General features: G+C 62.4%; 42 protein-coding genes and 1 pseudogene (1 of these 43 only partly in view). 20 read left to right on the top strand and 23 right to left on the bottom strand.

All coding sequences use genetic code 11. From position 1 onward, the window contains the following. The first annotated feature begins 68 nt into the window (after positions 1 to 68). Positions 69 to 569 carry a GNAT family N-acetyltransferase gene (locus AC6CHO_RS15720; RefSeq protein ID WP_498216364.1) on the top strand — a complete coding sequence of 167 codons (501 nt, stop codon included), beginning with the start codon at positions 69 to 71 and terminating at the stop codon, positions 567 to 569. A gap of 553 nt (positions 570 to 1,122) precedes the next feature. Then, on the top strand, positions 1,123 to 1,599 hold the full coding sequence (locus AC6CHO_RS15715) for a hypothetical protein (protein ID WP_498216363.1): 477 nt from the start codon (positions 1,123 to 1,125) through the stop codon (positions 1,597 to 1,599). 442 nt (positions 1,600 to 2,041) lie between these two features. Here AC6CHO_RS15715 and AC6CHO_RS15710 read toward each other — a convergent pair whose 3' ends face one another. Then, positions 2,042 to 2,872 carry an aldo/keto reductase gene (locus tag AC6CHO_RS15710; protein WP_498216361.1) on the bottom strand — a complete coding sequence of 277 codons (831 nt, stop codon included), beginning with the start codon at positions 2,870 to 2,872 and terminating at the stop codon, positions 2,042 to 2,044. A gap of 45 nt (positions 2,873 to 2,917) precedes the next feature. Next, entirely contained in the window at positions 2,918 to 4,099 is a 1,182-nt protein-coding gene (locus tag AC6CHO_RS15705) for an MFS transporter (RefSeq protein ID WP_498216359.1), read from the bottom strand. A gap of 114 nt (positions 4,100 to 4,213) precedes the next feature. Here AC6CHO_RS15705 and AC6CHO_RS15700 point away from each other — a divergent pair, with 114 nt between their 5' ends. Then, positions 4,214 to 4,660: a MarR family winged helix-turn-helix transcriptional regulator gene (locus AC6CHO_RS15700; RefSeq protein WP_146277908.1), complete on the top strand. Its 447-nt coding sequence runs from the start codon at positions 4,214 to 4,216 to the stop codon at positions 4,658 to 4,660. Between the two features lie 31 nt (positions 4,661 to 4,691). After that, entirely contained in the window at positions 4,692 to 5,369 is a 678-nt protein-coding gene (locus tag AC6CHO_RS15695) for an HAD family hydrolase (protein ID WP_444660557.1), read from the top strand. A 39-nt stretch (positions 5,370 to 5,408) separates the two neighbouring features. On the opposite strand, the gene AC6CHO_RS15690 is transcribed toward AC6CHO_RS15695, so the two are convergent. Further along, positions 5,409 to 6,035: a maleylpyruvate isomerase N-terminal domain-containing protein gene (locus AC6CHO_RS15690; protein WP_498216357.1), complete on the bottom strand. Its 627-nt coding sequence runs from the start codon at positions 6,033 to 6,035 to the stop codon at positions 5,409 to 5,411. Positions 6,036 to 6,125: 90 nt separating this feature from the next. Further along, positions 6,126 to 7,037 carry an aminoglycoside phosphotransferase family protein gene (locus AC6CHO_RS15685; protein WP_498216355.1) on the bottom strand — a complete coding sequence of 304 codons (912 nt, stop codon included), beginning with the start codon at positions 7,035 to 7,037 and terminating at the stop codon, positions 6,126 to 6,128. Between the two features lie 159 nt (positions 7,038 to 7,196). Here AC6CHO_RS15685 and AC6CHO_RS15680 point away from each other — a divergent pair, with 159 nt between their 5' ends. Both AC6CHO_RS15680 and AC6CHO_RS15675 read left to right on the top strand, forming a co-directional pair. Next, positions 7,197 to 7,754, top strand: coding sequence for a HutD/Ves family protein (locus AC6CHO_RS15680; RefSeq protein WP_498216353.1), 558 nt, complete (start codon positions 7,197 to 7,199; stop codon positions 7,752 to 7,754). Positions 7,755 to 7,919: 165 nt separating this feature from the next. Beyond that, positions 7,920 to 8,393 carry a mycothiol transferase gene (locus AC6CHO_RS15675; RefSeq protein WP_498216351.1) on the top strand — a complete coding sequence of 158 codons (474 nt, stop codon included), beginning with the start codon at positions 7,920 to 7,922 and terminating at the stop codon, positions 8,391 to 8,393. A 17-nt stretch (positions 8,394 to 8,410) separates the two neighbouring features. Here the strand turns inward: AC6CHO_RS15675 and AC6CHO_RS15670 are convergent, their stop codons facing one another. Together AC6CHO_RS15670 and AC6CHO_RS15665 are read right to left on the bottom strand one after the other, a co-directional pair. Beyond that, positions 8,411 to 8,950, bottom strand: coding sequence for a GNAT family N-acetyltransferase (locus tag AC6CHO_RS15670; protein ID WP_498216349.1), 540 nt, complete (start codon positions 8,948 to 8,950; stop codon positions 8,411 to 8,413). 89 nt (positions 8,951 to 9,039) lie between these two features. Then, the gene (locus tag AC6CHO_RS15665; RefSeq protein ID WP_498216347.1) at positions 9,040 to 9,615 is read right to left on the bottom strand and encodes a cysteine hydrolase family protein; all 576 of its coding nucleotides are present in this window, start codon (positions 9,613 to 9,615) and stop codon (positions 9,040 to 9,042) included. Positions 9,616 to 9,685: 70 nt separating this feature from the next. Between AC6CHO_RS15665 and AC6CHO_RS15660 the strand changes: the two genes are divergently transcribed. Then, positions 9,686 to 10,633 (top strand): GlxA family transcriptional regulator, encoded by a 948-nt coding sequence (locus tag AC6CHO_RS15660; RefSeq protein ID WP_498216346.1) that lies wholly within the window; start codon positions 9,686 to 9,688, stop codon positions 10,631 to 10,633. A 345-nt stretch (positions 10,634 to 10,978) separates the two neighbouring features. Then, entirely contained in the window at positions 10,979 to 11,524 is a 546-nt protein-coding gene (locus tag AC6CHO_RS15655) for a HutD/Ves family protein (protein WP_498216344.1), read from the top strand. A 99-nt stretch (positions 11,525 to 11,623) separates the two neighbouring features. Here AC6CHO_RS15655 and gatB read toward each other — a convergent pair whose 3' ends face one another. The 6 genes from gatB to AC6CHO_RS15625 form a co-directional block, all read right to left on the bottom strand. Then, positions 11,624 to 13,132: an Asp-tRNA(Asn)/Glu-tRNA(Gln) amidotransferase subunit GatB gene (gatB, locus tag AC6CHO_RS15650; RefSeq protein WP_498216343.1), complete on the bottom strand. Its 1,509-nt coding sequence runs from the start codon at positions 13,130 to 13,132 to the stop codon at positions 11,624 to 11,626. 5 nt (positions 13,133 to 13,137) lie between these two features. Further along, positions 13,138 to 14,676, bottom strand: coding sequence for an Asp-tRNA(Asn)/Glu-tRNA(Gln) amidotransferase subunit GatA (gatA, locus tag AC6CHO_RS15645; protein WP_498216341.1), 1,539 nt, complete (start codon positions 14,674 to 14,676; stop codon positions 13,138 to 13,140). Between the two features lie 4 nt (positions 14,677 to 14,680). Beyond that, on the bottom strand, positions 14,681 to 14,977 hold the full coding sequence (gene gatC / locus AC6CHO_RS15640) for an Asp-tRNA(Asn)/Glu-tRNA(Gln) amidotransferase subunit GatC (RefSeq protein WP_022875011.1): 297 nt from the start codon (positions 14,975 to 14,977) through the stop codon (positions 14,681 to 14,683). 85 nt (positions 14,978 to 15,062) lie between these two features. Further along, complete coding sequence (locus AC6CHO_RS15635; protein ID WP_498216339.1) at positions 15,063 to 15,614, bottom strand: maltokinase N-terminal cap-like domain-containing protein; 552 nt, start codon at positions 15,612 to 15,614, stop codon at positions 15,063 to 15,065. Between the two features lie 201 nt (positions 15,615 to 15,815). After that, positions 15,816 to 17,729, bottom strand: coding sequence for a penicillin-binding transpeptidase domain-containing protein (locus AC6CHO_RS15630; protein WP_498216337.1), 1,914 nt, complete (start codon positions 17,727 to 17,729; stop codon positions 15,816 to 15,818). A 90-nt stretch (positions 17,730 to 17,819) separates the two neighbouring features. Beyond that, positions 17,820 to 18,350 carry a GNAT family N-acetyltransferase gene (locus AC6CHO_RS15625; protein ID WP_498216335.1) on the bottom strand — a complete coding sequence of 177 codons (531 nt, stop codon included), beginning with the start codon at positions 18,348 to 18,350 and terminating at the stop codon, positions 17,820 to 17,822. 187 nt (positions 18,351 to 18,537) lie between these two features. On the opposite strand from AC6CHO_RS15625, the gene AC6CHO_RS15620 reads away from it, so the two are divergent. The 5 genes from AC6CHO_RS15620 to AC6CHO_RS15600 all read left to right on the top strand — a co-directional run bounded on the left by AC6CHO_RS15620 (position 18,538) and on the right by AC6CHO_RS15600 (position 22,191). Then, the gene (locus AC6CHO_RS15620) at positions 18,538 to 19,890 is read left to right on the top strand and encodes an amidohydrolase family protein (RefSeq protein ID WP_498216333.1); all 1,353 of its coding nucleotides are present in this window, start codon (positions 18,538 to 18,540) and stop codon (positions 19,888 to 19,890) included. Between the two features lie 185 nt (positions 19,891 to 20,075). Next, complete coding sequence (locus AC6CHO_RS15615; RefSeq protein ID WP_498216331.1) at positions 20,076 to 20,663, top strand: NADPH-dependent FMN reductase; 588 nt, start codon at positions 20,076 to 20,078, stop codon at positions 20,661 to 20,663. A gap of 38 nt (positions 20,664 to 20,701) precedes the next feature. Next, positions 20,702 to 21,154: an SRPBCC family protein gene (locus AC6CHO_RS15610; protein WP_498216329.1), complete on the top strand. Its 453-nt coding sequence runs from the start codon at positions 20,702 to 20,704 to the stop codon at positions 21,152 to 21,154. Positions 21,155 to 21,367: 213 nt separating this feature from the next. Continuing rightward, entirely contained in the window at positions 21,368 to 21,526 is a 159-nt protein-coding gene (locus tag AC6CHO_RS15605; RefSeq protein ID WP_498216328.1) for a hypothetical protein, read from the top strand. A 143-nt stretch (positions 21,527 to 21,669) separates the two neighbouring features. Then, positions 21,670 to 22,191, top strand: a complete 522-nt coding sequence (locus AC6CHO_RS15600; RefSeq protein WP_498216326.1) for an aspartate/glutamate racemase family protein — start codon at positions 21,670 to 21,672, stop codon at positions 22,189 to 22,191. Positions 22,192 to 22,288: 97 nt separating this feature from the next. Here AC6CHO_RS15600 and AC6CHO_RS15595 read toward each other — a convergent pair whose 3' ends face one another. Beyond that, a complete protein-coding gene (locus tag AC6CHO_RS15595; protein WP_498216325.1) occupies positions 22,289 to 23,755 on the bottom strand; it encodes a chlorohydrolase family protein in 1,467 nt (488 codons plus the stop codon). Between the two features lie 111 nt (positions 23,756 to 23,866). Beyond that, positions 23,867 to 24,832, bottom strand: a complete 966-nt coding sequence (locus AC6CHO_RS15590; protein WP_498216323.1) for a helix-turn-helix domain-containing protein — start codon at positions 24,830 to 24,832, stop codon at positions 23,867 to 23,869. Between the two features lie 146 nt (positions 24,833 to 24,978). Between AC6CHO_RS15590 and AC6CHO_RS15585 the strand changes: the two genes are divergently transcribed. The 5 genes and pseudogenes from AC6CHO_RS15585 to AC6CHO_RS15565 all read left to right on the top strand — a co-directional run. Continuing rightward, a complete protein-coding gene (locus AC6CHO_RS15585; RefSeq protein WP_498216322.1) occupies positions 24,979 to 28,359 on the top strand; it encodes a S8 family peptidase in 3,381 nt (1,126 codons plus the stop codon). 153 nt (positions 28,360 to 28,512) lie between these two features. Beyond that, complete coding sequence (locus AC6CHO_RS15580) at positions 28,513 to 28,818, top strand: hypothetical protein (protein ID WP_498216320.1); 306 nt, start codon at positions 28,513 to 28,515, stop codon at positions 28,816 to 28,818. Then, positions 28,794 to 29,567, top strand: a complete 774-nt coding sequence (locus AC6CHO_RS15575) for an amidohydrolase family protein (protein ID WP_498216318.1) — start codon at positions 28,794 to 28,796, stop codon at positions 29,565 to 29,567. The genes AC6CHO_RS15580 and AC6CHO_RS15575 overlap by 25 nt, the downstream gene beginning before the upstream one ends. Positions 29,568 to 29,571: 4 nt before the next feature. Further along, the gene (locus tag AC6CHO_RS15570) at positions 29,572 to 29,937 is read left to right on the top strand and encodes a hypothetical protein (RefSeq protein ID WP_498216316.1); all 366 of its coding nucleotides are present in this window, start codon (positions 29,572 to 29,574) and stop codon (positions 29,935 to 29,937) included. A gap of 574 nt (positions 29,938 to 30,511) precedes the next feature. Then, positions 30,512 to 30,934, top strand: a pseudogene (locus AC6CHO_RS15565) (tetratricopeptide repeat protein); the annotation flags it as partial. Between the two features lie 109 nt (positions 30,935 to 31,043). Here the strand turns inward: AC6CHO_RS15565 and AC6CHO_RS15560 are convergent. Then, positions 31,044 to 32,366: a YjiH family protein gene (locus AC6CHO_RS15560; RefSeq protein ID WP_498216315.1), complete on the bottom strand. Its 1,323-nt coding sequence runs from the start codon at positions 32,364 to 32,366 to the stop codon at positions 31,044 to 31,046. A gap of 342 nt (positions 32,367 to 32,708) precedes the next feature. Then, positions 32,709 to 32,948: a MerR family transcriptional regulator gene (locus tag AC6CHO_RS15555; RefSeq protein ID WP_498216313.1), complete on the bottom strand. Its 240-nt coding sequence runs from the start codon at positions 32,946 to 32,948 to the stop codon at positions 32,709 to 32,711. 181 nt (positions 32,949 to 33,129) lie between these two features. On the opposite strand from AC6CHO_RS15555, the gene AC6CHO_RS15550 reads away from it, so the two are divergent. Next, positions 33,130 to 33,564 (top strand): Hsp20/alpha crystallin family protein, encoded by a 435-nt coding sequence (locus AC6CHO_RS15550; protein WP_498216311.1) that lies wholly within the window; start codon positions 33,130 to 33,132, stop codon positions 33,562 to 33,564. A 325-nt stretch (positions 33,565 to 33,889) separates the two neighbouring features. Here the strand turns inward: AC6CHO_RS15550 and AC6CHO_RS15545 are convergent, their stop codons facing one another. The 5 genes from AC6CHO_RS15545 to AC6CHO_RS15525 form a co-directional block, all read right to left on the bottom strand. Further along, positions 33,890 to 34,306 carry a hypothetical protein gene (locus AC6CHO_RS15545; RefSeq protein ID WP_498216309.1) on the bottom strand — a complete coding sequence of 139 codons (417 nt, stop codon included), beginning with the start codon at positions 34,304 to 34,306 and terminating at the stop codon, positions 33,890 to 33,892. A gap of 482 nt (positions 34,307 to 34,788) precedes the next feature. Further along, entirely contained in the window at positions 34,789 to 36,012 is a 1,224-nt protein-coding gene (locus tag AC6CHO_RS15540) for an amidohydrolase family protein (RefSeq protein ID WP_498216307.1), read from the bottom strand. A gap of 49 nt (positions 36,013 to 36,061) precedes the next feature. Continuing rightward, the gene (locus tag AC6CHO_RS15535) at positions 36,062 to 37,048 is read right to left on the bottom strand and encodes an ornithine cyclodeaminase family protein (protein ID WP_498216305.1); all 987 of its coding nucleotides are present in this window, start codon (positions 37,046 to 37,048) and stop codon (positions 36,062 to 36,064) included. 244 nt (positions 37,049 to 37,292) lie between these two features. Further along, a complete protein-coding gene (locus tag AC6CHO_RS15530; RefSeq protein WP_498216369.1) occupies positions 37,293 to 38,774 on the bottom strand; it encodes an amino acid permease in 1,482 nt (493 codons plus the stop codon). 109 nt (positions 38,775 to 38,883) lie between these two features. Beyond that, positions 38,884 to 39,561 carry a GntR family transcriptional regulator gene (locus tag AC6CHO_RS15525; protein ID WP_498216303.1) on the bottom strand — a complete coding sequence of 226 codons (678 nt, stop codon included), beginning with the start codon at positions 39,559 to 39,561 and terminating at the stop codon, positions 38,884 to 38,886. 231 nt (positions 39,562 to 39,792) lie between these two features. Between AC6CHO_RS15525 and AC6CHO_RS15520 the strand changes: the two genes are divergently transcribed. Next, positions 39,793 to 40,404, top strand: coding sequence for a hypothetical protein (locus AC6CHO_RS15520; protein ID WP_498216301.1), 612 nt, complete (start codon positions 39,793 to 39,795; stop codon positions 40,402 to 40,404). On the opposite strand, the gene AC6CHO_RS15515 is transcribed toward AC6CHO_RS15520, so the two are convergent. Further along, the gene (locus tag AC6CHO_RS15515; protein ID WP_498216300.1) at positions 40,401 to 41,201 is read right to left on the bottom strand and encodes an inositol monophosphatase family protein; all 801 of its coding nucleotides are present in this window, start codon (positions 41,199 to 41,201) and stop codon (positions 40,401 to 40,403) included. The genes AC6CHO_RS15520 and AC6CHO_RS15515 overlap by 4 nt on opposite strands. A 3-nt stretch (positions 41,202 to 41,204) precedes the next feature. After that, a protein-coding gene (ligA, locus tag AC6CHO_RS15510; protein ID WP_498216298.1) for an NAD-dependent DNA ligase LigA crosses the window boundary here: on the bottom strand, positions 41,205 to 43,328 show its 3' portion. 153 nt of this gene lie beyond the right edge of the window; 2,124 of the gene's 2,277 nt are visible here — the last part of the coding sequence; the start codon falls outside the window, past its right edge; it ends in the stop codon at positions 41,205 to 41,207.

Raw genomic sequence — 43,328 nt, 5'->3', positions numbered from 1 at the left:
GACCTTATACGGGACACCAAAAACGGTGGATAGTGAGTGGATGATGAACGACGCAATAAACTATACAAATGCTTCCTGATACCACGGCGCGACTGCGCTTTCGACAGATGGATCAAACAGACTTAGATGACATGGCTGCCATGCTCGGAGACCCAGCTGTAATGACCTTTTACCCTGCTCCTAAGACTCGCAATGAGTCGAGCAATTGGATCGCGTGGAATGAGGAAAACTACGCCGAATATGGCTTCGGCTTGTGGATTGTTGAAACACTGGCGGGCGAGTTCCTCGGTGATTGCGGACTTACCTGGCAGGAAGTCAATGACCACTTAGAACTCGAAGTCGGATATCACATGAAAAATGAAGTCCAAGGCCACGGCTTCGCGACCGAAGCCGCTAATGCTTGTAAAGAGTTCGCAAGAGACGTGCTGCAAGCGAAGAAGCTAGTTGCAATTATTCACCCCGAGAATATCGCTTCTCAGCGCGTTGCCGAGAAGCTAGGCATGAAACATGTGGAAGATGACTTTGGTGGATCTATTGCTGTTCGAACAGTGATGGGAATGGAGCTTTAACGCCAGACACCGTCTTAGAAACGATGCCTATAGTTAAATTCAATAACGGTCGTTTTTGTCTTTTTCGTTTACCGCTTAGTGGGCGGATACGATGAAATTCGTAATGGTTTCTTTTCCGAGGCCCTTTCCACGCGCAGTCATTACATTATTGTGAGGTTCAAATGCCATCTGAAATCCGTGCGAGATGCGCGTCTTGTAGGGTTGCTTTACGCCAGGGAGACGATAAGGCTTGGTTCGGACCAGCTGGATACTCGCTCTGCTCAAAGTGCCGTTTCCAGGACGCCAGATATGAAGCAAAAGACACGCGATAAAGTTGTTCGCACTCGCGGAAAACTAGTCCATTGGTCTAGGCCGAGTTCTTTTGGCCGGCTGAAACTGCGAGTGCGCCTTGATCATGGGTTGACTTATTGCTCCAGATGATCATGCGATCTTTTACCCTTACAAGTAAATTCACTAAAGAGTCATTATCGATCAATTATGCATTATCCAGCGGACTGTCTTGCTATTGCATCTAAAGGGACGGACTTCAGTCACCTTGATAGTATTGCTTCAAATGGTTAAACATCTTTCGCCGGTCATCATTCCTGCTGTCCTTATCATCGGGTTGGCCTCTTGCGCGTCGACGCCTGAAGTCGATTGGAATCAGTCACAAAACGAGGCAAGTATGTTCATAGAGGCAGCCACTTCTGCAGAGGGATCCCTCGGCGGTGGCACCCTGCGCGTTGGCCAAGGTACTCCGGTTGACACTGAATCGGGCATCGTTCTCAACTATTATTCCGGCGCCCGGATCACGGGGATCCGCGTCAGTTGCTTCGGAGAGGGAACACTTCGACTCGGATTCGCTTCCCAGACTGGATCCAATTGGAGCGGCAAGGATTCTGTTGAAGTAATCTGTAATGGCGAGGAGAACGACATGTCAGTTTCAGAGATCCTGCCTATGGCGCAGGTCAATGCGGTGCAATTCAACGGTATCCTCGGTGAGGGAACGGGTGGAGTCCTCGCCGTGGCTATCTCCGGGGTGGCGAACTAACTCCCGCTGCAGTTGTAAATTCGGCATTCGAAATCTCCAAAGACGAACTTTCGGCGCTGATAGGCCTGATTCTCAAGCAAGTACGCGCCGTCGCGTTCTCCAACCGTCACTGCGGCAGATAAAATTTGCCGTACCAGCAGGATTCCGAACCGGAGACAGCGCTCGTCGCCGATCTGTCTCCATTTGGCTGTAAAGCTGGCCGACGAGCAAAACCAGAATGATTTTTACCTACAGTTTCCGCAGAGCATTGGTCAATGGAAACTGCACGATCCGCCTTGTTGCTGCATCAGACGCATAGTCGTCCGTCACTTCATAATGCTTGTGGCCAGCCAGCCCAAATGCAGAAAGTCCACATCCGAACAAATCCTCGGACCATCCAAGCCAGCGATGCTGCCCGCAGCTGGTTGAGCATGCGGACAGCATTGTGGTTGGCGTTATGAAATCAGCCGTTGAAGGTGTCCGGATTTGGACCCGTACGGCCATCGCGGTCCAGCGCATCGATGTTTGCCAGTTCTTCACTGGTCAGTTCGAAACCAAACAGGTCCAAGTTGGCGATGATCCGGGATTCGGTAACCGACTTAGGGATGATCACACGCCCCTGCTGCAAATGCCAGCGCAGGATGACTTGGGCTGCAGTGACCTCGTGCGCGTTGGCAATTGCCTCGATGGTTTCATCGGTGAGCATGGCACCCTGGGCGAGCGGGCTCCACGCTTCGGTGATGATGCCATGTCCGTTGTTCGCGGCAATGACTTCGCGGTTCTGCAGAGCGGGGTGGAATTCAACCTGGTTCACGGCCGGGACGATGCTTCCCCCGGCGATCAGCTTGTCCAGGTGCTCTGGCTGGAAGTTCGAAACGCCGATGGCGCGGATCTTCTTGTCGGCGTACAACTTCTCCAGTGCCTTCCAGGTCTGAACGTAGAGATCCTTTTCCGGAGCTGGCCAGTGAATCAGGAACAGATCCAGATAGTCCAGGCCCAAACGCTGCAAGCTCGCCTCAAACGCTTCCAAGGTCTGCTCGTAGCCCATGTCCTCGATCCAGATCTTGGAAGTGATGAACAGCTCTTCGCGGGCAATGCCGGACTGGGCAAGCGCCTTGCCCACGCCTTCTTCATTGCCGTAGATCGCGGCCGTATCGATGCTGCGGTAGCCGGCCTTCAGTGCTGCGGCCACAGCAGCGGTGGTTTCCTCATTGGGGACTTGGAATACTCCAAAACCGACTTGGGGCATTTCAACACCATTGTTCAGGGTGATGGTTGGGATGGCGGTAGTCATATCTAACTCCTAGAATTTGGTTAAGGGACTGAGGAGAACTGTGGATCAGCTAGCTGAAGCCAGCTCGAGTGATGTTGCAAAAGACTTCTTGGCCAAGCCCATGGCGGCAAGAATGACGATCAGTGCGACGAGGGTGTTCAGTGCGCCAATCCAGATTGGCGAGGTGTATCCGAGGCCTGCTGCGATGCCCAGGCCGCCAGCCCATGCGCCCAGTGCATTGCCAACGTTGAACGCACCGATATTGGCTCCCGATGCTAAGGTGGGCGCGTTGCCGGCGTACTGCATGATGCGGCTTTGCAGACCCGGAACGGTACCGAAGCCGAAACCGCCCATGAGCAGCAAGGCGACAACGGTGGCGATCTGATTGCTTGCGAAGAATCCGAAGAGGACAAGCACGACCAGCAGGGCTGAGATGAAGAAGAGCAGGGTGCGGTCGATGCTCTTGTCAGCCATGCGGCCGCCGATCCAGTTACCAACGAAGAGGCCAACACCGAAGAGCATCAGCAACCAAGGCACGGTGGTCTCATTGAAACCGGTGATTTCGGTCAGGGTGTAAGCAATGTAGGTGAACGCACCGAACATGCCGCCGTAGCCCAGGATCGTGACTCCCAGCGAGAGCCAAACCTGCAGTGAGGTGAAAGCACCAAGTTCCTTGCGCAGCGAGATTCCTTCGGCCGCGTGCTTGATGACTGGTACCAGCACGAGGATGCCGATCAGGGCAAGGACTCCAATGCCGGAGATGGCCCAGAAGGTCGAACGCCAGCCGGAGTGCTGCCCAAGCAAGGTTCCGAAAGGAACGCCCAGAACGTTGGCTGCGGTCAGGCCGGTGAACATGATGGCGATGGCTCCGGCTTTCTTATTGGCTGGAACCATGTCGGTTGCCACTACCGAGCCGATGCCGAAGAAGGCACCGTGGCAGAGAGCTGCGATAACACGGCCAATCATGGCCACTTCGTAGGTCGAGGCCATGGCGGTGAGCGAGTTGCCGAGAATGAACAGCACCAGCAAGCCGACGAGCACCGGCTTACGCGGCAGGCGGACTGTCGCAGCAGTCAGGCCCAGGGCACCTACGACAACACTGAGCGCGTATCCGGAAATGAGCCAGCCAGCTGCGGCCTCGCTGACGGCGAAGTCGGTGGCCACGTCCGGCAAAAGGCCCATGATGACAAATTCAGTAAGCCCGACGCCAAAGGCACCGATAGCCAACGCAATAAGACCGAGCGGCATAGCGTTACTCCTGATAGACTAGATAAATTAGTTGCACACGCTTGTTATTGCGCGATGGATACTATCGTTGCACACGCAACTAACCAGCGCAAGCAAGTATTTTTGGAGGAACCCATGGGAATCGCAGATGATGCTGTCGAAATCCGTGCTCGTGGATGGCGCACTTTGGCGTCATTGCACGGATTAATCGATGCCGCACTAGAAAAGGACCTGACCGCCCAGGTCGGGCTTTCTGTGGTCGAGTACACATTATTGGACGCCTTGAACCGGCAGGACGGCTGGCACATGCGCATGGCGCAGCTGGCCCGCGCCACCGCACTGAGCCCCAGCGCAACGACGCGCCTGGTCACGAGGCTCGAAGATCGCAATCTGCTCTCGCGCGTGCTGTGCGCGGATGACCGCAGGGGCATCTACACCGAACTCACCGCCGCTGGGCACGAGCTGTATCAAAAGGCCAAGCCCATCCACGATGCCACGCTGGAACGCGTGTTGAAGCAGGCCGAGGAGCAGCCCGAACTGGCGCCGCTGGCCCGCATTCTCCACGAGTTCTCTGCCGCTTAGCCAATCGATGATTCCGCAGGAAGGATCAATCTTGCCGCGTCCAAAATTCTCCGCCGTGCTCTTTGATTGCGATGGCGTACTGGTGGATTCCGAGTCCATCACGAACGCAGTGCTCCGGGATATGCTCATTGAATTGGGATGGGACATCAGCCAGGAAGAATGCATCAGCATCTTCATCGGCAAGGCCCTCAAGGACCAGTGGGAGCCCATCCTTGCACATACCGGTGTGCGGATTGACGAGCAGTGGATTGCCGGTTTCAGGCAACGGCGCGATGTGGCCTTGCGCGAAAACTTGCAAGCCGTGCCCGGTGCCTTGGAAGCCGTCAAGCAGATATCTGCCTTCTACGGCGAAAAGATCGCCTGCGCCACGGGAGCCGACCGGGCCAAGGTCGAGATGCAGCTATCGATAGCCCAGATGGCGCCATTCTTCGGCAACCGGGTTTATAGCGGCATGGAGTATGCACAGAGCAAGCCTGCGCCCGATGTCTATCTGGCAGCTGCTTCTGGCCTGGATATTGATCCGAGCCAAGCAGCAGTTGTCGAAGATACAGTCACCGGAGTGAGCGCCGGAGTTGCGGCAGGAGCTACGGTCTTCGGCTACTGCCCGGGTGGACCCATCAGCAGCACCGAGGAAAAGCTCTTGGCGGCAGGCGCTGCAGAAGTATTTACCAACATGGATCAGCTACCGGGGCTTCTCACGCAAAAATAGCTGAGGCCAGGGGCATTTGGATGCCACAAGCATTGCAGCTCAGCCCCAGGGATCCAAGGTGAATTCCTTGCCTAGCGGACCGCGCCCGGCCAACCACGCAACCAGCTCGGTGCGCGCTTCCGGGTTCGCCAAGCGTTCGGGAACCGTGGCCAGCAGGTTGCCCAGATCCCACGTGGTGTATTCTTCGGGCCACTGGCTTGGCGAGTATCCCAGCCCAAGATCTACAAGATGCATCTGGACTTCGCGCAGGCGATGAGCTGGACAACCACCAACTCCGTAGTGCCCGCCGCCCATGAAATCGGCGTGAGGCCAGTGAGCCTGTTCGCTTTGCTCAAGAAGACTGTCTAAACGACGAACGCTCGATTCAAGATCCGCCAAGATTTCAGATGCTGCATTCCGCGCACCGTCCTCAATTTCTTGGCGACGCTGCTCTGCACCGTTGGCGTATTTGGGAACGTCCTCGCCGTTCAAGGCTCCTTCCAGACGCCGTGCATGTGCATCGGCATTTCTCGCAAGATGCGTCAGCACATGGCCTACGGACCAACCAGGCAATTTGCTGCCCTGTTGCATGCTCTCGTCGCTGAGACCAAGCACATGTTCCAACAGCGCCGCGTGGGATTCGAGGCATAAACGTGCAGCCGCGCTCGGATTCTTCTCAAGATCCATAGTGGTCCTCTTGCTGGCCAAGACAGTCAATACTCGGGTGTTTGAGTTCAGCTTACGGTCTGTGGCAGCTCAAGTGGTGCTTTTTCGGAGCTACTCGGAGTAGGCAAGGATTACTTCCAAGGTCTCCCGCCCAACAATGCCCAGGAGATCATCGGTGCCGAGATTTGCGGTGAGCATGGCATACCGCAGTGCCCAGCCGCGCGCTCGTTTCCACGTTGGGCTGCCGACTGCGATGCCATAGCTCTCGAAGGCTCGGCCAATGCCAGTGGGGGTGAAATGCATCCAGAACATGCCCAGATCCGAGGCGGGGTCGCCAACGCATAGATCCCCGTAATCAATCAGAGAGACAGCCGGATGCGGCAGCTCGTCATCAACAATGGTGTTGTGCGGATGCGGATCACCATGCAGCCACACTGGAGCATCCTGATAGTCCTTTGCGTCCACGGCTTCCTGCCACAGCGCAAGGGCGCCGGGCTGCAAGGACGAATCCAGGTTCGAAATTTGCTCGCGAGTCCGTGCGTCCAACAGCGCCAATGCACAACCTCGAAAGCCGCTTCGTGGTTCCGGCGAACTTGCAGGTTGATGAAGGGCTCGCAGCAGTCCAGAAAATTCTTCCGCGTATCCTTCGCGGTCCTGCCGCTTAAATCGAGCCGCACTGGTACCAGGAACGTAGCGGCAAATTGAAAAGGTAAAGGGGTAACTGGACGTGGGCTTCCCTTCAAAGATCGCCAGGCCAAGATCCGCCCCAGTATCCTTTGCCAGTTGCGGAAGCCAACGGCGCTCCTTGATGCCAATCTCCTCCCCCAGTTGTCTTCGGGGCAAGCGAATCATCAGGGAATCTCCAAGGCGATAGACCTCGTTGTCCCAGCCAGTAGCAAGGTATTTGACCTCTTCATGAGCCCACTGTGGCGCTTGTGCGGCGATCAGCTGGCGGACCATTGCCAAATCGATGTCGACTTCAGCGTCGGGCATGACGGACTTCTTGATTGATGGCTGGCTCATCGCTCAATACTAATCTTCCGCATTGAGCTGACTGCAATTTAGCCTTTTGAAATGAACCCCGTAAAACGCCGCACGTGCTGTCACGAATTGAAGCGGGCCAGAACTGTGATGGCAAGATGACAATCAAAGCCACTTGAATCCTTGAGGAAGCTGACCGCCATGCATTCACTGCCCGTTATTCGCTATGCAGACCTGTCTGCTCAGCCCTGGAAGAACGGCAAGGGAGTGTCGCGCACCGTCCTCAGTGATTCGGATGCCCTTGGTGCGTGGTCTTGGAAAGTCAGCGTTGCTGAAATTTCCCAGCCCCAGCCCTACAGCCAATATCCTGGAATTCAGCGGATTCAGGTGGCCTTGGGTCCTGGCGAGATCGACTTGACCGTTAGTGGCCAGACGCGCCGTCTGCGTACAGGTGAACAAGCAGCGTTTGCCGGCGACGACGATGTTTCAGTTGTACCCCTGGGCTCTGGATTCCTGGCCCTGAACCTGATGATCCTCGGCGAAAAATGGGAGGCCAGCGTTTCCACGGTGGACTCGACCACCGGGATTTCGCCGCACAACGAAGTGAGAATCCTCGTCGCACTGGACAATACCTGTCGGGTTGGAAATGCGGAACTCGCACGCTTGGATGCACTCATCATTCCTGGAGATACCTCTGTAACCGCTGTGGGGCATTTTCATCTTGCAACTTTTATCCCCCGGAGCACAGACACCAAATAGATGCAATTGGGGTTGCCGAGAACGCAGTGGTTGTTCCTCCTGCTGAAACCGCCAGTCATTGACTTTGCCGCTACTCTGCACGCAGTCGCCCTTCGTGTGGCCGATGCGCCTTTCGGCTCTTGCCCGCGGCTCATGCCAAAGCCTACTTTCGTCTAGACTCGGGGCATGAATTCACTGTCAAGCAGCGAGCAGATCCTCGCCACACTTCTACTCGACAAGTTCGACCAGCTCTTCGAAACCGTCAACGAAATTCCAGACGAATTGATCAACAGCTGCTTGCCGATGAAAGGCAGCAACTCGCCGGTGCAGATTCTGTTGCACTGTTGCGGCATGATGCGTCGCTGGTCCTCAACGGTGAATCTCGGCATCGCAGTCCCCCGCGATCGGGATGCCGAGTTCAGCGCAAGAATGGACAAGCCCGGCGTATTGACGTTGGCTTCCGAAAGCAGGACTGCATTCGCCGCAGATATTTCGCGCACCGAAATGCAGCAAGCTCCCGCTGTTTTGCCACCGGGCCGGGAGGCCGAATATTGGATGTCCACCTGCGAAGGCGTCCTACTGCATGTGTACGAAGAGCTCTGCCAGCACTTGGGCCAACTGGAAATTACTCGCGATTTCTTGTGCCACCCTACTGATTGAATTCGTGAACGGCGACGTCAGATTTTCAGGTCATCCCAGTCGAAGCTGGTCGTTTCGCCACTCTCCCAATCCTGGCGAAGAATGGCATAGGCGACCGATGCCAATCTTGTGCCAACATCGGTGGGCCAGCTCATCCGGTAGTGGGCTTCCTTGAGGAAGCCAGCCTTCAGGAACACCTTGCGCATCGCAATATTGTCTTCTCTGGTTTGGCCCTCGAACCTTACGGCTTCCGGCATGTTGTTGAAGACCATGGCACGTAATTCCTTCAGTATCACTACGCCCAGTCCTTGTCCCCGAAATGTCTCGGCCAAGTGCAGGTCAAACATTGGCGTGTCGTCTTCCAGATCTTCTAGAACTGCCATTCCCAGGCATTGACCATCGCCAACGATCCAGAATCCTTGGCTCTCGCTGTTCCAATATCTTCCGCCATCGACCAATGCTCTGAGTTCCGGCTTTGTCCAGTCCCGGCGAACATGGAACGGGAACTTGTTGCTCGACAAGAACGCGACGATGGCTTCGCTGTCTTCCGGCCTCATTGACGTGAACGCGATATTCATGGCGCAAGCCTATACAAACTATGTCAGTTGCGGTCTGCCTGGACATGAGTTTGGCTGCATTCGCAACCTGCCAGATACCTGCTGTCATTTCAGGCTTCTTTTAATGACTCCAAAACCTCTAGCGTCGAAACGACCTGCGCAAAGCCATCTCCGTGAAGATTTGTCGCTGTCACCTGCATCAAGGTGGCAGCTGGAATGACGGTGCCATCGGGCCCTGCCAGATCGAAAGTTCGTGTGGCATCCAGAGGAACAACGACATCAAACCCAAGGTTTCCGCCCATGCGGGCGGTCGTCTCCACACATAAATTGGTTTGGATTCCGCAGACTACAATCTGCTTGATCTGTCGCGATACAAGCCAACTTTCCAGATCCGGTGAACCATAAAATGATGAGTTCACTGTTTTAGTCACCAGCAGATCGGCTCTGGCCGCTTGCACCGATTCGTGAAGATCATTGCCGGCTCCGTCCGCGAACAACGGCGAATTCGGGTTCCGGCTATCGTGCCTGACGACCACTATCGGCATTCGCCTGGCGGACCATTCCGCAAGAAGCCGATCAACGTTGTTCTCGCATTCTGGGTAGTTGGTCGTCGGCCCCCATGAGGCGTCGTAAAAACCCTGCTGCATGTCGACCACGATTAAAGCCGTCTTGTTGTTTGCAATCATGCTTCTACTTCATCATCGAAAGTAGGAGGCAACCAGTGGCATGAATGACATGGTTCGATAAAATTACGCCATGACCATCGTGGGAATTCTTGTGGGCCCGGGACGCCGCGCCTTTGATATCGAAGTTGCGCGCGAGGTTTACGATGACCGCTCGGATCGGGGGCTGCCCCAGCCGGAGGTCCGCATCCTCGCGGCCAGAGCCATCACTGATCTTGATCCGCTCCATTCGATGCGGCGCACCCACGCACTCTCCACGGCAGACCAGCTCGACATCCTCGTAGTCCCGGGCTGCGTCGACCCGCTCGCAGCCCCCGGCGCCGAGGAAGTTTCCGCCGTAGCACGAGCAGCGGCTGCCGGAGCGCTTGTTGCCTCGTTGTGCACCGGCGCATTCACGCTGGCCGCTGCCGGCCTGCTTGATGGACGGGCAGCGACGACCCACTGGCGCTTCGCCGAAGAGCTTGCCCTGCGGCATCCAAAGGTCGAGGTCCGGTCCCGGGATTTGTACTGTGGCGGGGACAAGGTTTGGACATCTGCCGGTGTCACGGCAGGAGTTGATCTCCTGTTGCATTTGCTCCGGCTGGATTGGGGATCCAGCGCCGCGGAAACGGTCGCGAAGGCAATGGTCACCCCTGTATGCAGGCCGGGAACGCAAGCCCAATATGCGGATACCAGCCTCCCCATCAAGGCTTTGCCCTCCGTCGAGCAACTGCATTTGACGGTCAGCAAGGACCTCCGGCGGCCCTGGAACATCAAGGAACTCGCAGCTGCCTGCACAATGTCCCCGCGCACCTTTCACCGCTGGTTCGCCGCCAATCTCGGAACAACGCCTCTTGCTTGGCTCAACGACCTTCGCGTGCGCGAGGCCCAGCGTCTCCTGGAACAAACGGACCTGCCCGTGGGCGCCATTGCCCGCGAAGTCGGCTTCGCTTCTGATGATCTGCTGCGCAAGCATTTCACCGCCCGGCTGGGGGTCGCACCCACTTACCATGCAGCAGCGTTCCGCCAACAACGTCCCTGATCATCGGGGATTTCCCCTGCCAAGCCATTTTCGCCAGTGCAGGCGGTCTCGGCTCGCCGAACAGCGCTTGACCGGCAGGCTCTCGACCGGCACAGCCCTATAGGCATATTGCGCCGCTGGTTTTGAAGCGACCGTTCATATTCTGGGCCGCGGAGCGACAGCAACTCCTGCTGCTGTGCCAGGCAGGCCAGAACGTGAGCCACCGCCCTTTGGCACTTCAATCCGCGTTTGGGTGGCCAGGAAGAATATGCCGTATCAGACAGGGAGCTGCAAGCAGCCGATGATTGGATCGGTACGAGGTGAAAGGATGGACTATTCGATCCCCACCACGAAAGCATGGATTCAATGGCACCCGTTCCCATCACCCGCTACGCGCAACTGGCAGCTCAGCCTTGGAAGAACGGACAAGGAATCACCCGCACGCTCTGCAGCGACGGCACTGGAATCGATGACGGCTGGACCTGGAAGATCAGCATTGCCGAAATCAGCGGCACCCAGCCTTACAGCAGCTATCCGGGAGTGCGGCGCGGTCAAGTGGCGCTCGGCCCAGGCCCCGTTGACCTGGTGGTAAATGGCCGCAATGTCCTGTTGCCGGTCGAGGGCACCATCGTATTCGAGGGCGAAGACGATGTATCTGCTACTCCCGCCAGCGAAGGCTTCCTGGACCTGAACGTCATGGGACAACGGAGCAAGTGGGAACCATCGGTGGAAATCGTGGACTCTCCAACCGCCAGCTTCCGCGAATCGAGGATCCAAGTGCTGGTGGCGCTGGAGGATTCCTGCTCAATCGGCGGACAGCCGTTGGCCCGGCTGGATTCAGTTTTCCTCTCAAGCCCGGAAGAGCAGCATTTTTCTGGACGATTTGTGCTGGCCACCCTGGCGAGGCACTAGGAGGGCAGGCATGTGCGGCACCGGGCAGTGCACGGATAAAACGCAGATGGCCCGCATTCGGAAAGAGTGCGGGCCATCTGCGTCGTATTCAGCGAAAGGCTAGAGGCCCAGCTTCTCCATCACGATCTCGCGAACGCGGCCGGCGTCGGCCTGTCCGCGGGTAGCCTTCATGACAGGGCCCATCAGCGCGCCGATGGCCTGCATCTTGCCACCCTTGATCTTCTCGACCACATCAGGCATGGCGGCCATGGCATCATCCACGGCCTTGCCCAGTGCGTCGTCGTCGTTCACAACTGCCAGCGAGCGCTTCTCCACGATTTCGCTCGGGGTGCCTTCACCGGCGATGGCGAATTCCAGGACCTGGCGGGCGATCTTGTCGTTGATCTTCTTGCCCTCGATCAACGAGTTCAACTCGACGATGGTCGCAGGGGTGACGCCCAGATCGGCGATGTCCTTATCCGCGGCCTTGGCCAGGCGGGCGATCTCGCCCATCCACCACTTGCGGGCTACCGCAGCGGTGGCACCGGCGGCAACGGTCTGCTCGATCTCGTCCAGCACGCCGGCGTTGACCACGTCGCGGAATTCCTTGTCCGCGTAGCCCCACTCGGCCTTCAGGCGCTTGCGGCGCTCTGCTGGCGGTTCCGGCAGGCGGCCGCGCAGTTCTTCGATCCACTCGGCGGTGGTGACGATCGGCACCAGGTCGGGCTCCGGGAAGTAGCGGTAGTCATCGGCATCCGACTTCGGGCGGCCCGAGGTGGTGGAACGGGTGTCCTCATGCCAGTGGCGGGTTTCCTGGACGATCTTCGCCCCGGAATCCAGTACCGCTGCGTGGCGCTCGATCTCGAAGCGCACCGCGTGCTCCACGGCGCGCAGGGAGTTCACGTTCTTGGTTTCGGTACGGGTGCCGAACTTCTCGGCGTCCTTTGGCATCAGCGAAACGTTGGCATCGCAGCGCACGTTGCCGCGTTCCATCTTGGCATCCGAAACGCCCAAGTTCTTCACGATTTCGCGCACCGCGGCCACGTAGGCCTTGGCCAGCTCGGGGGCGCGCTTGCCGGCGCCAACGATTGGCTTGGTGACGATCTCCACCAGCGGCACGCCGGCGCGGTTGTAGTCCACCAGCGAGTAGTCGGCACCCTGGATGCGGCCCGCGGCGCCACCCATGTGGGTCAGCTTGCCGGCGTCTTCTTCCATGTGGGCGCGCTCGATCTCGACGCGGAAGACCTCGCCGTCCTCCAGCTCGATGTCCAGGTAGCCGTCGTAGGCAATCGGATCATCGTACTGGGAGGTCTGGAAGTTCTTCGGGGTGTCCGGGTAGAAGTAGTTCTTCCGGGCGAAGCCGCACTTTTCAGCGATCTGGCAGTTCAGGGCCAGGCCGATCAGGATGGAGTACTCCACGGCGGTCTTGTTGACCACCGGCAGCACGCCGGGCAGGCCCAGGTCCACCGGGGTGACGTTGGTGTTCGGGGCATCGCCGAAGGCGTTGGGCGCATCGGAGAACATCTTGGTCTTGGTGTTCAGCTCAACGTGGACCTCGAAGCCCAGGACCGGGTCGTAGCGATCCAGTGCCTCGTCGAAGTCGACCAGTTCATCGGTGTAGTTGCTCATGGTGCCTAGGCCTCCTGCGCGATCGAAGCGGTGTCAATGGCTGGTGCCTGCGAGATCAGCGACTGGCCCCACTGCTTTTCCAGCAGGGTTTCCAGTGCCGCGCCGGCGCGGTACAGCCGGGCGTCCTCGAAGGCCGGAGCCAGGAACTGGATGCCCACCGGCAGGTTCTCGGACAGGCCGCCGGGCACCGTGATGCCTGGAACGCCGGCGAGGTTGGCCGGGATGGTGGCCACGTCGTTGAGGTACATGGCCAGCGGGTCGTTGTCATTCGCGCCCAGCTCGAAGGCCACGGTCGGCGCGGTTGGGGATATCAGCACGTCAGCCTGCTCGAATGCGGCGTCGAAGTCGCGCTGGATCAGGGTGCGGACCTTCTGGGCCGAACCGTAGTAGGCGTCGTAGTAGCCAGCGGACAGCGCGTAGGTGCCCAGGATGATGCGGCGCTTGACCTCATCACCAAAACCAGCGGCACGGGTGGATCCCATGACGCGCTCGATGGTCATCGGGCCTTCTTCTGGCAGCACGCGGTGGCCGTAGCGGACGCCGTCGAACTTGGCCAGGTTGGAGGAAACCTCCGAAGGCATGATCAGGTAGTAGGCGCCCAGCGCATACTTGAAGTTCGGGCAGGACACCTCGACGATTTCAGCACCGGCGGCCTTGAGCAGTTCCAGCGACTCGTTGAAGCGCGCCTGGACGCCCTCCTGGTAGCCCTCGCCGGTCAGTTCCTTGATGACGCCAACGCGCAGGCCCGACAGGTCCCCTGCGGCGCCGGCCTCGGCGGCAGCCACCAGGCCTTCGAGGGAATTCGGCAGCGAGGTGGAATCCTTCGGGTCGTGCCCGCCGATCAGTTCCTGCAGGTAGGCCGAGTCCAGCACGGTGCGGGAGACCGGGCCGATCTGGTCCAGCGAGGAGGCCATGGCGATCGCGCCGTAGCGCGAGACCGCGCCGTAGGTCGGCTTCACGCCCACGGTGCCGGTGACCGCACCCGGCTGGCGGATGGAGCCACCGGTGTCGGTGCCCAGCGCCAGCGGAGCTTCGAAGGAAGCCACGGCTGCGGCCGAACCGCCGCCGGAACCGCCAGGAATGCGGTTCAGGTTCCACGGGTTGCGGGTCACGCCGTAGGCGGAGTGCTCGGTGGAGGAACCCATGGCGAATTCATCCAGGTTGGTCTTGCCCAGCATTGGCAGCTTGGCAGCGCGGATCTTCTCGATCACGGTGGCGTCGTAAGGGCTCATCCAGCCTTCGAGCATCTTCGATGCCGCGGTGGTTGGCTGTCCCTTGGTGACGATCAGGTCCTTGATGGCGATGGGCACGCCAGCCAGGGGGTGCAGCGCTTCGGCCTCGGCGCCGCCAGCGGCACGAATGGCGTCAACTTCTGCGGCTACCGCGAGCGCTTCTTCGGCGTTCACATGCAGGAAGGCGTTCAGTGCGCCGTCCACCTCGGCGATGCGGTCCAGGTGGGCCTGGACCGCTTCAACGGAGGTGGCTTCGCCGGCGCGCAGCTTGGCGGCCAGTTCGGTGCCGGAAAGCTTGATCAATTCGTTCATGGAATTATTCACCGTCCAGAATTGCTGGGACCTTGAAACGGTCCGAATCCGAATCCGGGGCATTGAGCAGAACTTCGTCAATGCTCAGCGTCTGCCCCACCGTGTCTTCGCGCAACACATTGGTCAGCGGGATCGGGTGGCTGGTGGCTGGGACGTCGGAGGAGGCGACTTCGCTGACCGACGCGATGGCACCGACGATAGCGTCGAGCTCACCGGTCATTTTGTCCAGCTCCGCGCCGCTCATCTCGATGTGGGCAAGGTGTGCCAGATGCACAACGTCCTCACGGCTGATGGCAGACATGTATCTCCCTTTGAATGGCGGTTGGGTTTCATAGACAAGTCTATCCCGTGCATGCCCGCCATCAGACCTTTATGTGGTGCACCAGTTATGCTGTTCGCAATACCAGGCCGGCCAGGTCCTGGCCCAGCGCGTTTTCCCAGCACCCGATGACCCCGTCTACGCCCGATGGGCCGGCAACCGGCTTGCGGATGATCACCGCGTCCTTGCCGGCAGGGTTGCCATTGACCTTGATCCGCGGATCATCGGTGAAGGACTCGGAATGGTGCTGCGCTGTGGTGTTGCCGGCCAAAAGCTGGCGAGCCTGGGCGGTGAACACCGGGTCGCCCGCGGCGTCATAGATGTAGCGCTTGCCCAGAATGGCATGCTCGCTGGTGCCGATCAGGTATTTTTCGCCACCGAGCAAAGGGGCATCCCGGTAGGTCAGCGGCAGGTGGTACACCACATCCGAGGTATCCGAATGATCGGCGTAGATGCGCAGCTCCACCCCCACCTGTCCTTCGGGATCTTCCAAGCGGAAGCCGCCGATGTGCTGGAGCTTCGGGGTGCCTTTACCGGTATAGAACTCCTGCTTGGGCAGCCAAGCGGAGACCAGCTCGTTTTTGCTTGGCGACATACTGGTGCTGTAGACAATTCCCATGGGCTTAGTCTGTCAACTGTGCCATTGGCGCACAAGTCTTCAGGGAAGTTCCGTGCCGCTGTCCCCGCGCCACGCGATGAGCGCATGGTGAATTCGGTGGCAGCGGGACGACGCAATCAAAGGCCTCGGAGCTGGCCTAGCTGATTGGGTGGGATATCAAGGGCCAAGTTTTTGGCACCGGGCACGCAGGCGGATGAGCGGCTACTTCGCAGCAGCCTGAAGCATTGCCTTGACCAGCGGTCCTGCACTTTGCGCTCCGCCATCTCCATCCTCGACAAATGCCGCCACGGCAAGGTCGCCCTGGGCGACGATGGCCCAGGCGTGGGCGTTGCGCTCGCTGTCGTATTCCGCGGTGCCGCTCTTGCCGATAATCTTGGCGCCGGGCAGCGAGTTCAGGTCCTTGAGCGTTCCATGGTCAATGACTTCACCCATCATCGAGGCCAATTGTTTGGCCTCGTTTTCGGTAAGTTCGGACTTCGGCTTGGCTGGAGCTTGGGGCTCCGGGGAGAGCACGAGCTTAGGCTGAACGGTCGATTTGGTCTGGACCGAGGCGGCCACGGTGGCCATGCCCAGCGGGGAGGCCTGCACTACGCCCTGGCCGATCATGTTCGCGGCCTGGGTGGTTCCCTCAGAATCGTCGGGCACCGAGCCAAGCACCGCACCGACCCCGGTGCCGTCTTCGCCGGTCAGGCCGAGTGCGGCAGCGGCTTCAGCCAGCTTCTTGCCGCCAATTTCAGCTCCCTGATTCACGAACACCGTGTTGCAGGACTGGGCAATGGCTTCGGACAGCGGAATCGTGCCCAGCTGGGCGGCCGGGTATCCGTCGTAGTTCTTGAAGGTCTTTCCATCAACCACGGTGATGGCCGGGCATTTGACCTCCGATTCCGGGGTGGATCCTTCACGCAGCATCGCTAGCGCGCTGATCACCTTGAAGGAGGACCCCGGGGCGTAGGCGCCCTGCAAGGCGGTGTTCAGACCAGTGTCCACGGGGCCCGAGGAGGCCGCCAGCACGCTGCCGTCCGAGGGTCGGATAGCGACGATGGCCGAATTAGAATCGGCGTCTTCCAGCAGTTGGTCGGCACTTTGCTGCAGGTCCATGTCCAAGGTTGTTTCCACGTCTTTGCCGGCTACCGGTTCAGCGGTGAAAAGTTCAGCTTCAGCCTTGTTCTCGCTGTTGTACCGGGAGACTACAACGCCGTCGGTGCCCGAAAGCGTGTCGTTGTAGGCCGACTGCAAACCAGACATGCCGACCTGGTCGCCGCTCTTGATCTTGCCCTCGGACTTCTTGATGATTTCCTCGGTGGCTTCGCCGACTGATCCCAGCAGCGGTCGGGCGAAGGAGCGGGTGGGCGCCAGGGGAATTTCGTCTTCCTGGAAGGTGGCTCCCGGGATCTTGTTGATTTCTGCGTCGGTGACTTCCCGGGTGGCATCATCGCGCAGCACGATGGCCTGGACCCATGCCTTGGCGCCAGCAGCGAGCACGGTTTTTGCGTACTGCTCTTCATCGATGTCCACCAGCTCGGCCAATTGCGCCGCCGATTTTTCCCAATTGGCTTTTTCGGTGCGGGTCTTGTCGATACCGACGCGAATCACCGGTCGGTTGGTGACAATTTTTTTGCCGCCGGCGGCGGTGATGCTCCCCCGCTGCGCCATCTGGTAGCTCGCCTTGAGGTAGCCGCCGGTTTCCAGATCCGGTGCAAGCACGGATGGATCAAAGCGCAGCTTCCACTGCTCGGCGTCCTTGTCATATTCCCAGACGGCCTTGGTGGTGTAGCTCAGGTCCTTATCCGTTTCGTCGACATCCCAGACCGTGGTGATGTCGGCCGTGGCGGTTTTGACGCCGTCGGTTTCTTCCTCGTCCTCGGCCACCGAGCTCACGGTGCTGCTGTGCTTGATATCGCCCATGGGGCCGAAGGCCGTTTCCTGGGCCTTGGCCACTGCCTGGGCATCGGAGCTGGCGAACTGCACCTTGGAGAAGTCGCCGGAGTTGATGGCCGAAACCAGCTCGTCGGCCACCGGGGCGGGATCGGGTGCGCCAGCGCTGCAGGCGCTCAGCGATCCCAGGGCCAGGGCAGCGACGGATAGGGCAACGGCAGAACGGCGAAGGGCACTCATAGCGCCATTCTATTCACGTGGGGAGGACAGTTGGCAAAAACTCCTGGACGACACCTCATTATTTCCTGCGTTTGGGCTTTGACGCCCTTTTCAGAGTTCCAGCGTGTACACCACAAGCTTGATGCCGGTCCCGGGAACGGTCCAGTCGCGCTGTGGCACATGGGCGAAGTTCATGGACTCATAGAGGGATCTGGCCGAATGCCAGGTGGCCCCGGTGGTTAGGCTGACCGAATGAATTCCGGGCAGCCGGCGAGCGCGTTCGATGCTGGCGTTGACCAGGGCGCGGCCGACACCAGCGCGCTGCGCGGCCGGATCGACGCTGAGCATCCGGATCTCCAGTTCGCCCGGCAGGGCAATGTCCGCATAGTCGCTGCCGATCTGGATCAGGGTCATTGACCCGATAATCTCCCCCTGGCGCCGCGCAACGTAAATCTCGGATTGCTCGGCACGTTCCTGGACTTTGCGCACAAAGTGCAGGTAGTCATGCTCCGGGGTCTCGAAGTGCCCGGCGGCGAAGTATGACTGCGCGGTCAACTCCCCCACCCGCTCATAGTCCCCGGGCGTGGCCTGCTCGATGAGCAGGTCTGCGGTGCGGAAGGTGAAAGTTTCTGCCTCATTCATAATGATCCGATTCTGCCATGGTTGGCATGCCGCGAGCACCGGCCGTGGCCACCTGGTGGTTACCTGAATACCAAATTATCCATACATGCAGGAATCAGGGGATGATCCTTGAATTGAAGGTAATATTTGGTATTCCATTTATGGAACTGTGGTGCGCTACCGCGTAGGATGGGTCACAATCCGCTCCATGAAAGGCGTATCAACCATGTGCGAACACGACCACAGCACCGGCCCGGTGCCCACCGCAAAACTCGAACGCCGGCACGTCCTGGCCGGAGCCGCCGCCCTGGCTGGCCTGGGCCTGGCCGGCATGGTCCCCGGGATCGCCCAGGGGGCCGAACCTTCGAACCGGAACGCTGCGGTGCACCGGCCTTCCACGGCGAAGAGCGCTCCGGTCATCGTCGAGGGCGGCTCGCTCATCGACCCGGCCACCGGCCAATTGATCGAAGACGCAGTGGTGGTGCTCGCCGGCGGCATCGTGCAGTCGGTGGGCACCCGGGACGAGACCCGCAAGGCCGTAGCCAAGTACGCTGCCAGTGCCACCCGCATCAACGCCCATGGGAAGTTCATCCTTCCCGGATTCGTCGATGCCCATGTCCACGCCCAGGCATTCGAGGATGCGGCGCTGATCCTGAGCCACGGCGCCACCACGGTGCGCAGCGGCTCGTCGAGCTTCTACCAGGACATCGCGCTGGCCAGGGTGCCGGACTTCGCGCCGGGCCTGGCCCCGCGGATGCACGCCGCGGGATTGTTCGTCTCCCCCGACCAGTCCGACTCCATCCTGGCTGATCCGGATCTGGCCCCGCTGGCTGCGCTGCGCCACCAGATCACCGACCCCAAGGACCTGGCGTACCTGACCGGCGTGAACATCGCCCGCGGCGCCACCGTGATCAAGACCCGCGCCAACCCTCGCGCCGGGCTGGCCGAGCAGGATCCGCTGGAGCTGGTGTACGGGCGCGAGCAGCTGGCCGCCATCGTGAAGGCGGCCAAGGGCGCGGGCGTGCTCTGCCACAGCTACAGCACCGAGGGCATCGCCGGGGCCGTGGCCGCCGGCGTGAAGAGCATCGAGCATGGGGTGTTCATGGACGAGAAGACCATGGTGCGCATGGCCAAGCAGGGCACCTACTTCACCCCGACCCTGTTCGGCATTGCCGGCATGGCCAATTCCAGCGATCCGGTGCTCTCCGAACGCGGGCGCGAATACGGCCCGGTGCTGGCCGAGGCTGCCAGGGCCGCTAACGAGCTGGGCGTGACGGTGATCGGCGGCACCGACTCCTTCGGCACCGATGTCACCCCGATCGGGGCCGAGGCCAAGGCCCTGTCCGATGCGGGCCTGGGCAAGCTCAAGGCGCTGCAGTCCATCACCACCGCCCCGGCCAAGCTGCTGGGTGTGGATCACCGCGGCGTGGGCAGGCTGGTCCGCCACGGCGTGGCCGACCTGGTGCTGCTGGGCTCCAACCCGCTGGAAAACGCCGCTGCACTGTCCGACGTGCACACGGTGGTGGCCCAGGGCGCGATCGTGCGCGGTAAGGCGGCTTAAAGCCGGAGCGGGCCGCGGGCCACGGGGCCTGCTCCGTCGCCCGCGGCTGGCCTCGGAAAGCAGGCCGGGCTGATGCGCTCGCAATCCATCGCGCCATTGGCCCATTAGCCGCTCATGGGCTTTCAATCTCGTCAGCTGGCTGACCAGCCCTAGACAGTGCATCACAGGACGTGTCGAATGCGACCATGGCTGCTTACAACATCGGCTACATCGTGGGATCCCTGGCCAAGAATTCAATCAACCGGACCCTTGCCCACGCCCTGATCGGGCTGGCTCCGGCCAACTTGAGCTTCACCGAAATTCCGATCAAGGACCTGCCGCTCTACAGCTACGACTACGACGAAAGCTACCCGCCGGAGGGCACCGCGCTGAAGCGGGCCATCGAAGGCTCGGATGGGCTGCTGATCGTCTCCCCCGAATACAACCGCTCCATTCCTGGCGGGCTGAAAAACGCCATCGACTGGGCCTCGCGCCCCTGGGGCACAAATTCCTTTGCCCGCAAACCCACCGGCATCATCGGCGCCTCCCCTGGTGCCATCGGCACCGCGGTAATGCAGTCCTCCATGCGCAGCGTGCTCAGCTTCCTGAATGTGCCGCAGCTCAACGCCCCGGAGGCCTACGTGCACTATGACGCCGGCGCCTTCGACGCCCAGGGCAACGTCACCGACACGCGCACCCGCGAGTTCCTGAAGCACTACATCGACGAATATGCGGCCTTTGTCGAGCGAGTTCTGGATACCGGCGCAGCCGGGCACATCGGCGACACGGCGTAGCATGCGAGGCAAGGCCGGGACTATGGCACACTGATGCCATGGCCGTCTACTTCGAATGCTTCACCAGGACCACGATGCCTCGACAGGAGCTCTTCGAGAAATCCCTGAGCATCGACGCGCATGCCTCTTCGATGGCGGATTCCGCGGAACAAGCCATCGGCGGGGTGACCAGCGGGCAGATTTCTCTCGGCGAACAGGTCACCTGGCGGGCCAGGCATTTTGGCATCCCCGTGCGCATGACCTCGGAAATCAGTGAACTGGACGCTCCAGCGGCCTTCACCGATCGGCAGGTCAAAGGCCCCTTCAAGAAATTCCACCATGTCCATGAGTTCTACGACAGCGGCGAAGGCACGCTCATGGTGGACAAGATCCATTTCGAAGCCCCGCTTGGCCCGCTGGGCTGGCTGGTCGAGCGCCTGGTGCTCGGCTGGTACATGCCGCGGCTGATCCGGGTGCGCAATGCCTACCTGGTGGGCGCCTCGGCGCTCTAGCGCGGGCCGAGGGTCCCATCCAATCGGCCTTGGCTGTGCCTTGGCTCGACCCCGGGCCGATGGCTTCGTACGCTGAGCCTCCTGCTCTTATGATCCATAAAGTGAAATCGGCGCCCGTCTCGGGCGCGCGTCCGCCATCGAAAGCCCGGTCCCAGGTCCACCCCACTTTCGGAAGTCAATCGCTCCCCGTGCCGCGGCAGCATGCCCGAGGCGGTGCAGAACAACACCCCCTGTCAACGCATTGGCATCAGCGGCGCGATGTTCTCGGTGGTGGCCGGGCTGTTCGTGATCCTGGCCATCAGCGTCCAGTTCGTTCCCGAAACCTTCGGCAAGCCGCTCCAGGAGGACGACGATGCCGTCCATGGGCACTGATCGCCGCACGGCCAGGATCGTGCTGGTCAATCCGAACACCAATAAGGCCACAACAGCCATGATGGCCAGACTGGGTTCTTCGAGCTTGTCCGGGCATCCGGCGCCCAGCCGTGCACGGGGCCACCGTGCACCGCGGGCCGGCGATGATCATCGAGCCGGTGGCGCTGGCCGCTTCCGCGCAGGCGGTCGTGGAACTGGTCTCGGAATTGGCCCCCGAAGCTCTCGATGCCGTGATCGTCTCGGCGATCGGCGACCCGGGACGAGATGAGCTCGATCAGCGGCTCGATGTCCCGGTGGTCGGGATCGGCCAGGCCGCTATCCTGGAGGCCGCGGCCGGCGGGCGGAAGTTCGCGATGGCCACCACCACCCACGAGCTGGCCGGGTCGCTCTCCGCCCTGGTTGAGCACCATGGGTGCTCGGCGGAATTCCTGGGGGTCTTCCCCACCCGCAGCGCCCCATTGGAGTTGGCTGCTGATCCCGACGAGCAGGAGGCCCAGCTGCGCGAGGCCACCGGGGCCGCGGAGGCGGCCGGGGCCAAGGCGGTCATCATCGCCGGCGGGCCGTTGAGCGAGACCGCTCGTCGGCTGCGGGAGACCAGCAGCGCCGTGATCATCGAACCGATCCCGGCGGCCATCGCCCGCGTCCAGCGGCTTCTGGCCCGCTGAGCAGCCCCTGAGCAAGCCTCTTCCGCCTTCGCGCTGCTCCGTGCATTGATTGCGGCTTGCTTTCGCTCTGCAGCCAACGTGTGCGCAGCGCTGGACTCTAGAGCACCGGGAAGCTCGGCGGGAACAGCTCGCTGGCAGGACGGCGCTTGTAGTCGCTGTTGCTGAACGCCGCCATGTACTTCTCGAGGAAGGCCTGGGCCCGCTGCTGGTAATCGCTGGTATCCACGGTCTGGATCTGCTTGTCCTCGACGATGGTCCGTCCGGCCACCACAACGCGGGTGATATCGCGGCCATCGCAATTCATGATGAGCGTGCGGATCGGGTCGGCATGCGGGCCGATGTGGGTGCCCGAGAGATCCAGGACGAAGTAGTCCGCCTGCGCGCCCGGTGCCAACCGGCCCAGGTCCTCGCGGCCCAGCGCCTCGGCGGGCTCCAGGGTGGCGGCGCGGAACAGGTCCCTCCCCCGCGCGCTGGTGACCGAGCCGGTGTGGGCCTTGGTCATGCCCATGGCCAGGTCCATGGCGCGGATCATGTTCGGCGGGGCGGAATCCGTACCCAGCACCACCCGCACCCCCTGCTCGCGGTAGGAATCGAAGTCCTCGAGGCAGACCCCGTAGTGGGCGGTGGGGATCGGGCAGAAGATCACCGAGGCCCCGGACTGGGCCAGCAGCGCCAGGTCATCGCCCTGGCCGTAGTCCTCGGGCATATGGCGGTTGCCGGGCACCGTCCAGGCGTGCGGGATGAAGGTGCGCTCGGTGAGGAATCCGAGCGAGTGCAGATAGGGCAGCGGACGCAGGCCGGTGCGTTCGAACATGGTCTGCACCTCGAACAGCCCCTGGGCCGCGTGCAGCCGCACCGGGACGCCGAGCTCGTCGGCGGCCTGGCGGGTGAGCTTGAGGGTCTGCTCGGTTTGGGTCTCGATGCGGGCCGGAAGCAGGGCGGTGCGGATCAGCCCGTTGGCGGTGTTCTCGTAATCGCGGCAGAAATCGATGGCCTGCTGCAGGCCGGCCAGGCCCTTGGCCTCATCCTCGTGCAGCAACGGGCCCGTGCCGTCGGTGTAGGGCACGTGGGTGCGGTAGCTGGGGCCGAGGTAGGCGCGCAGGCCCAGCTTCTCGACGGCCTGGGCCATCTGGGCCATATCCGCGTAGTCCTCGCACCACGACTTGTAGGTCTCGGCCGCGATGGGCATGATGGTGGTGATGCCGTTGCGCACCAGCTGGCTGATGGCGAATTGGCGGCGGAAGGCCTCCTCCTCGGCGGTGAAGACCGCGCCGTGGTGGTGCAGATACTCCTCGGACCAGGCCAGGCCGCGACGCAGCTCGCCGCCGGTGAAGGAATCGAAGATCGCGTGGTCGATATCCGAGAGCGCGTTCAGGTCGATGAATCCCGGGGATACGATGGCGTTGCCCGCGTCCACCTCGACGTCCACCATCCCGGCGTAGCCGCGCCCGACGAACAGCACCGTCCCCTCCTCGTGCACCAGTTCGCCCTGGGGCCAGATGCAGTGGTCTCCGTCCTGGTATCCGATGACGAATGCCGCGCGGACGCGGGTGACCTGGCCCATTGACTACTCCTTGGTTCGCATGAGATCGCGGGGCCGGCGATGGGCCCCTTCGTGACTCAGCTTACTCAACCTGCGCCCAATTTGGTATACCGAAAAGCGTGCGGCGCGGTGTCAGATCCACCCCTTGCCGGCGGCGGCCACGCCAAGCTGGAAGCGCGTGGCGACCTCGGCCTTGGCCATGAGCAGCTGCAGGCGACGCTGCACGGTGCGCAGGCTCATGCCCAACTGGCCGCCGATGGCCTTGTCGGTCAACCCCGCGCGCAGCAGCACCAGCAGGTGCTGGTCCACCTCGTCGAGCTCCGCGCGGTCGGCCACGCGCTCGGCCGGCAGGTAGGTCGGCTGGGCACGCTGCCAGCTGAGTTCGAAGAGCGCGCACATGGCATCGAGCAGGCCACTGGGGCGCAGCAGCAGCGCGCCGATGTCCTCACTGGTGCTCGCTTCGCTGTGCAGCGGCAGCAGGGCCAACTCCCGGTCGGCGATCAACATGCGCAACGGCAGCTGCTCCACCACGCGAATCTCCTCGCCGGTCGCCGCGGTGTGGGCCACCTGATTGGCGAAGCCGGGCTTGTTGAAGGCCTGCGACTCGATGATCACGCGGTAGTTGATGCCGCGCTCCAGCGCGGCGGCCTCGTCCACATTTTCCGCCGAGTCCACCACCGTCACATCCGGTTTCACCATGGCCCACACCGATTCCTTGGCCCCGCGCTGCAGTTGCGCGAAGTGCTGGGCCACCGCCTGCGGACCGCGGACCACGTCGATGACGTCGAGGTTGACGCGTCCGGTGGCGGCCTGCTGGAAGAGATCGGTCAGCGCATGCAACTCGAGTTCGGCTTTGCGGATGTCCTGCTGGCGCTCGACGATCAGCGACCCAAGGGCAAGCTCGGGTGGCGAGGCGATGAAATGATCCTGCGTGGCCACCGAACGGGCCACGAGTCCCAGCGACTCCAGGGATTCCAGGGTCAGGCGCAACTCTCCGGCGTCCGTGCCCAGCTCGGCGGCGAGCTGGGCGGCCGCGGCCGAAGGCATGGCCACGAGGCGTCGATAGACGCGTTCCTGCAGTTCCGTCAGTCCTAGCACACCTAGCATCATTGCACCTTTGCGACATCGACCATGGTCAGTTCGGGTGGCAGAAAGTAGTCATGGCACTTACCCGCCATTGTGAATGGTATCTCAGTCTGACACATTGGTGACACACGCTCTTCCTCTCGTACCGAAAGGTCATCATGTCCAGAATCAAACGGTCAACGGCCGGCGTCGCGGCGCTGGCCCTTGGCGCGAGCCTGTTCGGGCTGTCGGCCCCCGCGGCCACGGCCGACCCCCAGGACTCCGGCAACACCATCGTCGGCCAAGACGCCGCAGACGCCCCCAAGGCCGTCACGCTCATCAACGGCGACACCATCTACGTCAGCACCTCCTCCGAGGGTCACCCCACCGCCATGCTGCCCGGTGGGCGCGACTACTTCACCCGAATTCTCAACGAGGATCTCTACACGATCCCCGCCGATGCCCACGAACTGATTTCCTCGGGCCAGCTGGACATCGAACTCTTCAACGTCACCGGGTTGATCCGCCAAGGCTATGCGGATGCCGAATCCGAGACGCTTCCACTGATCGTGCAGGGCAAAACCTCGACCTTTGCCCGAACCACCGGCCTCGACACCGTCTCCACCCTGGAATCCATCGACGCGACCGCGCTGACCATGGACAAGCAGTCCGCGGCGCAAAGCTACACGCAGCTCCTGGGCCCCCAGGCCTTGAAGGCGAACACGGCCACCAAGATCTGGCTCGATGCCCGGGTGGCCCCGAGCGAAGTGGAACTGGATCCGGCCACCGGCGTCGCGCAGTCCGGCGCGCCCGAGGCCTGGGACCTCGGTTTCGACGGCAAGGGCACCAAGGTGGCCGTGCTGGACACGGGATACGACTCATCGCACCCGGATCTTGCGGACCAGGTCGTGTCAGCCAAGGACTTCACCGGCGAGGGCGTGGACGACCAGCAGGGGCACGGCACCCATGTGGCCTCGACGATCGCCGGCAGCGGCGCCGCGGATGCCGCAGTGACCGGCATGGCTCCGGCCTCCGATCTCCTGATCGGCAAGGTCCTGGGAACCTCCGGCGGACAGACCTCCTGGATCATCGAAGGCATGGAGTGGGCCGTCGACCAGGAAGCCGACGTGGTGAACATGAGCCTGGGCACCACGGAACCCACCGACTGCAGCGACCCCATGGCGTTGGCCAGCGAAGAACTCTCCGCCCAAAGCAAGACCCTGTTCGTGGTGGCGGCCGGAAACTCCGGACTGCGTGAAACGGTGAGTTCGCCGGGCTGCGCCGAAGGCGTGCTCACCGTGGGAGCCGTCGACTCCGCGGGAGAGCCCGCAACCTTCTCCAGCCGCGGGGCCACCGTCGGCGGGCATCGTGTGAAGCCGGACCTGGCGGCCCCCGGCGTCGATATCCTCGGCGCCAAGGCCGGCGGCGGCGAAGAGGATCGCTACCAAAGCATGTCGGGCACCTCCATGGCCACCCCGCACGTGGCCGGCGCGGCCGCCCTGGTGCGGCAGGCCCACCCGGAGTACACCGCGCAGCAGCTCAAGGATGCGCTGGCCTCCTCGGTCAAGCCCGAGGCCACCGGCAGCATCTACACGGCAGGCAGCGGCGAGCTGTGGACTCCCGGCGCCATCACCACCACGCTGACCAGTGAGGTCAGCGTGGAGCTCGGCTCCTTCGACTGGCCGCACAGCAAGAGCCAGCGCGCGACCGAGCAGGTGACCTACACCAACACCTCGAATGAGCCCATCAAGCTCACGCTCAAGCTGGAAGATCTGGCCGGTGCCGATGGCGGCTCCGTGCCGGGCCACCTGATCAAGCTCGGTTCGCGGCAGCTCACCGTGCCGGCGAAGGGAAGCACGAGCGTGGATGTCACGGCCAGCGGCGACGTGAAGAACCTGCGGGCCGACGCCTACGGGGAAATCGGGGCGCGCATCCGCGCGACCGCACAGGGCGATGCGCAGCACCAGGTGGTCACCTCGGTCGGCTTCTGGCTCGAACCCAAAACCGTCAACCTCACCGTCAAGGCCATCGACCGCAACGGTGAACCAGCCGCGGCGGGATACCTGGATTTGACCGATATGCACCAGCCGGCCCGCAGCGCCAACTACTTCTCCGGCGAAGACATCAACCTGCGTGTGCGCGCCGGCGACTACGTCGTGTCCTCCTTCATCGGCACCGACAGCGACACGGATGATCGATCCTACGCCTACGTCGGCGACCCGGAAATGACCTTGACCGAGGACACCACGGTGGTGCTCGATGCGCGCAAGGCCTCCCGCGTCGAGGTCTCCGGCGACCGTCCGATGCAGATCCGTTCCGGCTCGCTATCCATCGACCGCAGCTGGGACGACCGGTGGCGGCTGGCCAACTCCTTCTACGCCGGCCAGCTGACCGAGCTCTACGTGTCCCCCACCGAGAAGGTCAAGAACGGCACCTTCCACTTCGGAACCTACGTGCGGGCCTACGATCCAGCCGCCACCACCGAATCCAGCGCGTACGTCTACAACCTGGCCTTCACCGAGGACGGCAAGGTCTCGACGAACCAGAGCCACGAGGTGCCCGACGCGAGCCTCGGCTCGGTGCAAGAGCATTGGTTCGCCCAGGGAGCGAAACCCTGGAACGCCCAGGACTGGACGCGCGTCGTCCCGGAGGAGGCCGGCGTCAACCCGTTCTACACCTCCGCCAGCTCGAGGCTGAGCACACCGCATGATCGCACCGCCTACTACACCGCGGATCTGCAATGGCAGCAGGTCGCGCAGTCGGGCCAGCTCAACGAATTCCCCGAGGCCTGGCTCGATCCCATCCGTCGCCACGCCGCGGGCAGCAGCATCGAGGTGGACTGGTTCAAGCTGCCCACGCACACCGCCATGGCCGTCACGGACCATGGGGAGCCGAGCCGCATCGCCGAACGCCAGGGTAATCTCGTAGGATTCAGCTTCCCGCAGTGGAAGGACTCCGAGCCCGGCCGCGTCGGCCTGGGAGGCTTCGCCGACGTGGGCAATCTGGCGATCTACGAGAACGACGAGCTGCTGGCCAACTTCGCCTTCCCGTTCGGGGTGGCCGAAGTCAGCGACGGTTCACGGCTGACCGCGGTGGTCGACCAGCGCCGCCTCCGCCGCAGCGGCTACTGGGATCTGGGGCTGCGCACCCGCACCTCGTTCAGCTTCGATTCGCAGGCCCCCGCGGGTGATGAGCTCGTGCCGCTGCCGATCGCGCTGCCCCGCGTGGATGCACAGCTCGACCGGTTCAACCGTGCACCGGCAGAGGCGGACTTCCCGGTCGCCGTGTCTTTGCAAGGCCAGGCCGGCTATGACCCGGGAGCCATCGCCTCGATGACGGCGCAGGTCAACTTCGAGAAACACGAGCCCGTTGGCGATAAACCGGTCGATGACATCGCGTGGAGCGAGGCAAAGGTCGTGAATGAGGACGGGACCTGGAAGGTCCTGGTCGATAACTCCAAGGCCGTGAACGGTCTGGTGACCCTGCGCCTGAAGATCGAAGATGCCCACGGCACCGCGATCGATCAGACCATCGAGCACCTGTACGGGGTGAACAACTAACCGCCACGGCACGAGCGGGGGCCGGATTCTTCGGAGTCCGGCCCCCTTTCGGCGTTCCCGGCCCGGGCCTGGAGCCCCGCCTATTTGGTATACCGTTAAGGGCATGAGACGCGGGGCGCCCGCAGCAGCCTACCGAGACGAGGTCGAACCGATATGTCGCCACAGCACGCCGACACCACGCTGATAACTCCCGGATTCGTCAACGCCCATGTACATCCGGATAAGACCTCCTGGGGCAGCGGCTGGCTCTCGCGCAAGCCCGCACGGACGCTGGCCGAACTCATCGCCAATGACCTGGAAACCCAGCTGGGCTATCGGCAAGGCGTGGTCCAGCGCATGGGCGCGCTGGTCCGCGACGCCATCGCCAGCGGCACCACGGCCATGTGGACTTCGGCCCGCAGATCGGGCTGGAGAACATCCACGGCGCCCGCGCCGTGGCGGAGCAGTACCGGGAGCTGATCGACCTGCAGATCGTGGCCTTCCCGCAGTTCGGGCTGCTGCGCAACCCCGGCGCCGTGCCGCTGCTGGAGGCGGCGCTCACCGAAGGAGCCGACATGGTGGGCGGCATCGACCCCGGCGGCATCGAAGGCGACCTGCACGGGCACCTGGACGTGGTGTTCGGGCTGGCCGAGAAACACGGGCGCGACGTCGACATCCACGTGCACGACCTGGGTGAGACGGGCCTGGGCGAACTGCGCGAGATCGCGGCCCGCACTACCGCGCTGGGCATGCAGGACCGGGTCACCGTCGGGCACGCCTTCGCGCTGTGCGAGGCACCGTCCGCCGCCCTCGAGGCCACCCTCCAAACGCTGGCCGAGGCGGGCGTCTGGGTCGCCACCTGCGCGCTGGGCGCGGATCCGGTGCCGGACCTCGACCTCTTCGCGAGGCACGGGGTCAGGCTGGCGCTGGGCACGGACGCCATCCGCGACGCCTGGTCCCCCTTCGGCACCGCCTCGATGGTGGACCGGACCCACCTGCTGGCGTACCGCACCGGGGCGATCACCGACGCGCAGCTGGAGCGCTGCTTGGACATCACGACCCTTGAGGGCGCCCGGATGATGGGCCTCGAGCACACCCAGGCGACGGCCCAGGGCGACGGCGTCTACTTCACGGCGGAGCACCGCGCCCAGCTGGTCGTCGACCGTCCGGCGCCGTGCAAAGTGGTACGCAATGGCGTGCACATCGCGACCCATGGTCGCCTAGGCTAGGTCCATGTCGAGTTCCCTGTACTACACGGCCACCCGTCCGACCCCGCTGAGCGATGCCGAGCACCAGCAGCTGATGAGCATCGCCCGCGCGCACAACGACGCTTTCGAATTCGATTACGAGACGTTGTACTTCTACCCGGGCCAGCGCGAGAACGAGGTGCTCAACGGCTCCACGAAGATCTCCCTGGAACCGGCCGAGACGGTTCCCTCGCTGTTGCACTGGCTGGCGGCGCTGACCGAGCTGCGCCAGGCCCTCCCCGAGGCCGAGTGGGAAGTCTCCCTCGACGAGGTCGACGTGGACTGGGATCGGGACCGCGGCTACACCCTGCCGGGGCTGGAAGACATGGCCGCGATGCTCGAGGAATTCTAGCCCCCAGGACCTCCTGGCACGACCGGGGCACAGGCTGCCAACCGGCTCAACCCGCACACCCCAGCCGCTCCCTGCCCGGTCGAGGCATGGGCTCTACTAAACGGCCTTGCGGCGAGGGCCGGGGCGCGGCTAGCTCATCAGCGACTCGCACATATTGGCGATGGCCTTGCTCGCCGCGTAGTTGAACGAGTGCATCGGGTCCAAGATCATCCGGTTCATGAGGCAAGTTCCACCGCGGTTGATCAATATCCTTGATCCGGGCTCGGTCCTCGGCACGAGGGCCTCCCGATCACGTGGAGGTGGTGACACCGGGCCCTGGCCAATGCATGATGCTGGAGACGGGGCCATGGCACTCGGCAGGGCGATCAAGGACAGGGCACGAAGTGGCACGCTTCCTCCCGAAGCTTGCTGTCGACCTCGATGAGTCGCACCATAGCCAACCATTGCGAAGGTGGCTCAATGCGTATTGGGATGCCATCCAACGGTCCGCAATTGGTGCGTCGCTCTGGCCGCCGGAGGATCCACCCTCGACCCCTGCCAGAATGAGGCCGGGACACCGTGACGGGGGAACGCAATGTACGAGGGCCTGCCAGAGGATCTCGCCGAGGCCATCCGAGAGGGATATGCCCGGCGCGATCGCGCGAATATGGACCCCACAATCAGCTACTTCCAGCAGTTGCACGAGCAGTACCCGGAGCAGGCCGTTGTTCGCTACGAACTGGCCGGAGCCTACGATTCAGCTGGCCAGGAAGCGCGGGCCCGCGACCTCTACGAGCAGGCCCTCGACCAGGGGCTCAGCGGCGAGCCGCTGCGGCGTTGCCTGTGCCAGTATGCGAGCACGCTGCGCTGGCTCGGAGATGTGGAGGGGTCGCGCGAGGTGCTTGAACGCGCCCGCAGCGAATTCCCCTCATCGGAGGGAGTCAAGGTGTTCTCGGCGCTCACCCATCTGGAGGCCGGGCAGCCCGACGCGGCCGTGGGTGAGCTGCTCGCGGTCATCACCGAGCATCCCGAACGGACCGACCTCGGCCGCTGGTCCGAGGCCTTGCGGGCCTCGGGCGCTGGTTGCACGCGCAACGACCCGAGGACTGAATCTCGGGCCGGTTGCACTACAGAATCAGCGAGACCAACGGGGTCGCAATCAGGATGCTCAAAGCCACGCGCTGGAACCAGATCACCACCATCTGCCACAGCTTCACCGGAATGCTGGTGGCCAGGATGCACGGCACCAGGGCGGAGAAGAAGATGATCGCCGAGACGCAGATGATGGCGATGACCATCCGCAGTTCCAAGGATTCGTGGCCCGCAGCCAGGGTGGCGGGAAGGAACATTTCGGCGATGCCGGTGGCCGAGGCCTTGCCGGCCAGCAATGGGTCATCCAGACCCACGACCCAGGCAAACGGCGCGAAGAGGTAGCCCAGCCAGGTGAAGACCGGGGTGAACCGGGCCAGCACCAGTCCCAGCAGGCCGATGGACAGGATGAAAGGCAGGATCGCCATCGCCATCTTCAGCCCGTCCAGGATGTTCTCGCCGATGTTGCGCCACAGTCCCGGTGCCCGGTGCAAAGCCAGCATGGCTTCGTCGAAGGCCTTGGCAAAGCGGTTGCCGGTGACTTTTTCTTCCGGGATGTGCTCGATGTTCTGGTAGGTGTCATCCGGGATGCGCGAGAGCGGCGGGATCCGCACCGAGATCGCGGTGACCGCGAAGGTCACCACCAGGGCGAGCCAGAAGTAGGTGCTCCAGTGCTCCATCAAATCCAGCGCCTTGGCCACGATCACCATGAAGCTGGCGGACACCGTGGAGAAACCGGTGGCGATAATGGCCGCTTCGCGCCCGGTGTATCGCCCCGAGCGGTACATGCGGTCGGTCAGCAGCAGGCCCAGCGAGTAGGAGCCGACGAAGGAGGCCACCGCGTCAACCGCGGAACGGCCCGGCGTGCGCCACAGCGGTTTCATGATCGGCTGGCAGAAGACCCCGATGAATTCCATCAGCCCGTAGCTGACCAGCATGGCCAGGAAGATTGCGCCGATCGGCACAATTAGCCCCACCGGAACCACCAAGGAATTAAGCAGGAACGGGCCCATGTCTTTTTCCATGAGCCAGGCCGGACCAAACCCGAAGACCAGCCCTGCGCCGACGGCCAGGCCCACCACATTGGCGAAGGCAAAGAAGCCGCGCAGAGGCGACTTGCGCCAGCCGCCGGTGGCGAAGGGCAAGATGGTGCCGGCGGCCAGCAGCGCCAGAATGTAGTAGGGCACGCCGGCGCCAACGGTGTCGCGGACCCAGGAAACAATGTGGTCCAGCGCGATGGTGCTCTTGCCGTTGAGGGTGACCGGCAGGAAGAATACGGCAATGCCGATCCCGCTATAGAGGACAAACCTCAGCACATCCCACGGCTTGGTCGGTTCTCTGGTTTCTACGGTGCTCAGCATGGTGCAACCCCTTTGTGCATAGTGACTTCGAACTATCTAAGCCGATGCTCCGGGGTTGATGTGGGCCACAACGCACCTATTGTCCGGGATGCCGGATTGATGCACTTCTACCCCAGGATTTCCCTTCCGCGAGTCGGCGATTTGCCAATAACCTGGGATCTGATTGCCCGAGGCCCGGCAACTGGCAGCGCAGGCCTGCCAGCAAACGCCAAGGCCCTGGCAGGTTCGGCAGGCGGGCCCTACTTGGCCCGATGGGCCTTCCGCGGTCATCGAGTTCCGCAGTTGAAGGAGATGGAAGGCGCACTGTTCCTCCGGGATTATTGTTCAGTCTGCAGCCTTGCCCTAGGGCCGGGCATCCAACCGGTTTCTCAGCGCATCGTTTTCAGCTTCCAGGTCCAGAATGATGCCAATACCAGCCAAATTCACTCCGCGATCGGCCAGCACAGAAATCTGTTTCAGCCTTGCCAAATCTTCCTCGCGGTATCTTCGGGTACCGCCAGCGGTACGCCGCGGGGAGATCAAGCCACGTAGCTCATAGAGCCTCACTGTCTGCACGCTCACCCCCACGCTCCTAGCTGCCATGGCGATTGAATACGAAGGAATAACACTGCCAACAGCCGTAGAATTTTTTGCCACTTTTTCCCCTCAAGTTGCTTGCCTGCCCCTGAACTCCATGCTATAAAATCTACATCGCTAGACATAGATCTAGCGGAAAGTGAATTGCACCATCACAAACCGCCAAGCGAGAAAGGAATGAGTTCAGATGATGCAGACCGAGGTACTTCGCGATTTCGACCGCCTGGTACAGCGTGCTTTCAACACCCAGCTCAGCACCGAGCCAGTCCATCCGATGCCCATGGAGGCGTGGAGGGACAACGAAGGCTTCCATGCTGAATTCGACCTCCCGGGAGTCGACGCTGACCAGATCGACATGGCAGTGGAAAAGAACATCCTGACGATCCGCGCTGAACGCGCCAAGCCCGAAGGGCGGCAACACCTCACCGGCTCGGAACGCTTGTGGGGCCACTTCACCCGAGAGCTCGTGCTCGGCGACCACCTGGATACCGAAAGCATCCAGGCCACCTACGTTGATGGGGTGCTGCGCCTGGACATCGCCCTCGCCGAGAGCGCCAAGCCCCGCCGCATCCATGTCGCCGCAGCCAAGCGCACCGAGGATCCGAAAGAAATCACCAGCTAGCCCTGCAGGCTCCCTGTGAACATGTATGGAGATGATGCGCCATGCCTGACCTCACACACCCGGCGTTCCACCCGTTGGCCATTGATGACGAACTGCTTTTGGCCATGTACGAGCTCGAGCTATCCACCGCAGTCCGTCAAGGCCAACCGCCTCGGACGCGCCAATGCAGTGCGATCGACGGTGTTCCGCGACCCAGTCAGCGGTGTCCGGAAGAAACGAGCCATTCCAGGGCCAGTGAACAGACATTGGGCAGATCCAAGCCGCTCAGGGTCTACTCCCGCTCACCTCCAGCACACCGTCCCTGATGAGCGAACCTCACCAGTGGTCATTCAGGGGGTGCGCCCGAACAGCGCCGGGCGCACCCCTGATGGTACAACCAGAAAGGAGCCATGCTGTGCTTCAAAGGTGGCTGCACGTCCAGCTTGATGACGATCAGCTCGATGACCTGTTTACGTCCCTCTGCACGTACCGGGATCACTTCATTGAGCTCATCGAATCGAACGCCAGCGCGGATACCCCACAGATTCACGAGGGTACTAAATACTGGCAAGACAAAGCCCATCGGGTTCAAGGACTCATTGACCAGATCAGCGACGAGCTCTACGGAACAGGTCAAAGAAAAGGCGCCTAGAACCCGCACGCTCAGAGCGCCCCGATCGCTGAACATCGGGAACGAAGTGCTGCGGCGCGGCAAGGCTCCGCACTCCATGGGAAGCACGAAGGCCGCAATTAAAGGGGACATGCGACTACAGACGAGCCACGTGTGACCAGGTTCTGTCCTTCGAAATCCGAAGCGCACGGAATCAGCGGACCTGCCGCCAGCAGCTCAAGGAAAGGTCCGGCTCCAAGAATGGCGCTTAGCCCAAAAGCAGGCACCTGTGGCGGCAGGATCGGCTTCAGGTCTTGCGTGCGGTGGCATGTTCCCTTGGGCTAGTTGCAATACTTTCCGTCTGCAACCGGAAGGCTGTGCGCGGGCCACCGTTGCCAGTGTTTGCGAGGACCAGAATGATGGCGTTGCGAACAAGCAACAAACAGTTCTTCCCCGCTCATGAGGGCATCCAGCTCAAGCAATTTTCCCTGGTGCTTATGAATCAAAAAGCCGGGAACCTGGCACACGCACTAGCGCAAAATCTACACCACAGGGCCGATGCCGAAGGACTGCTCCGGCAGCGGCCGGACGGACTCGCATTCCCGCCTGGCCGTTGGCATTGAGCTGCCTTTTTTCTAGTAGCTGTCCGCCACCGAGAGCACCTTCAGCCCGTCGGCGACAACGCGCCCGTCGTGGATGACGGTGCGGTCGGTGCCGCGGTCCATCACGGTGGAGGCGATGCTCTCGCCGTCCACCAGCACCAGCTCGGCTCGGTCGCCCACGGCCACGCCCGGGCGGTCGGCCACCGATGCCAGGCGCGGCACCTCGTGGCTCATGATCGAGGCGCCGCCGATGGTGGCCACGGCCAGAGCGTGCTCAATCAGCTCGTCCTTGCTGAAGCCGTTGACGAAGGCCAGCTGCCAGGTCCGATCCAGCAGGTCGCAGTTGCCGTAGGGGCTCCAATAGTCGCGCTGGCCGTCTTCGCCCAGGCCGAAGCGCACCCCGGCCTCGGTGAGCTGCACCAGCGGCAGGTGGTTCGAGGTGCTCGGGGCCACCGAGGTCAACGAGATATCCAGCTCGGCAAAGGTGTCGACCAGCCGCCGGCTGGTGGCCTCGTTGACGCTGCCCAGCTCATAGGCGTGTGACAGGTTGACCTTGCCCTGCATGCCCAGCGCTCGGGTGCGCTCGGCGATCAGCTCCGCGGAGAAGACCCCCTGGGTGCCGTGCTCGTGCAGGTGGATATCCACCTCCACCTGGTACTTCTCGGCCAGGCCGAAGACCACGTCGAGGTGCCGAACCGGGTCGCGGTCAAGCTCGCAGGGGTCGATGCCGCCCATCACGTCGGCGCCGGCCTTCAGCGCGTCTTCCAGGTACCTTTCGGTGCCCGGCTCGCGCAGGATGCCGGCCTGCGGGAAGACCATGATCTGCACCTCGGCCTCGTTCGCGAACTTCTCTTTCGCCGCGACGACGGCCTCGTACTTTTCCAGCTTGGTATCCACATCCACCTGGGCGAAGGAACGCACGCGAGTGGTGCCGCGAGCGATCATCCGTTCCAGGGTGCCGGCCACGCGCTGCGTGATCCCGATTTCGGCATCGCGCCAATTCTCCCGGTCATTGCTCATCATCCCCCAGACACCTGGCCGGCCGGTGTGCTCGCGGAAGGGCAGGCCAATGCGGGTGGAGTCCAGGTGGACGTGCACGTCCGAGAAGGCCGGGATCAGGATCCGGCCGCGGCCGTCCACATCACCCGCGCCCAGCTGGCGCGATGGATCATGGGCGGTGATCGAGGCGATCTTCCCCTCCTTGACCAGGATATCGCTGCGGTCGCCGGCCCAGGGGCGGGCATTGCTGATGAGCATAGTATGGGTTCCTCTCGCTGCTGTGGTGGTGTTCTGGTTCTACTTGCGCCTAGTTTGACAGGTCCACGTCCTGGCCCAGCCCCTGCTCCACGGCCCGGTCATAGGCCAGGCGCCCGATCGCCAGATCCAGCGCGCCGAGGCCCACCGAATTGAACAGGGTGATCTCCTGCCGTTCGCTTCGGCCGGCCAGCTCGCCAGCGACCACTTGCCCCAGCTCCCCCGCGATCGCATCGGCGGCGATTACGCCTTCGGCGAGCGCCATCAGATAGTCGCCAGACTTGGCCTGGGCGGTGCCCATATGGTCGACGAAGACCCTGGATCGGGCCATGCCGATGCCATCGATCTCGCGTTCACCCGGACGCGGCCGGGCGCCGACAGCATTGATGTGCTGGCCGGGCTGGAACCATTGTCCCTGCACAATCGGTTCCACCGATGGGGTGAGCGTGCACAGCACATCGCAGGAGGCCACCACGGCTTCGGGACTCGGCGCCGCCACCACCTCCAGGCCGTGGCCGGCCACGGCCTGGCTGAATTCGGCAATACGCTGTTCGGTCCGCGACCACACCACGACCTTGGTGACGGGCAGCACGCACAGCATGGCCTCGACGTGGGCCACCGCGAGGGCGCCGGCGCCGATCAGCCCCAGCACCGTGCTGTCCGGGCGGGCCAGGTATTTCGTGGCCACCGCGGTGGCCGCGGCGGTGCGGATCCGGGTGGGGACCTTGCCATCAAGGATGGCCAGCGGGCCGCCGGTGACATGGTCGGCCAGCATGATCAGCGAACGCTGCGAGGGAAGGCCGCGCTGGGCATTGGAGGGGATATCGGCAAGAAGCTTGACGCTGGCCAGCCCCTGTGCGGAGGCCACGCTGGGCATGACGATGAAGCTCGAATCCGCGCTCGGCACTGCCATGGCTGATGGGGTCGGCTGAGCCGCGGTGCCCCTGGCCAGATCGCCGAAGATCCGATCAACGGCTTGGACCGTGGAATGCATATCGAGCACAGCCTGGAGCGTCGAGGCGTTGAGCATGAGGGTCATTGGTTGCTTCTTTCAAACAGTGTGATGCTTTCCAGATCACACTGTAGCCTATTTGGTATTCCAAAATATAGCGATCTGAGCAAGCCGTCGCAAGGCTCCCCTTAAAACTATCGAATGCATACGCCACTATAGGTATACCAAACAGCCGGGCGCATCCAGAAAACCCAGCGACCAGGGCAAAAGAAAAGGGGCCACGGGTACGGCGCAATGCCGTACCCGTGGCCCCTTCAAGGACCTGGCGCTCCTAGGAACGCTGGCCTTCGGCCTGCTGGCCGACATTCTCCCCGTGCTCGGCCACCGAATCCGGATCCGCGTCGAATTCGTCGATTTCCGGTACGCGCTTGCCGCGCACGAAGAACCAGTAGCAAGCACCGAGCGCCGCGACCCAGATGGCTCCGGTGACCAGCGCGCTGCGGGTATCGGGCACTACGCCGATCATGACGATCACGAAGACCATGAAGGCCACCGCGATGTAGCTGCCCAGTGGCCAGAAAGGAATCTGGAAGCCCGCGGAGGCCAGGCCCTTGCGCGCCAGCTCGCGCTTCATTCCGATATGGGAGAGCAGGATCATCAGCCATACCACCACCGTGGCGAAGGTGGCCAGGGCCGCGATCAGGAAGAAGATCTGGTCCTCGAACCAGATATTGAGCACCACGCCGATCAGCAGGGCCACGATCATCGACAGCGAGGTCACCCATGGCACGCCGTTGGCGGTGGTCTTGGTGAAGACCATCGGGGCCTGGCCCTGCCGGGCCATGCCGTGGATCATGCGGCCTGCGCCGAAGATATCCGCATTGATCGCCGAGAGCGCTGCGGTGATCACGATGAAGTTCAGCACGTGGGCGGCCGAGGAGAGGCCGATGCTGGAGAAGATCGAGACGAAAGGGCTTTCCTCGCCGTTGATGGTATTCCATGGCTGGATCGACATGATCACGCCCAGGGTCAGCACGTAGAAGAGCAGGATGCGCACCGGCACCGAGTTGATGGCCTCAGGAATAACCTTGCGCGGATTCTTTGCCTCGCCCGCGGTGATGCCGATGACCTCGGTGCCGCCGAAGGCGAACATCACGATGGTGAAGGACATGAGCACTCCCATCACCCCGTGCGGCATGAAGCCGTCATGGGAGAACAGGTTGGAGATGCCCGCGGCACCCTCGGACTGGTTGCCCAGGCCGAAGACGATCACCGCGATGCCACCGGCGATCATCGCGATGATCGCCACGACCTTGATCAGCGAGAACCAGAACTCCAGCTCGCCGAACACCTTCACGGAGAGCAGGTTGACCGCGGCGATGAAGAAGACCACCGCAAGGATCCAGATCCAGCGTTCGACGTTGGGGAACCAGAATCCCATATACACCCCGAAGGCCGTCACATCGGCCAGAGCCACGACGAACATCTCGAAGGTATAGGTCCATCCGGTGACAAAGCCGGCAAAGCGGCCCACGTAGCGCGTTGCGTAGGAGCCGAAGGACCCCGCTATCGGGTTGCGCACCGCCATCTCGCCCAAAGCGCGCATCACCATGAAGACCACGGCGCCGCCGATGATATAGGCCAGCAGCACCGCCGGTCCGGCCATTTGGATGGCTCCGGCGGAACCATAGAACAGCCCGGTGCCGATGGCGGATCCGAGGGCTATGAAACGGATGTGCCGGGTACTTAGGCCTCGCTTGAGGCTCTGGGCTGGTTGGCTGGTTCTCACGGATCTCCTCGAAACAACGGTCATGTGCAGCAGTCCCATTCAGGACACGCTCTCCATGTAACCGCGCTCACAGGCATGCTGTGCCGGGGAAATGGCACCGATCGTCCGGGATCCCGGACTAATCGATTGATTTTTACGGCTGCTGAGGATCCGTTGTGGAATCCGCACTGTCTTCGCGGGCCCGCTTGTCGGCCATGCTGCCGCGGCTGGTGTCCAGATGCTGCTCGGCCAAGCGCTTGACCAGCCCGACATTGCGTTCCGCGATGGCGTCATAAAGCAGCTCGTGCTCGTGCGCCATCGTCTCCAGGTCGTCGTGCTGCGCCAGCACCCAGCGCATCCGCGGGGCCAGGGAGGTCTGGAGCTCCAGCAGCAGGTCATTGCCCGCCATGCTGATAACCACCTCATGGAAGTTCGCCCCGGCGCGGCGGGCCGTGGTGAAGTCCTGTGCCGCGGCGGCCGCGATTTCCACCTCGAGCACCTCGCGCAGCTGCGCCAGTCCTTCGCGGGTATGGCGTTGCGCGGCCAGCGCAAAGGACATCGTTTCCAGCGCGCCACGCACCTCGTGCAGGTCGGCTACATCCGAGGCGGTGAATTCGCGCACCGTGGCCCAGCTGCGCGGGCGCGGCGTCACGAGCCCCTCGGCCACCAGGACGCGCAGGGCGTCGCGGATCGGCAACCGGCTGACCCCCAGATCCTCCGCAAGGTCGCGCTCGACCAGGCGGCTGCCCGGTTTGCGCACCCCGTCGATGATCTCGTTCCGAATCTGCTCGATGACGCGCACCGACTCCGGTTCGAAGTCCTTATCTGCCAAGCCATTCACCCGCTTTCCCACATGCTTTCCACTGCAATTGTCGCTTAAAGACGGCCGGCCTAGCGGGAACAGGAAATGGAGTCGCTCATAAAACCCTGCCGCGCTGCCCGTTGCTCTTGAACTGGCGTTCTGGAAGCGCCCATGAAGGCACGTGCCGCAAGCAGCTCTTGCTAGTGTGGAAGGGGCGAGTCGCCGATCGCCAAACCCTATCGAGCAAGGCTACCAACCTTTATGCAGCAGGTTTCCGCACCAAGCCGGCCAGCCGCAGCGAAGAACGCTGCGCTGCTGATTTCGCACATCCTCTCGCCTATTGTCCTGGGCACGCTCTTGCTGGCGCTCTCGCCCTTGCGCGATGCAAGCATCAGCTGGGCCGGGGCGATCGTGGCCGCCCTGTTCACCACGGTGATCCCGTGGTTGCTGCTGGTGACGGCAAAACTGCGCGGCAGGGTCACGGATTTGCATGTCACCGTGCGCCGCCAGCGCCACGGAATTTATGCGATGACTTCCGGCTTGATCCTCTGCGGCTTGCTGGTGTTATGGCTGATGGACGCCGGCGCCGGCATCTTCCGGGAGGTCCTGTGCATGTTGCTGGGACTGCTGGTGGTGGCCATCATCAACATCTGGTGGAAAGTCTCGGTGCATCTGGCTGTGGGCACGTATGCCATCTTGCAAGTTGCCGGGCAGAGCCCGCAACTGACGCCGTGGGTGCTCTTGTTCATCGCGGTACTTTCCTGGTCCCGCATTCGAAGCTTCCAGCACACCGCCACCCAGGTGTGTGGCGGTGTAGCCGTAGGCATAGCCATCCACTACGCGCATGAAGCGATGGCCCTGGTGCTGTACTAGTTACCCGGTACGCTCAGCTTTGCGGTATCCACAAGCCCGGCATACTGCCATCCGGGATTTGCCACCGGACGGCCCACCTGGCATCCGGCTTCCTGGGCAATCAACGCGCCGGCTGCCCAGTCGTACTCCTGGGTGCCGTATTCGGCGTAGGCGTCCAATGCGCCCTCGGCAACGAGGCACAGGTCCAAGGCGGCAGAGCCGATTCGGCGAACGTTGACGTAGTCTTCGAGCATGCCTTCCAAGACGCGGGCTTGGAACTGGCGGCGTTCGGCATCGTAGCCGAACCCGGTGCCAAGAATTTTTGTTGCCGACTCGACTGGTCCGGTGAGCTGGGTCAGTTTTCCGGTGCGCAGGTCGTGCTTCCATGCACCCAGGGATTTGCCCGCGAAGTACTCCACTTGCAAGGCCGGGGCAACAATAGCGGCCGCCACCCAGGTTTCGGTGCCATCTTCTTCCAGCTGGCAGGCTCCTACCGAAGAACAGTAATAGGCGATATTGCGGACGAAGTTGGTCGTTCCGTCCAAGGGATCGATGCTCCAGCGCACACCGCTGGGGTGGCTCGGCTTGGCGCTGGGGAACTCCTCGCCGGTCAATTCGTCATTGGGGCGCGAGGTCAAAATGGTGGCTCGGATGGCTTCTTCCGAGGCACGGTCAAAATCGGTGACCCAGTCCCCCGCTGCCGACTTGTCGTTGAGGTTGAATTGCGATTCGTCGCGTCGAGAAAGCACCTCGGCGCCGGCAGCAGCGGCGCGGCGCGCCACCAGTACCAGCGGGTCGTGACTGATTGACTTGTCCATGTATTAGCCTTCCGTAGGTGCGGCGAGGGCTGCCTCGCGCGCGGCGTCTGGTCCTTGTTCTAGAAGCACTCCAAAGCCGGCTTCGTCGAGCACCGGAACTCCCAGTGATTGTGCTTTGTCCAGTTTCGAGCCGGCGGCTTCGCCGGCGACCAGGAAGTCGGTCTTCTTCGACACGCTGCCGGTGGCTTTGCCGCCCCGCACGATAATTGCTTCCTTGGCGGTGTCCCGCGAATAATTTTCCAGCGTTCCGGTCACGACGATGGCAAGATTGTCCAGATTTTTCGGGATGTTCTCGTCCTGCTCATCTTTCATCTTCACGCCGGCGGCTTGCCATGCGGAGACGATCTCGCGATGCCAGCCCACCTTGAACCATTCCACCAGCGCCTCGGCAATGATGGATCCGACCGAATCGATTTCGCTCAATTCGGCCACGGCGTCGCCAGAGTCCAGGACGGCAAGCAACGCATCCATGGACCCATAGCGGGTGGCGATGGCCCGTGATGCGTTAGGGCCGACGTGGCGGATGGACAGCGCCACCAGCACGCGCCACAGCGGGTTCTCCTTGGCCTTTTCCAGCTCGTCCAGCAGCTTCAGCGTGCTGCGGGTCGGTGCAGATGGCTTTTTCGCGGTGGCCTTGGAATAGAAATACGGGACCAGCTCGAATTTTCCGGTGCCCTCGCCCTTGGCGCGCTTTTCACGCCAGACCTTGACCTCGCCCAGTTCTTCCAGCTTGTCCTTGAGATTGAACAGTTCTGCTTCGTTATGCAGGGGGCCGGGACCTGCTGGCAGGATGACGCCGCCTTGGGTCTGCGGGTCCTCGCCGGGGCCACTGGTCAATGCCGCGGCGGCTTCATAGCCCAGGGCTTCGATATCCAGCGCGCTTCGCCCGCCAAGGTATGCGACGCGTTCGGTGAGCTGCGCCGGGCAGGATTCGGCGTTGAGGCAGCGGATGTCCACATCCCCTTCCTTCGCCGGCGCCAATGGCTGCCCGCAGGATGGGCAGTGGGTGGGCATGACAAAATCGCGCAGGCCGGTGTTGCCTTCGCGCAGCGGCAAGACCGGTCCGACGATTTCCGGAATCACGTCGCCGGCCTTGCGCAGGATAATGGTGTCGCCGATTTTCACGTTTTTGGCCTTGACCACTTCCTGGTTGTGCAAGGTGGCACGGGCTACGGTGGAGCCAGCCACGAGCACCGGTTCCATCACGCCAAAGGGGGTCACACGTCCAGTGCGGCCAACCTGGACCTGGATGTCCAAGAGCTTGGTGTGGACCTCTTCAGGCGGGTACTTGTAGGCGACCGCCCAGCGTGGAACGCGGGAGGTGTAGCCCAGTTGTTCCTGGGTTGCCAGGTCATTGACCTTGATGACGATGCCGTCGATGTCGTGGATGAGGTCATGGCGTTTTTCGCCATGCTCCGAAATGTAGTCCTTGGCTTCGGCCCGGCTGCCCACGACCCTGCCGTAGGGGGACACCGGAAGGCCCCAGCCGCGCATGAGTTCATAGGCCTCGGACTGCTCGGTCATCTGGAAGTCGCGGCTTCGGCCCAGGCCGTGGACAAACATGCGCAGCGGGCGCTTGGCGGTCTGTTCGGGATCCTTTTGCCGCAGGCTGCCAGCGGCAGCATTGCGCGGGTTCGCCAAGGGCGCCTTGCCCTGGGCAATCAGCGCTTCGTTATAGGCATTAAAATCATCGGTGGCAATGAAGACTTCACCGCGCACCTCGAATTCTGCCGGCCAGCCCGAGCCGGTCAATTCCTGGGGGATGTCGCTGATGGTCAGGGCGTTGTGGGTGACGTCTTCACCGGTGGTGCCGTCTCCCCGGGTGGCGGCGCGCACCAGTTTGCCGTCGCGGTAGGTCAGGTTGAGGGCCAGGCCATCGATCTTGACCTCGCACAGCCATTTGACCGGTGTTTGCGGATGCAGGCGCTCGGCGTTGGCCTGGGCGCGTTCCAGCCACGCGTCGAGTTCTTCGAGCGAGAAAACATCTTCCAGCGAGTACATGCGGCTGGCGTGAGTGACCGAGGCGAAGGCAGCGGAGACCTCGCCACCCACCTCTTGCGTGGGTGAATCCTGCCCGGCCAGGATCGGATATTGAGCCTCGAGCAACTGCAATTCATGGAACAGCGC

This window comes from Glutamicibacter sp. GQ173 (assembly GCF_059759215.1).
Note: the sequence above shows the minus strand (reverse complement) of the source record. Positions and strands in the feature narration are given on the sequence as shown.

Coding starts and splice junctions, on each gene's coding strand:
- AC6CHO_RS15720 (WP_498216364.1), top strand. CDS start 69: ATGCTTCCTGATACCACGGCGCGACTGCGCTTTCGACAGATGGATCAA.
- AC6CHO_RS15715 (WP_498216363.1), top strand. CDS start 1,123: ATGGTTAAACATCTTTCGCCGGTCATCATTCCTGCTGTCCTTATCATC.
- AC6CHO_RS15710 (WP_498216361.1), bottom strand. CDS start 2,872: ATGACTACCGCCATCCCAACCATCACCCTGAACAATGGTGTTGAAATG.
- AC6CHO_RS15705 (WP_498216359.1), bottom strand. CDS start 4,099: ATGCCGCTCGGTCTTATTGCGTTGGCTATCGGTGCCTTTGGCGTCGGG.
- AC6CHO_RS15700 (WP_146277908.1), top strand. CDS start 4,214: ATGGGAATCGCAGATGATGCTGTCGAAATCCGTGCTCGTGGATGGCGC.
- AC6CHO_RS15690 (WP_498216357.1), bottom strand. CDS start 6,035: ATGGATCTTGAGAAGAATCCGAGCGCGGCTGCACGTTTATGCCTCGAA.
- AC6CHO_RS15685 (WP_498216355.1), bottom strand. CDS start 7,037: ATGAGCCAGCCATCAATCAAGAAGTCCGTCATGCCCGACGCTGAAGTC.
- AC6CHO_RS15680 (WP_498216353.1), top strand. CDS start 7,197: ATGCATTCACTGCCCGTTATTCGCTATGCAGACCTGTCTGCTCAGCCC.
- AC6CHO_RS15675 (WP_498216351.1), top strand. CDS start 7,920: ATGAATTCACTGTCAAGCAGCGAGCAGATCCTCGCCACACTTCTACTC.
- AC6CHO_RS15670 (WP_498216349.1), bottom strand. CDS start 8,950: ATGAATATCGCGTTCACGTCAATGAGGCCGGAAGACAGCGAAGCCATC.
- AC6CHO_RS15665 (WP_498216347.1), bottom strand. CDS start 9,615: ATGATTGCAAACAACAAGACGGCTTTAATCGTGGTCGACATGCAGCAG.
- AC6CHO_RS15660 (WP_498216346.1), top strand. CDS start 9,686: ATGACCATCGTGGGAATTCTTGTGGGCCCGGGACGCCGCGCCTTTGAT.
- AC6CHO_RS15655 (WP_498216344.1), top strand. CDS start 10,979: ATGGCACCCGTTCCCATCACCCGCTACGCGCAACTGGCAGCTCAGCCT.
- gatB (WP_498216343.1), bottom strand. CDS start 13,132: ATGAGCAACTACACCGATGAACTGGTCGACTTCGACGAGGCACTGGAT.
- gatA (WP_498216341.1), bottom strand. CDS start 14,676: ATGAACGAATTGATCAAGCTTTCCGGCACCGAACTGGCCGCCAAGCTG.
- gatC (WP_022875011.1), bottom strand. CDS start 14,977: ATGTCTGCCATCAGCCGTGAGGACGTTGTGCATCTGGCACACCTTGCC.
- AC6CHO_RS15635 (WP_498216339.1), bottom strand. CDS start 15,614: ATGGGAATTGTCTACAGCACCAGTATGTCGCCAAGCAAAAACGAGCTG.
- AC6CHO_RS15630 (WP_498216337.1), bottom strand. CDS start 17,729: ATGAGTGCCCTTCGCCGTTCTGCCGTTGCCCTATCCGTCGCTGCCCTG.
- AC6CHO_RS15625 (WP_498216335.1), bottom strand. CDS start 18,350: ATGAATGAGGCAGAAACTTTCACCTTCCGCACCGCAGACCTGCTCATC.
- AC6CHO_RS15620 (WP_498216333.1), top strand. CDS start 18,538: ATGAAAGGCGTATCAACCATGTGCGAACACGACCACAGCACCGGCCCG.
- AC6CHO_RS15615 (WP_498216331.1), top strand. CDS start 20,076: ATGGCTGCTTACAACATCGGCTACATCGTGGGATCCCTGGCCAAGAAT.
- AC6CHO_RS15610 (WP_498216329.1), top strand. CDS start 20,702: ATGGCCGTCTACTTCGAATGCTTCACCAGGACCACGATGCCTCGACAG.
- AC6CHO_RS15600 (WP_498216326.1), top strand. CDS start 21,670: ATGATCATCGAGCCGGTGGCGCTGGCCGCTTCCGCGCAGGCGGTCGTG.
- AC6CHO_RS15595 (WP_498216325.1), bottom strand. CDS start 23,755: ATGGGCCAGGTCACCCGCGTCCGCGCGGCATTCGTCATCGGATACCAG.
- AC6CHO_RS15585 (WP_498216322.1), top strand. CDS start 24,979: ATGTCCAGAATCAAACGGTCAACGGCCGGCGTCGCGGCGCTGGCCCTT.
- AC6CHO_RS15580 (WP_498216320.1), top strand. CDS start 28,513: ATGTCGCCACAGCACGCCGACACCACGCTGATAACTCCCGGATTCGTC.
- AC6CHO_RS15570 (WP_498216316.1), top strand. CDS start 29,572: ATGTCGAGTTCCCTGTACTACACGGCCACCCGTCCGACCCCGCTGAGC.
- AC6CHO_RS15560 (WP_498216315.1), bottom strand. CDS start 32,366: ATGCTGAGCACCGTAGAAACCAGAGAACCGACCAAGCCGTGGGATGTG.
- AC6CHO_RS15555 (WP_498216313.1), bottom strand. CDS start 32,948: ATGGCAGCTAGGAGCGTGGGGGTGAGCGTGCAGACAGTGAGGCTCTAT.
- AC6CHO_RS15550 (WP_498216311.1), top strand. CDS start 33,130: ATGATGCAGACCGAGGTACTTCGCGATTTCGACCGCCTGGTACAGCGT.
- AC6CHO_RS15545 (WP_498216309.1), bottom strand. CDS start 34,306: ATGTCCCCTTTAATTGCGGCCTTCGTGCTTCCCATGGAGTGCGGAGCC.
- AC6CHO_RS15540 (WP_498216307.1), bottom strand. CDS start 36,012: ATGCTCATCAGCAATGCCCGCCCCTGGGCCGGCGACCGCAGCGATATC.
- AC6CHO_RS15535 (WP_498216305.1), bottom strand. CDS start 37,048: ATGACCCTCATGCTCAACGCCTCGACGCTCCAGGCTGTGCTCGATATG.
- AC6CHO_RS15530 (WP_498216369.1), bottom strand. CDS start 38,774: ATGACCGTTGTTTCGAGGAGATCCGTGAGAACCAGCCAACCAGCCCAG.
- AC6CHO_RS15520 (WP_498216301.1), top strand. CDS start 39,793: ATGCAGCAGGTTTCCGCACCAAGCCGGCCAGCCGCAGCGAAGAACGCT.
- AC6CHO_RS15515 (WP_498216300.1), bottom strand. CDS start 41,201: ATGGACAAGTCAATCAGTCACGACCCGCTGGTACTGGTGGCGCGCCGC.